Genomic DNA, 43,166 nt, shown 5'->3' on the forward strand with positions numbered 1-43,166 from the left:
CGCTCCTGAGGCAAGCAGCTCTGCAAGAACGTCGTCGGTCAACTGACCTAGCTCGACATCGCCAAAGAATCGCAAGCGGATTCTCTCCAGATAGGGGGTGTCTCGCAGCCACGCAGCCCAATCTTCGTGAGTAATGGAGTGCACCTCCAACAGCTTGAACTTCACCAGCACCTTGAAAGCGTGACGAGCATGCTTCACAGGATCACGCTGTAACCCATCGAGACGTCGTCGAGCAACGGCCAAGGCTTTTCCGACATCATCAAAAACAGCGCCGTGCCCCGGGATCACTCGCAAAGGATCCAGCATTTCGATCAGATCGAGAGTTGCCGCTACTTCCCCGAACGATGGCTCGCCAGCTAGCTCAGGAAATGCGATACCAAAGCCGTTCTCCCACAGCGCATCCGCAGAAATCAGCGTGCGCGATGCCGCATCAAACAGAATGACCGAGTGAGGGTCGTGACCAGGCGCTGCATGCACTTCCCACGGCTGACCGCCAAGCAAGCATTCCGTCCCAGGCTGCAGCAATCCGGTCAACCGAAACCGCGGGCAGCTCTGACCCGTCGCGAGAAAACTCAGTCCCTGCTCATCCCAACGCTCCACCAGTGCAGCTTCGCCAGGCGGAACGTCCGTTCGAACAGCTAAGTACCGCTGCTGCAGAGCCGCATTTCCCCCGCAGTGGTCGCTGTGAAGATGCGTATTCAGGATGCGATCAAGCGGTCGCGTGCCCAGCACGGACTCGACCAGCGCGACGGTCTGCTCGGCATGCGTGACATACCCGGTGTCGACCACGGCCGTCTCATCGCCACCAACGAAAAGAACGTTGTTCGAAGACAGCCACCCGCGCTCGAACACAACGACATTCGCCGGCAGCCCGGCGCTCGCCGAGGCGTGGCTCATTCAGGCGCCGCTCGCGCTGGAGCGAAGCTCGCGTCGAAGGATCTTCCCGACGTTGGTCTTCGGCAGCGAATCCCGAAACTCGATGTGCTTCGGCCGCTTGTAGCCGGTCAGCTGGGCGTTGCAGTACTGGAGCACGGCCTCTTCGGTCAGCGCCGGGTCTTTGCGAACGACGAACACCTTGATGGCTTCACCCTGCTTCTCATCCGCCACACCGATGGCCGCGCATTCGACGACACCCGGGCACAGCGAAATCACGTTCTCCAGCTCGTTCGGAAACACGTTGAAGCCGCTCACCAGAATCATGTCCTTCTTGCGATCGACGATGCGGCTGTAGCCGTCTTCCTGCATCACGGCGATGTCGCCGGTGCGCATGAAGCCATCGGGAGTGAACGCAGCAGCGGTCTCGGCTGGCTGGTTGTAGTAGCCCGTCATCACGTTCGGGCCCTTGATGCAGAGCTCGCCGCGTTCACCGACAGGCATCGAGTTTCCGTCGTCGTCCTTGATCGCGATCTCGATGCTCGGCAGCGGCAATCCGATGGTGCCGGTGAACTCGGTATTCGACACAGGATTGTTGGTTCCGATGGCGCAGGTTTCGCTCATGCCCCAGCCTTCGATCATCGGGCAGCCGGTGGCCTCGAACCATCGGCGCGCCGTGCCTTCCGACGCGGCCATGCCGCCGGCCTGCGAAACGAAAAGCGTCGAGAAATCGATCGACTTGAAATCAGGGTGCATCAGCAGCGCGTTGAACAAGGTGTTCACTGCCGGCAGCATGTGGAAGGGCCGCTTCTTCAGCACTGCGATGAACTTGTTGAAGTCCCGCGGGTTCGGAATCAGCGTCATGTGCGAGCCCTGGCGGATCACCAACAGGCACAGCGTGAGCGCGAAGATGTGATACAGCGGCAAGGCCGCGATGCTGTTGACTTTCGCCAGATCCCCGGCACGCGCCAGTGCTGGTGTGAACCAGGCCTCGGCCTGCAGGGTCGCCGCCACGATGTTGCGATGGGTCAGCACGGCGCCTTTCGACAGCCCGGTCGTGCCGCCGGTGTACTGCAGGAACGCGACCGAATCGAGCGTGCTCTGGTCTGGCCTCAGCGTGCGCCCGCGTCCTTCGGCAATGGCTTCGGTGAACGGCGTCACCGTGCGGCCATCGGTCAGCGGCAGCTTGTACGGGGGCACGATCTTCGCCAGGTGACGCACGGCCAGCGTGATCCACGCGCCATACAGCCCACCCAGCAGATCGCCCATCGAGGTCATGACCACGTGCTTCACCGGCGTGCGTTCGATGACCTTCTCTAGCGTTGCCGCGAAGTTTTCAAGAATGACGATGGCCGTTGCGCCCGAGTCCTTCAGCTGATGCTCCAGCTCGCGCGCCGTGTACAGCGGATTGACGTTGACGCAGGTGTAGCCCGCGCGAAGCACGCCGCACATGGTGACCGCGAACTGCGGAATGTTCGGCAGCATGATCGCCACGCGCGCGCCCGGCTCGAGTCCGCGCGACTGCAGCCAGGCACCCATGGCCTTCGACAGCTCGTCGAGCTCGCCGTAAGACATCCAGCGCTCCATGCATACAGAGAAGGGCCGGTCCTTGTAGCGACCGAAGGCCTCCTCGAACATATGGGGCAAAGACCGGTACTGCTCGGGATGAATCTCGTGCGGTACGCCAGCCGGGTAGTTTTGTCGCGCGGATGTTGGCATGCAAGCTCCTTTGGCGCGGATTGTGGGAGGCAGAGTGCCTCCGCCGCCAGCGGGCTTGTCCTAGGGGGCGGTCGTGCGCTGTCGCACGCGCGATAGCCGCGCGGCCATCGGCGGGGCGGGCAAAAGGCTCAGGCCTTGCCGGTCTCGCCCGCGAGCAGCACCCCGGCCTCGATGTCGTTCGCCACTTTCAGCGACTCGTACAGCGGGGTGAAGTCGGGCGCGGTGAGTTCGAAGAGCTGCGCAAAGCTCTCGATCACGAAGTAGTTGCTCTGGTAGGTGTCGATCTTGTAGCGCGTGCGCATGGCGCGCAGCAGGTCAAGCGGCAGCCGGCGCGGCTCGTCGCTGAGCACCGCGTGCTTGAGCTCGCCCACCGAGCTGAGAATGCCGGCGCCATAGGCGCGCAGGCCATCCGGCTGGCGAATCAACCCGAATTCCACCGTGTACCAATACAGGCGCGACAGTTTTTCGCCGGCGCCCAGCTCATGCGCCTTGATGCCGCCCGCGCCATAGCGCTGCACATAGTCGGCGAAGGTCGGGTCGAACAGCATCGGCACGTGGCCGAACAGGTCGTGGAACACGTCCGGCTCGACGATGTAGTCGAACTCTTCCGGCTTGCGGATCCAGTCCGTCACCGGAAACTTGCGGTTGGCCAGCAGCGTAAAAAAGGGCAGTTCAGGAATGAGCCCCGGCACCGCCACGATCTCCCAGCCCGTCGCACGATGCAGCCGGTCATTGATCTCGTCGAAGCGCGGAATGCGGTCTTTCACCCCCAGCGACGGCAGCGCCTTGATGAAGGCGTCGCAGGCCAGCCCCGGCAACTGCGCGGCCTGGCGTTCATAGAGGCGCTTGTAGGTGTCGTGGTCGGCCGCCGTGTAGCTGGCCCAGTCCTGCGGGCAGGTGTAGTCGCCCAGCACCGTGCCGCCGCGCGAGTAGTCGCCGCGGGGCGGGCGGTCCGAGGCGCCGTACACGGCGGGGGTGACGGCAGGAGCGGCAACAGCGGGGGTGTCCATGGGGTATCTCTCGGGTTATTTGAGCCAGCGGTCCATCACGCGCTGGAAGTCGCCGCCGGCCTGCTGCAGGTGCAGCCATTGGTCGACATACGACTTGAAGGCCACGTCGTCGCGCGGCAGCATCCAGGCCATTTCGCCGTACTGCAACGGCTTGTCGGGGTTGACGGCGCACAGGCCCGGCTTGAGCTTCTGCTGCGTGATGGCCTCGGCCGCTTCGGTCACGAACACGTCGGCGCGATTGGCAAGGATCTCATCGAAGATCGTCACGTTCTCGCCGTGCAGCGTGAGCTTGGCCTGTTTGAAATTGGTGCGCGCAAAGCGCTCGTTGCTGCCGCCCGGATTGAAGATCACGCGGGTCGACGGCTTGTCGATGGCTGCAACGCTCTGGTACTTGGCCACGTCGGCGCAGCGCGCAATAGGCGTCTTGCCGTTGACCATGTAGGGCGCGCTGAAGAAGGCGCGCTTTTGCCGGTCGGTGGTGACCGACACGCCGCCCACGGCAATGTCGCATTTGCGGGCGGCCAGGTCGGGCAGCAGGTTGGCCCAGGTGGTCTTGACCCATTCAGGCTTCGCGCCAAGGCTGGCGCTGAAGCTCGTCATGAGGTCGACATCGATGCCTTCGAAGGAGGCGTCGGTTTTCTGGAAGCTGAAGGGCTTGTAGTCGCCCGGGGTGCAGATGCGCAGCACCGCGGCCTTCTGCACCGAATCCAGGTGCGAGCCACCCACCGCCGCCGCTGCCGGCGTCGATGGTGGCATGGCGCAACCCGCAAGAACGGCGGCAGCCGCCGCGATGAAGGTCAGTCCGATCGAAGACGTGCTGCGCATGCCGGGCTCCTGGAGCAGTGAAGAGGCCCTTATTTTGCGGCGCTCAGCACGCCACGGCGCATCTGGTCGAGCTCGATGCTCTCGAACAGCGCCTTGAAGTTGCCGTTGCCGAAGCCGTCGTCGCCCTTGCGCTGGATGAACTCGAAGAAGATCGGGCCGAGCTGGTTCTCGCTGAAGATCTGCAGCAGAAGGGCGTCCTTCTTGCCGTCGATCAGGATCTTGCGCTTCTGCAATTCGGCAACGCTCTCGCCGTGCTCCGGAATGCGCTTGTCCACCAGTTCGTAGTACGTGTCGATGGTGTCGAGCAGCGTCACGCCCTTGGCGCGCAGCGCGTCGACGGTCGCGTACAGGTCGTCCGAACCCATGGCGATGTGCTGGATGCCTTCGCCCTTGTACATGTCCAGGTACTCCTGGATCTGGCCGGCTTGTTCCTTGCCCTCTTCGTTGATCGGGATGCGGATCTTGCCGCACGGGCTCGTCATGGCCTTGCTCTTCACGCCCGTCACCTGGCCTTCGATGTCGAAGTACTTGATCTCGCGGAAGTTGAAGAGCTTTTCGTAGAAGCCGGCCCAGACGTTCATGCGGCCGCGGTACACGTTGTGCGTCAGGTGGTCGATGTAGGTCAGGCCGTTGCCGAACGGCGAAAGCGCCTGCTCCGGTGCAATGCCGGGCAAGGCCTCGAAGTCGACGTCGTAGAAACCGATGTTGCCGATGTCGCCGGGCTTCGCACCGTTCTTGCCGGGCCAGCGGTCCACCAGGTAGATCAGGCTGTCGCCGATGCCCTTGATGGCGGGAATGTTCAGCTCGCCGGGGCCGGCCTTGTCGGCAAAACCCCAGGCGCCGAGCGACGTGGCGCGCTCGTAGGCCTGCTTGGCGTCTTGCACGCGGAAGGCGATGGCGCACACGCTCGGGCCGTGCTCGCGCGCGAACTTCTGCGCGAAGGAGTCGGGCTCCGCATTCAGGATGAAGTTGATCGTGCCCTGGCGGTACAGCAGCACGTTCTTGTGGCGGTGCTTGGCCACGGCCGTGAAGCCCATGCGCTCGAACACCTTGCCCATGGCGACCGGATCGGGTGCCGCGTATTCGATGAATTCGAAGCCATCGGTGCCCATGGGGTTGTCCCAGGGCGTGAAGGCGGGTGCGTCGGCGTGGCTCATGTGCGGTCTCCGAAAGGGTGGGGAATATCGATGAATAGGGCGCGAAATCGGCCGGTGCTGAACTGTAGGGTGAACGCTTCTCAAGTTTTCAGCGTTCCCGGGCGCTGAAGGTGGCCTTCACGCAGTAAAACTGCAAAAATAGAGAAATGGAAGCACTGGACAAGATTGATAGACTCATTCTGCGCACGCTGCAAGCAGATGGGCGCGCCACTTACGATCAGTTGGCGGAGCAGGTCAGCCTGTCGCCCAGTGCCGTGCTGCGGCGGGTCAAGCGGCTAGAAGAAAGCCGCGTCATCGACCGCTACGTCGCCCTTGTCCAGCCGGAAGCCATCGGCCTGGGACTGACCGCGTACCTCAACGTGCGGCTCGAAAAGCACACCGAGAGCCACAAGCGCAACCCCATGGACCTGTTCCGCGCCAGCGTGCAGACATGGCCCGAGGTGGTCGAATGCGCCGCGCTCACCGGCGACATGGACTACCTGCTGCGCGTCGTGGTGGCCGACATGGCGCACTACAGCCGCTTCATCATGGACACCCTGCTCAAGCACCCCAGCGTGGAAGACTGCAAGACCAGCTTCGTGCTGGACCGTGTCAAGGCCACAACAGCTGTGCCTGTTTAGCCACAAACTGGTTGCGCGGGCGCCACGGGCTCTGGTATTGGGTCACGAATGTGTCTTGGAAGTACCCCTGCAGGCTTGTTGATTAAGGGAAAACCCTTACATTTGAGCCATGCTTACCGCCAAGACCCTTCTCAAAGCGTCTCTCGGCCTTGGCTCTTTCCTGAAAGCGCCGATGGTTGAGACCCAGCCACGCGCCACACCCGCGCCCCAGCCCGTCATGGTGCCGATCCGCTCGATCGGTCCCCGTGAACGCGAGCGCATTGCGCGCCACCTGCTCGAACTCTCCCCGCACGACCGCTATCTGCGTTTCGGCTATGCGGCGGCCGACGAGCAGGTCCAGCGCTACGTCGATGGCCTCGACTTCGACCGCGATGAACTGTTCGGCATCTACAACCGCCGCCTCGACCTGATCGCGATGGCCCACCTGGCCTTCGCGCCCGGCGACCAGCACAGCGACTGCGCCGAATTCGGCGTTTCGGTCTCCGCGCACGCCCGTGGCCGCGGCTACGGCGCCCGCCTGTTCGAGCGCGCCGTGGTCGTCGCCCGCAACGAAGGCGTGGGCATGCTCTTCATCCATGCGCTGAGCGAAAACGCCGCCATGCTCAAGATCGCCCGCAACGCCGGCGCCACCGTGGTGCGCAGCGGCTCGGAAGCCGAAGCCCATCTGCAACTGCCCAGCGCCACCTTCGACAGCCGCATGAGCGAGATCGCCCTGGAGCACTACGCCGCGGTCGACTTCCACCTGAAGAGCCGCGCCAAGCAGTTCTGGGCCTTCCTGGCCAGCGTGCAGGAAGTGCGCAGCGGCATGCGGGAAGCCCGCAACAAATCAGCTCCTTGAGAGGCCGGATGGCCTATGCCGGCCGCGTGGTGGAGCCTGTCACACGCAATCCGTTATCCTTGTCTCTCTTCAACTACGCCCTCCCGCAGTGGCCGACCCTCACCCTGAACGCGCACCCGTAGAACGGGAAGACAAGCGCGGCTTTCTCCAGAAGCTAGCCGAATTCATCCACCCCGGTCCCGACTCGCGCGACGAGCTGATCGAAACCCTGGCGGACGCCGAGGACAACGAGGTGATCGGCGCCGAGTCGCGCGTGATGCTCGAAGGCGTGCTGCGCATGGCCGACATGACCGCCGGCGACGTCATGGTCGCGGCGCCGCGCATGGACGTCATCAACATCGACGCCCCCTTCGATGCGCTGCTTCACCTCATCATCGACACGGCGCACTCGCGCTTTCCGGTGTACGAGGGCGAAAAAGAAAACATCATCGGCATCCTGCTCGCGAAGGACCTGCTCAAGCTGCAGCGCGCGCCGGGCCTGAATATCCGTGCACTGTTGCGGCCCGCCACCTTCGTGCCGGAGAGCAAGGGCCTGAATGACCTGCTGCGCGAATTCCGCGGCAACCGCAACCACCTGGCCATCGTCATCGACGAGTTCGGCCGCGTGGCCGGCCTCATCACCATCGAGGACGTGCTCGAGCAGATCGTCGGCGAGATCGAAGACGAATTCGACATTGCCGAAGACGAGGGCGACATCTTCGGCCTGGCCGACCATACCTACCGCGTCTCGGGCGACACCCCCATCGAGCGCGTGGCCGAGGCCTTCGGCATCACCTTCGACGAAGAGCAGCTCAGCGAAGACTTCGACACCATCGGTGGCCTGATCGCCCACGAAATGGGCCACGTGCCCAAGCGCGGCGAGCACCATGCCATGGGTGGCTTCGACTTTGTGGTGCTGCACACCAAGGGCGGCGCGGTGCGCTGGTTCAAGGTGTCGCCGGCCCGCGGCGGCGACGCGGCCGATTGATGCCGCTGCCCGCAGCGGCGAAGGCGCGCGTTTCGCCTTTCTCTTCCGCCAACCTGTTCCGCCTGCTGGGCTTCGGCATCGCCGGCCTGGCGCAGGCAGTCTCCATGGCTTCGCCCGCAAGCGGCAAGCCCCTGTGGTGGCTGCAGTTGCTGTCGCTGGGCGCGTTCGTCTGGCTGCTCGACAGCCTGCGCGGCCAGGGTGCGGGCTGGCGTCGCGCCGGGCTGCATGGCTGGCTCTTCTCGACCGCCTGGCTCACCGGCAGCTTCTGGTGGCTCTTCATCTCGATGCACACCTACGGCGGGTTGCCTGCGCCACTGGCGGCCATCGCCGTGCTGGCGCTGGCCGCAGCGCTGGGGCTCTACTACGCCGTTGCGGCTGCGTGGTTCGTCGTGCGCGGCCCGCAAGGGCGGGTGACGGGCGCGCTCGTCTTCACGGCGCTCTGGACCCTGGCCGAACTCGTGCGGGGCAGCTGGTTCACGGGCTTCCCATGGGGCGCCGGCGGCTACGCGCATGTCGAGGGGCCACTGGCCGCGCTGGCCCCGTGGGTCGGTGTCTACGGCATCGGCGCCGCGGCCGCGCTGGTCGTGGCGCTGGTTGCGCTGCACCGGCCGGTCCGTCGCATCGAGATCGCACCGGCACTGGTATTGATCGCGCTGGTGCTCGGCGTACCGCACCTGGTCGCGCCGCTCGGCGCCGACGTGCAGGGGGCCAAGGGTTCGAGCGGCAACCTGCAGGTCGCGCTCCTGCAGGGCAACATCCCGCAAGACGAAAAGTTCATTCCCGGCGGCGGCATCGAGACCGCGCTGCGCTGGTACGGCGAACAACTGCGCGATGCCAGGGCATCGCTCGTGGTGACGCCTGAAACGGCCTTGCCGCTGCTGCCGATCCAGCTGCCGGCCGGTTACCTCGAAGCCATCCAGGCGCGCTACAGCCAGGGCACGCAGGCCGCCATCGTCGGCTTGCCCATGACCGGATCCGGCGGGCGGGGCACGTACAGCAACTCAGTACTCGGCTTCCAGCCTGGCGCCGCGCAGGCCTACCAGTACAGCAAGCACCATCTGGTGCCTTTCGGCGAATTCATTCCCACCGGCTTTCGCTGGTTCATCCAGATGATGAACATCCCGCTCGGCGATTTCGAGCGTGGTGGGCTCGCCCAGGCTCCCTTCATCTGGCAAGGCCAGCGCATCGCGCCGAACATCTGCTACGAAGACTTGTTCGGCGACGAGATCGGCGCGAACTTCCGTGACGAAGCCACCGCGCCGACCATCCTGCTGAACGTGAGCAACATCGCGTGGTTCGGCGATTCGGTGGCCATCGACGAGCACCTGTCGATCTCGCGCATGCGCGCACTCGAATTCGCGCGGCCGATGGTGCGCTCCACCAACACCGGCGCCACGGTCGTCATCGACGCCGAAGGTCGCGTGACGCACGAGTTGCCACGGCTCACGCGCGGCGTGCTCGAAGCATCGGTCGAAGGCCGGCGCGGGCTCACGCCCTATGCGCGCTGGGTGGCACCGTTCGGCCTGTGGCCACTGTGGATACTGGCGCTGGCCATCGTGGCCGCCGCATTCCTGCTGCGCCGCCGCCAGCGCTGACGCCAGCGGGCCCCAGAGGCCCGTCCTTCACTTTTCCCCGCCTCCGCCGATATCTGGAGATCGGGCGCCGGTGTGCGCTCGCTCCTCATGTTCTGACGGATCGGGTTTCATGGCGCAAGGTCGGCCTCTCTCGGATCGCGGCGCGCGCCGTCGTTGTTGCAAAGGCAGTGCCTTGCGAGTAGCCGTGGCGGCCGCATGCTTTCTCGCGCCGATGCTGTGCACGGCCGAGTCCACCTACGGCGCCCGCACCGCGACCAGCCAGCTCCGGCTCTCGGTGGTCGTGCCGCCCGTGTTCCGCGTGCTGCAGGTCACCCCGACCCGCGATGGCTACGACTACCGCATCTGGACCAACATGCGCACCGTCGTCATCGACGGGCACGAGCACCGGTTCGACCAGGTCGGTGAAACAACGCTGAGCCTGCGCTCCCCGCCTGACAGTCTCTGGGTGGTCCACGGGCTGTAGCCACGGGCAGGCCCAGGCCGCGAGTTGGTGCGCTACCGAACAGACGTTGCATACCTTGCTCGATAGAGTGATCCACGCGGTTTCCGCATCCCATCACTTCAAAGGCTCCGATGTCCGACGCTCCCTTCTTTCATGACGCTTCGGGCACGGTCCGCTTCTCGGTAACGGTGGAGGGCAGCCCGGTCAACGCCAGCATCGGCAGGGAAGCCTTGCGCTATCACTATCGAACCGGAGAAAGTGCCGACCCCATGGCAACCTATGCGCAGCATGCCGACGAGCTCGAAGCGGCAGTCCGCCGGCGGCTCGCCCAGGGTTCGATGGAGCCCGTGATGCTGCGCGAGAACGACCTGCAACCCGCGATCTGACGACCTTCCGGCCCGTAATGGCGGCTAGGCGATCAGGTCCGCATAGCTCCTGCGATTCGCCCGGTAGCAATCGCAGGCGGCGTTCTCCAGCCCCGGACGGTCCGTGATGGTGATGACGCCGCGGCGGTAGTCGATCAACCCGCGCGTGTGCAGCGCCGTCGCCGCATGGGTGATGCCGACCCGGCGCACCCCCAGCATGCGGCCCAGCACTTCGTGGGTCAGCGCAAGGTGCGGTGAATGCGCGCAGTCTTGCGTGGTCAGCAGCCAGCGTGCCAGGCGCTCTTCGATCTGGTGGAACTGGTTGCACAGCCCCGAGCGGCCGAACTCCATCAGCAGCACGCAGACGTAGCGATTGAGCACACGCTTCAGCGTCGAACTCTGCAGCAGCTCCAGCTCGAAAGACTCCGCCGTCAGGCGCCAGGCCAGGCCCGTGCCTTGCACCAGGGTTCGCAGCGGCGCGTTCCGCACGTCCAGCGAGAGCTCGTAGCCCAGCGCCCCTTCGTTGCCCACCATGCCTGTCTGCAGGCCGTCGTGGCCGTCCGCCGTGGACACCAGCGACACGAAGGCGGTGGTGGGAAAGTGGATGTGCCGGATCGCGTCGCCCGGCTCGTACAGAACCTGCCCCGCCACCAGCGACACGCTCTCGCAGCGCTCGAGCAGGCGAGCCCTGTCGTCGGGCGGCAGCGCTTCCAGCAGGCGATTGAGAACGGGGGCGGTCGGGTCGGGTGTCACGTCTCCGCCCGTGGGAATGCGAGCACCAGCGTCAGGCGACCACCGGCGAGGCCGCCACCAGGTGCTCGGTCAGGAACCACACCTGCAGTTCGTTGGTGCGCAGCACGTTGCTCACGAACACGTCGTTGCTGCCGGGGTCTCCGGCCTTGTCGACCTGTTCGGCAGCTTCGCGCGCCGCGATGATGATCTGCTCGTGCGCCTCGGCAAGGCGCCGCAGCTGCACCGCCGCCGGCTCGCGTCCGCGCGGAGGCCTCGCGATCTTCGTGGTCTCGGCAATGTCGGCCGCCATGGCCAGCGCGATGCCGCCCAGCAGCTGGATGCGCTCGGCCACGATGTCGACCAGCAGCACCTGTCCTTCGTAGTGCTGGTCGTACATCAGGTGCAATTGGTTGAAGGTCGGTCCCACCACTTGCCAGTGGTGCTTCTTGTACATGTCGCGCAAGGTGATCGTGTCGGCCAGGCACTGGTTCAGCAGCGCCACGCTCTGCTTGCAGGTCTTTTCCGAAAGGCCGTTCGGCAGCTTCACGATTTCGCCGTAGCGCTGGGTCTCGTGGCTTTGCTGGTGCAGGTCGGGCTGGACGTCGCGCTTCGACGCAACCGGTGCGGCGGGTACCTTGGATTTGGTGGCCATGTGGGTGCTCCTGAGTAAGTGGAAGAGGGAAAGGGAATGAAAGAGAAGAAGAGAGCTTCAATTTCTAGCACCCGTGAATCGCGCCGCGCGTAGGCGAGACGGCCCTGTTGTCATGGGGCCGAACGCTTGTCCTACCCCGGGACGCGTCCGTTGATCGCAGCGCCCGTGGCGCCCGGGTGTTGGTGTCAACAGAAGCAGCAACCGGGAGCGCCGCCATGACCACACTTATCACCTACCTTGCCGAAGACAACGAGACGATCCGCGACAACCTCATCGAGACGCTGCGCGAAATTGCCGACGTGCGCGTGGTCGCGCACTCCGCCAGCCAGGCCGAGGCGAGCCGGTGGCTGTCGATGCACGACGGTACCTGGCACCTGGCCATCGTCGACCTCTTCCTCAAGAGCGGCAGCGGCCTGGGCGTGCTGGCGGGGTGCCGCCGCCGGGAACCGCACCAGAAGGTCGTGGTACTGACCAACTACGCCACCCGCGAAATCCGCCAGCGTGCCGCCGAACTCGGTGCCGATGCGGTGTTCGACAAGTCCACCGAGCTCGACGACCTGTTCGCCTACTGCGTCGACCAGACGGGCCGCCTTGCGCAGGCAGAGGGCTCGGCACCTTGATGCAACACCGGTAGAAACGGGCCACGCGCCCACCAGAAAACCGTGCTGAAATACCTGAGCGCACCCCAAGGACCACAGGCCTCATCCATGCGCAGATTGCGCTTTCTTACCAACCGGCATCGCGCGCCCTCCACCAACAGGGCGCTCGGCCTGCTGCTGGCCTTCAATGCCGGCGCGGTCAACGCGGGCGGGTTCCTGGTGCTCCACATGTACACCTCGCACATGACCGGTTTCGCGTCCCAGCTGGCCGACGGGCTGGTGCTGGGCAACACGAAGCTGCTGCTCAATGCGCTCGGTGCCGTGCTGGCGTTCCTGTCGGGCGCCGCCGTCTGCGCGGTGCTGGTGAACTGGGGCCGCCAGCACCATCTGCACAGCGTCTATGCACTGCCGCTGCTGCTCGAGGCCGCGCTGATGTTTCCCTTCGGCCTGATGGGCGCCGTGACGCTGACATGGGGCACGCCGTTCGCGGTGCCGCTCACCGTGTTGTTGCTCTCGTTCATCATGGGCCTGCAGAACGCGGTCGCCTCCAAGACCTCCGGCGGCAGCATCCGCACCACCCACATGACCGGCAACATCACCGACCTCGGCATCGAGCTGGGCAAGTTGTTCTACTGGAACGGGCGGGCCGCGCCCGCGGCCTCCGCGGTGCGCCACGACCACGGCCGCATGCGAAGGGCCGCCGGGCTGATCGGCATGTTCGTGCTCGGCGGCGCCCTCGGTGCACTGGGCTTCAAGTACGTCGGCTTCGTCTGCGTGATCCCGCTCGCCGCATTGCTGTTGGCACTGTCGATTCCGCCGTTCATGCGCGACATGCCGCGCTCCGGGCTGCTGCCCAGGCGACAGCAGCACCCGAAGGCCTAGTTCCGCGGTGCGTCAGAGCTCCTCGGTCCGCTCGGCCTTGGTGGGCGACACGCACAGCACGCCCGTGCAGTTGAGCGACCGGAAGAAGACCGGTGCGTCCGGCTCGCCGAAGTAGCGCAGCCCGTTGGCGGTCTGTGCATTGGCTTGCGTCGCGTTGGCTTCCTGCAGGCCGAACAGCGCATCGGGGTTGTCGAGAAACTCGAACTCGTAGGTGCTCGCCTGCGTGGTGTCCTTCACGTACAGGAAGAAGTCCTTGCCGTCGCCGTTGGCGTCGTTCATGAAGCGGTTCTTCAGCAGCCGATAGCCCAGCGCGCCCTGGTCCTGGATCTGCTTCTTGACGTCGGGGAAGTCGCCACCGACGACGCTCAGCGGGCTGATCACCGCCTTCACCTCGTAGCGTGCCGCACTGTTGTTGTCCTTGATGAAGAACTGCTTGCGCTCCCGTGTCGAGGGGCCTCCCGTCGTCTGCACGCTCCAGGGCCTGAAGCCATTGGCACCCAGCGCGTTCGCCGTGGCAACGACGTCGGCCGCGGCCGCTTGATAGTCCGCGGCCTCGACGTCGTAGGTGGTCGACGCGCCTTCGTCCTTGCGGTAGAGCACGGCAAAGACCGGGTTGATGTCCGGCGGAGGCGTGATGGTGAGGTGGCCCAGGAACTGGATGAAGACCTTGCCTTGCGCGCCCTGGTCCTTCATCTGTTGCAGCAGGCGAGGCATCACATCGGCATGCAGGACATTGATCTCGATGGTCTTGTATTCGTAGCTGTAGGTGGTCTCGGTGTCCTTCACCATCAGGAACTTGTCTTGCAGCGTCACGATGTTGCCGCCCGCGGAACCTTCGATGTACCGGTAGCCGGCGGCGCCTTCGCGGTTCAGCAGCGCGATGTAGTCGTCGAAGCGCTTCTCGGGCGTGTCGTGGTCCGGATCGCGGTCCTGCTGGAAGGTCAGGTACTTGTAGCTGGCAGTGATAGCGGCCGGCGGTTGCTTGGGCGGCTCCGCGGGTGGCTCGGTGATGCCGGCGCCCGGTCCTGGCGACGGCACCCAGCCGAGCGGTGGGCCGCTGAAGCCGCCGCCTCCACCTCCGCCGCCGCAAGCGGTCAGCACGGCCGCGACCATCGCGGCAAAAAGCAATCTTGTTTTCTTCATGATCCTCAACTCCTTGTTTGCTTTCGCCGCAAAAGAACAGCCCCGCGGCGAAGCGTGCGAAGGTAGGGCGCGGGCGCTCTTGCAACCAGTGCCGAAAGTCATGCGATCGGGAGAGATCGGCGGCGTCGTGGCGCCGGTTAAGAAGAAAGGTTTTGCAGAAGGTCTTGCAGCGCGTGCGGCGGAAAATTCTGGCGGTGCATGACCGCATGCCTTGCCGGCATGGCGGGGCAGTGCATGCGGGCACGGTTCATGTATCTTCCTCGCCGCCCCGAAAAATTGTCCTCAAACCAAGGAGCCTTCCATGTACCTCTCTCCCCGTTTCCGCGCCTTTGCGGCCGGTGCCGCGCTGCTCGCGGCCAGTGCCTTCGCGCAGGCCCAGCAGGCCCCACAAGGGCTCCCCAATGTGGTGATCCTTGCCACCGGCGGCACCATCGCCGGCGCAGGCGCGTCGGCCGTCAACAGCGCCACCTACGCGGCCGCCAAGGTCGGTGTCGAGAAGCTGATCGCCGGCCTGCCCGAGCTGTCGAAGGTTGCCAACGTGCGCGGCGAGCAGGTGTTTCAGGTGGCATCGGAAAGCCTCACCAACGACAACCTGCTGACGCTGGCCAAGCGCGTCTCGGCGCTGTCCAAGCAGGCCGACGTGGACGGCATCGTCATCACCCACGGCACCGACACGCTGGAAGAAACCGCCTACTTCCTCACGCTCACCGTGCACACCAGCAAGCCGATCGTCGTGGTCGGCTCGATGCGTCCGGGCACCGCGCTGTCGGCAGACGGCGCGCTCAACCTGTACGACGCCGTGAACGTGGCGGGCAGCAAGGACGCGGCGGGCAAGGGCGTGCTGGTAACGATGAACGACAACATCGACAGCGGCCGCGACGTCAGCAAGAACGTCAACATCAAGACCAGCGCGTTCTCCAGCCAGTGGGGCCCGCTGGGCATGGTGGTCGAGGGCAAGAACTACTGGTTCCGCGCGCCGGTCAAGCGCCACACCATGAACTCCGAATTCGACATCGACAGCATCAACGCGCTGCCGCCGGTCGAGATCGCCATGGGCTACGAAGGCGTGTCGTCGATTGCCATCGACGCCATCGCAAAGAGCGGTGCCAAGGCATTGATCCACGGCGGCACCGGCAATGGCTCGGTGGCCGACCGCATCGTGCCGAACCTGCAGAAGGCACGCGCCGACGGCGTGATCGTCATTCGCAGCTCGCGCGTGCCCGACGGCTTCGTGATCCGCAACGCCGAGCAGCCCGACGACAAGTACGACTGGGTGGTGGCGCACGACCTGCGCCCGCAGAAGGCGCGCATCCTGGCGATGGTGGCTCTCACGAAGACCAACAACACGAAGGAACTGCAGCGCATCTTCTGGGAATATTGATCCCAGGTCAGCGCGCGGTGCGGCGCTTGCGGTGCCGCGCGTATTCCAGGCTGCCCACGCACACGAGCAGCCAGGCCAGGCCGGTCAGCAGGCCGGCCGCCACATCGCTTGCAAAGTGCACCTGCAAAAAGATGCGGCTGCAGGCAATGGTCAGTATGGCGGCCACGGCCGCCATGGCCGCCGGCACATGCCAGCGCGCCGGCAGCGTGCGAAGCGCCAGGTACAGCAGCATTCCGTAGCTCACGATCGCTCCCGCGCTGTGCCCGCTCGGGAAACTGAAGCTCGTCTCGAAAGCCAGCCCGTGGTTGTGCAGCGGACGGGCCCGCGCAAAGATGTGCTTGAGCGCGGGGTTCAGCACCACGATGCCTCCGAGTGCCAGCACCCAGCCGAATGCCAGCCCATGGTGCGCATGGCGCCACAGCACCAGCGCGACGACAAGGCATACCGGCGCAAGAAAAGCAAAGTCGCCCAGGTGGGTGAGCCAGCTGAACGCGACCAGCGCGGCCCACGGCACGTGCGTGCCGATGGCATCGGCCAGCGCCTGGTCGGCCAGGCCCATCGCGCTGGCGTGCCCGTCCGGCAGGTTCGAGGCGATCCAGGCGAACAGGCTCGCCGCAGCCAGGATCAACAGGAAACCCGCGGCCAGCCCGACGGCGATGCGCGGCTCGCTGGGCTCTTCGGCATCCAGCGCCTTGAAGTGGCGGCGCTGCAGCGTCCAGCAGATGGCGCCGGCGCCGAGCACCGACACGGTCCAGACCGAGAGAAACCAACCGAGCGCATGCGCGCCGAGTTGTTGGGCAAGAAGTACGAGGGGGACGAGAGGGGGAGCTTCCAAAGGCATGCGGCGCACCCTAAGGGGGCGACGCACCGCTGGCAAGCGAAAGCGGGAATACTTTGACGCACTCGAAGGACTTGCTTGCCGCCGCGTAGTCCCAGCGTTCGACCCGGCAGGCGCGCGCGTCGCCGGCCATGTCGCGCCGCACCACGTTCACCGAATTGGGAAAGCCCGCGCGCACCCGGGACGACACCGCCGTGCCCGCCTGCACGGCGAATGCGGTGCGCTTGCAACCCGAGAAGGCGTCGTGCAGCGCGCGCACATAGGGCAGGTGGATGTGGCCACCCAGCACCAGGTCGACGCCCGCCTCGGACCATCGCGCCACCGCCCGCTCGCGTCCGTGCAGGCGGTTCGACATGTCTTCCTGCCGCGTGACCATCACCGGCTGGTGCGTCACCACCACGCGCAGCTGCGAGGGCAGGGCTGTCGCCAGCCGCGCCGCCACGCGTTCGACCTGCGCGGGCGACACCACGCCGTCTTCGTGCCGGTACCAGCGCGTCGTGTTGACGGTAACGACCAGCCATTCGGCGGACTCGGAGACCGGCTCCAGGTCGTCGCCGAAAGCCTCCGCGTACCGGCCATAGGGCGAGAAGCAGCGCGCCCCGAGCTGGAACAGCGGAATGTCGTGGTTACCCGGAATGGCCAGCACCGTTGGCGGTACCGCGGATGCTGCCGATGCCGCGGATGCCGCCAACCGGCCGACAAAAGCGCGCGCCGCCGCGAACTGCACGCGCGTGGCCCGCTGCGTGATGTCGCCCGACAGCACCACCACCCGCGGCGACAGCGCGTGCGCAAAACGTTCGAGCGCCTGCAACACCTCGGGCCGTTCGGTGCCGAAGTGCGGGTCGGAAATCTGCAGCAGGCACGAAGCGCTCATTCCTTCGCCGCCTCCAGCTCCGGCGCCACGTCGGGCCGCACCAGCCACAGCGGCTCGGGCGACACGCGAAACAGCAGCGGCATGTCGGTCCACGCGATCTCGCCGTCGGTCGCCACCTTCACGCGACGTGGCGCGTGCAGGCGGCCGGCCTTCACCGTCATCGATTCGAAGGGAAAGCTCAGCACGCGGTCGGCACCGCCGAGCCGGCCGAGGGCGCCGCGCACCAGCAACTCGGGCATGGCGAGCAGCCCGACCGGCTTCAGCGCAATGGCGGCCAGCTGCCCCTGTTCAGGCGCATCGGCATGGTCGATGCCGACCTGCAGCAGTTGCAACGGGTTGTTGCCGACGAACAGCGTCGGCGTGCGGATGTCTTTCTCCTGGCCGCGCCAGGCCATGCGCAGGTTCCAGTGCCGGTGGCGGCCACGCATCACCGTCAGCAGGCCGGCGAAGAACGCGATCCAGCGGCTGCGGCCATAGCGCGCCTTGTAGCTTTCGCGCTCTTCCAGCAGCTCGGCGTACAGGCCCATGCTGGCGTTCACCAGGAACACCCGGTCGTTGACCAGCCCGACCTGCGCGGCCCGTGGCTGCTCATTCAGCAAAACCTGCAGCGCCTGCGCCGTGTCGCGCGGAATGCCGTGGGTGCGGCTGAAATAGTTGAAGGTGCCCTGCGGCAACACGCCGAAGGCACAGCCGCTGCCCAGCGTGGCCTGCGCCACCGCGTTGATGGTGCCGTCGCCGCCGGCGGCCACCACCACCCCGCCCACGGCGCGGGCGCGCTCTACCGCCTCGCGTGCCAGGGCCTGCACCCGGCCGGGGCCGTCGACCATGAAGATGCGGTGCTGGCGGCCCGCGGCCGTGCAGCCTTCCTCGATGACCCGGCGGGCCTCGGCGGCGCTCTCGCTGCCGGAGCCGGCGTTGAGCACGATGAAAAGCGGGGAGTTCGGACCGATGTGGGGCGGTGACATGTCTGTGGGCGCTGGGGAAATCGCAGAAAAATGCGGACTCGGCGAGCTTGGAAAGGGGCGGTGGACCCTCGGTGCAAAGGGGCGGAAGATGGACCGCATGCGGCCGGTCGGTGGTTGTCGCACGGCCTTGCGGGCCGCGCGAGAGGCCAACATCCCGGCCGGCTGTGGGAGAGTTGCCCTCCGACCGTAAAATCGTCCGCTTTCGCGGCGCATCGCCGCGCTACTGTCCAATGTCCGGCCACGCCGGCGAGCCAGCTTCATGTTGACCTTCCAGCAAATCATTCTCAAACTGCAGTCGTACTGGGCCGACAAGGGCTGCGCGCTGCTGCAACCGTACGACATGGAAGTGGGCGCGGGCACCTCGCACACCGCCACCTTCCTGCGGGCGCTCGGCCCGGAACCCTGGAAAGCCGCCTACGTGCAGCCCAGCCGCCGCCCCAAGGACGGCCGCTACGGCGAGAACCCCAACCGCCTGCAGCACTACTACCAGTACCAGGTGGTGCTGAAGCCGGCGCCCAGCAACATCCTGGAGCTGTACCTCGGCAGCCTCGAAGCCCTGGGCTTCGACCTGAAGAAGAACGACATCCGCTTCGTCGAAGACGATTGGGAAAACCCCACGCTCGGCGCCTGGGGCCTGGGCTGGGAGGTTTGGCTCAACGGCATGGAAGTGACCCAGTTCACCTACTTCCAGCAGGTCGGCGGCATCGACTGCAAGCCCATCACCGGCGAAATCACCTACGGCCTGGAGCGCCTGGCCATGTACCTGCAGGGCGTGGACAACGTCTACAACCTGACCTGGACCGATGGCCTGAGCTACGGCGACGTCTACAAGCAGAACGAGGTCGAGCAGTCGACCTACAACTTCGAGCACAGCGACGCCGAGTTCCTGTTCACCGCCTTCAACGCGCACGAAAAGCAGGCCAAGCACCTCATGACCGAGCAGCTCGCGCTGCCGGCCTACGAGCAGGTGCTCAAGGCCGCGCACAGCTTCAACCTGCTGGACGCGCGCGGCGCGATCAGCGTGACCGAGCGCGCCGCCTACATCGGCCGCATCCGCAACCTCGCGCGCAGCGTGGCGCAAAGCTACTACGAGAGCCGAGAGCGCCTGGGCTTTCCGATGGCGCCGCGCGAATGGGTTGCGCAGATGCCGCCGAAGAAGGCCGCCGCCTGACCTGCGCCATGCCGCACGCCTGCCATGCCGACCATCTTCACCCACGTCGCCGTTCCCGTCTGCGCAGCCATTGCGCTGGGCACGCGGCGCGTGCCGGTGTCGGCGTTGCTGGCAGGCATGCTCGCGTCCATCGTGCCGGACTTCGACGGGCTGGCCTTCAAGCTCGGCATTGCCTACGGCGGCATGGGCGGCCACCGCGGTTTCACGCACACCTTGCTGTTCGCGCTGGTGCTCGGCCTTTCCGGCTGGTGGCTCGCGCCGCGATGGGGCATGCGCCGTGCGGTCGGCTGGGCCTGGATTTCTCTGTGCACCGTGTCGCATCCGCTGCTGGACATGCTGACCAACGGCGGCATCGGCATCGCCTTTTTCTGGCCGTTCAGCGACGTGCGCCATTTCAGCCCGTGGCGGCCCATCGAGGTGTCGCCCATCGCGCTCAAGCGCTTCTTCTCGCCACGCGGCGCGGCGGTGCTGCTCAACGAGATGCTCACCGTCTGGGCGCCGCTGATGGTGGTCGCGGTGCTCGCGCTCGTGGCGCGCCGTGCCGCCGACCGGCGCAACAGCAACAACAACGGGGCCGTCGCCGCATGAGCCCCTTTCAATTCTTCCCTTCCACGGTGCCGCATTGCTGCGTGCCCGTGACCGGCGCCGCCCGCGGCGCAGTTTTCGTCCTATCCCTCTGAGCCATGTCGTCTGCCAGCCTTCTTGTCGAACTGTTTGTCGAGGAATTGCCGCCCAAGGCTTTGAAGAAGCTCGGTGACGCCTTTGCCGGCGTGCTGCGCGACCAGCTGGTGGCGCAGGGGCTCGCCGAGGCGGGTGCCGTGCTCACCGCCTATGCGTCGCCGCGCCGCCTGGCCGCGCACCTCACGCACGTGGCCGAGCGCGCCGCCGACAAGGCCGTGTCGCAAAAGCTCATGCCCGTCGCCGTGGGGCTCGATGCCTCGGGCCAGCCCACGCCCGCGCTGCTCAAGCGCCTGGGCGCGCTCGGTGCCGACGCCTCGGCCGTGCCCGGCCTCAAGCGCGCCATGGATGGCAAGGCCGAAGCCCTGTTCTACGAAAGCACCGCCAAGGGCGCCACGCTGGCCGAAGGCCTGCAGAAGGCGCTGGCCGAAGCCATTGCCAAGCTGCCGATTCCCAAGGTCATGAGCTACCAGCTCGAAGAAGGCAGCGAGCTGCCCGGCTGGAGCAGCGTGAGCTTCGTGCGCCCCGCGCACGGCCTCGTCGCGCTGCATGGCGACGCCGTGGTGGCCATCGAGGCGCTGGGCCTGAAGGCCGGCCGCGAGACGCACGGCCACCGCTTCGAGGCGGCCGTCGATCCCGTCGTGCTGCGCGATGCCAACAGCTACGCGCTGCAACTGCAGGAAGACGGCGCCGTCATCGCGAGCTTCGAGGCCCGCCGCGCCGAAATCGCCCGCCAGCTGGCGGCCGCGGCCATCAAGGTCGGCGGCGGTGCCGTGCCCATCCACGACGACGCGCTGCTCGACGAAGTGACCGCGCTGGTCGAACGCCCCAACGTGCTGATCTGCAGCTTCGAGCGCGAGTTTCTCGAAGTGCCGCAGGAGTGCCTCATCCTCACGATGAAGGCCAACCAGAAATACTTTCCGCTGCTCGACGCGTCGAACAAGCTCACCCACAACTTCCTCGTCGTCAGCAACATCAGCCCCGACGATGCCAGCGCGGTGATCGAAGGCAACGAGCGCGTCGTGCGCCCGCGCCTGGCCGACGCCAAGTTCTTCTTCGACCAGGACCGCAAGAAATCGCTGGCCTCGCGCGTCGAATCGCTTGGCAAGGTGGTCTATCACAACAAGCTCGGCACGCAGGGCGAGCGCGTCCAGCGCGTGATGCACATTGCGCGCGGCATTGCGGAAAAGCTCGACAACTCGACCGGCGCGACGCTCGCCGCACAGGCAACGCAAGCTGCCCAGCTGGCCAAGGCCGACCTCGTGACCGACATGGTCGGCGAGTTCCCCGAGCTGCAGGGCACCATGGGCCGCTACTACGCGCTGCACGACGGCCTCGACGCTGCAGTGGCCGACGCCATCGAAGACCACTACAAGCCGCGCTTTGCCGGCGACGAACTGCCGCGCAACACCGTCGGCCTCGTGGTCGCGCTGGCCGACAAGCTCGAAACGCTGGTCGGCATGTTCGGCATCGGCAACCTGCCCACCGGCGACCGCGACCCGTTCGCGCTGCGCCGCCATGCGCTGGGCGTGATCCGCATGCTCACCGAAAAAGACCTGCCGCTGGGGCTCGATGCGCTGCTGCAGGACGCCGCCGCGCAGTTCAAGGACATCGCCGGCTTCGAGAGCAGCAAGGCCACCGTCGAGCTGCAGGACTTCATTCTCGACCGCCTCGCCGGCAGCCTGCGCGAGCAGGGCGCCAGCGCCCAGGAAGTCGATGCCGTGCTGGCCCCGCGCCCGCAGCGCCTGGGCGAAGTGCCCAAGTTGCTGGCCGCCGTGCGCGCCTTTGCCGCGTTGCCCGCCGCCGCCGCGCTGGCCGCCGCCAACAAGCGCATCGGCAACATCCTCAAGAAGGCGCCCGAGGCCGACGCGCACGTGAGCGCGCTGCTGCTGCAGGAGCCCGCCGAAAAGGCGTTGCACGCGGCCATGGCGCAGGTCGTGCCCGCAGCCAACGCGCAGTTCGAAGCCGGCGACTACACCGCCTCGCTGCAGACGCTGGCCGTGCTGCGCGAACCAGTCGATGCCTTCTTCACCGACGTGATGGTCAATGCCGAGCAAGCCGACCTGCGGCTCAACCGCCTGGGACTGCTGATGTCGCTGCACGCCGCGATGAACCGCGTGGCGCAGCTCGAGCGGCTGGCCGTCTGATCTTCCAGGCAACCTCACCATGGGTGGCACCGCCATGAAACTCGTCATCCTCGACCGCAACGGCACGATCAACGTGCACCGCGAAGACTTCGTCAAGAGCGACATCGAGTGGACGCCGCTGCCCGGTGCGCTCGAAGCGGTGGCGCGGCTCAACCATGCGGGCTGGCACGTGGTGATCGCGTCCAACCAGTCGGGCCTGGGCCGCGGCCTGTTCGACATGGCGTCGCTCAATGCCATGCACGCCAAGATGCACAAGATGCTCGCGGCGGTGGGCGGCAAGATCGATGCGGTGTTCTATTGCCCGCACAGCCCCGACGAAGACTGCGACTGCCGCAAGCCGAAGTCGGGCCTGTTCCTGCAGATCGGCGACCGCTACGGCATCGATCTGAAGGGCGTTCCCACGGCCGGCGACAGCCTGCGCGACCTGCAGGCCGGCGCGGCCGCCGGCTGCGAGCCGCACCTGCTGCTCACGGGCATGGGCGCGGCCTGCCGCGGCGTCGATCCGCTGCCACCCGAATATCCGGCGAACACGATGGTTCACGAGAGCCTCGCCGCCTTTGTCGACTTCTTGCTTGTGCGCGAAGCACAGGCTGCACTGCAGGTAGCTGTCTGATGGCGTTTTTCCGTTCCGTTCTCCATGCCCTGTGGATGCTCGTCACCGTCGTGCCCTGGGGCATCATCATGTGCGTCAGCTCGCTCTGGAAGCGCGGCATTCCGCTCTACTGGATGGCCGAGCGGTGGCTCAGCTGGGCCATCGGCGGCGCGCGCGTGCTGCTGGGCATCAAGACCCGCGTGACGGGCATGGAAAACCTGCCGACCGACACGCTGGCCGGCGCGGTGCTGCTGGTGAAGCACCAGTCCACGCTCGAGACTTTCCTGATGCCCACGCTGATGCCGCACCCGCTGGCCTACGTGTTCAAGAAGGAACTGATCTACGTGCCGTTCTTCGGCTGGGCAATGGCACGGCTGGACATGATCCACATCGACCGCAGCCAGCGCGCGCAGGCCTTCAACAAGGTGGTCAACCAGGGCCGCAAGCTGCTCGCGCAGGGCATCTGGATCATCATGTTCCCCGAGGGCACGCGCATTCCGCGCGGACAGAAGGGCACTTACAAGAGCGGCGGCACGCGGCTCGCCTGCGAGACGGGTGTGCCGGTGATCCCGATTGCCGTCACCTCGGCCAAGGTGTGGCCGCGCAAGGCTTTCATCAAGCGTCCGGGCGTGGTCGATGTGTCCATCGGCCCGGCAATTCCCAGCGTGGGCCGCAAGCCCGACGAGCTGATGCGCGAGGTCGAGGCGTGGATCGAAGCCGAGATGCGCCGCCTCGACCCCGAGGCCTACACCGACAGCCCGCCGCAGCAGCAACAGCCTCAGGTTCTGCCGGCGTCGTCATCGCCATCGTCGGACGCGCACTGAAAAAAGAAGAATCCGTCATGCGGGGGCTGCTGCAGTTCACCATGGACCTGTTCGAGGGGCTGGGGAGCGAGCTCGCCCAGCAGCCGCCCGCGCCGCCGCGGCGGGTGAAGAAACCCAAGCTGGTTGCGCCACCCGCTGCGCCGGGCTTGTTGCCGCCAGCGCCCGTGCCCGTGGTGGCAGAAGACGACAAGGACGCGGTGGCCGCGCCGCCGGCCGTCCCGCTGTCCGACACCCTGACGCTGGCGAACTTCGTGCACCCCCAGGCCTCGCGCGAAGTGGTGCTGGGCTCTGCGCGCGTGGCCTACGAATTCAAGCGCGGCAAGCGCAAGACCATCGGCTTCCTGGTCGGTGCCGAAGGCCTGTCGGTGCGTGCGCCGCGCTGGGTGGCGCTGCGCGACGTCGATGCCGCGATCCGCGAGAAGGCCGACTGGATCCTGCGCAAGCTCACCGAAACACAGCAGCGCCATGCGCGCGTCGAGGCCACGCGCATCGAATGGAAAGACGGCGCGGAGTTTCCCTTCATGGGCGAGCCGGTCGTGATCCAGCTCGACCCCAAGCACGGCTTTGCCAGCGTCGGCGGCACGCTCGATGCGGCCGTGGACGGCAACGGTCCGCGCACCTTGAGGCTGGCGGTGGCGCAGAACGCCGAGCCCTCGCAGATCCGCGATGCCGCGCAGGCCTGGCTCATGCGGCAGGCGCGGCGCCTGTTCATCGAGCGGCTCGATCACTTCGCGCCGCGGCTCGGCGTGCGCTGGCAGAAGCTGTCGCTGTCGAATGCGGCCACCCGCTGGGGCAGCGCCAGCGCGGACGGGTCGATCCGCCTCAACTGGCGCCTGATCCATTTCGGGCTGCCGGTCATCGACTATGTGGTCGCCCACGAACTGGCCCACCTGCGCGTGATGGACCACTCGCACCGCTTCTGGGAAACCGTCGAGAGCGTGGTGCCCGACTACGACCTGCTCCGGCAGAAGCTGAAGGACGAAGCCGTCCCCCGCTGGTCGTAGTCAGCGCGCGTGCGTGACGCCGCCGTCGACCACCAGCGTCGAGCCCATCACGTAGTCGCCGGCGCGCGACGCCAGGTAGATGGCTGCGCCGGCCATGTCTTCCGGCACGCCGATGCGCCCGGCCGGAATGCGGCCCTTGACCTCGTCGCCGTGGTCGCGCGCGTCCTTGTTCATGTCCGAGGCAAACGCGCCGGGCGCGATCGCGCTCACCACGATGCGGTCTTGCGCCAGGCGCAGCGCCATGCGCCGGGTCAGCTGGATCAGCCCGGCCTTGCTGGCCGCATACGAATACGTTTCCTGCGGGTTCACCGAGATGCCGTCGATCGACGCGATGTTGATGACCTTCGCCAGGTGGTCGGTCGCGGCCTTCTTGAGCATCGGCGTGAGGGCCTTCGTCAGGAAGAAGGGCGTCTTCAGGTTCAGGTCGACCACCTTGTCCCAGCCGCTTTCCGGAAACTCCTCGTAGGGCGCACCCCAGGCCGCGCCAGCGTTGTTGACGAGGATGTCGAGCGCGCCTTCGTGCTTGGCGTAGGCATCGACCAGCGCCTGCGCGCCCTCTACCGTGGACACATCGGCCGGCAGCGACACGCAGTGGCCGAAGGCCGACAGCTCCTTTGCGGTCTGGTCGCAGGCCGCGGCCTTGCGTGCCGAGATGTACACGCGCGCGCCCTGCGCCAGGAAGCCTTCGGCGATCATGCGGCCGATGCCGCGCGAGCCGCCGGTGATCAAGGCGCTGCGGCCCTTCAGCGAGAAGAGTTGGGTGGTGTCCATGGTGCGGGTGTCTCCTGAATCAGAAAAAATTCCAGGAAACGAGCTTAGTGCGCGGCGCGTCCGCGCTGCGTCACCTTGGCGCCAGCGACAGGCTGCGGGGGCTCGTGAAATTGCGCAGGTCGCCGGTCACGGGGTCGAGAAAAGCCACCGACTTGGCCAGCAGTTGCAGCGGCTTGTCGAAGTCGTCGGTGTTCTCGGGCATCAGCACCGGGTAGATCGGGTCGTTCACGATCGGCATGCCCAGCGCCATGCAGTGCACGCGCAGCTGGTGCTTGCGGCCCGTGACCGGCGAGAGCTGCAGCAGCGCCTGGCCGCCACGTGCCTCCCGCACCACGATGCGGGTCTCCGAATTGGGCTCGCCCGGCTCTTCCTTCACGCGCATGAAATGTTCGTCGTCGACCAGCCGGCTGCGGTAGACCTCGGGCACCGACGACACGCCGTCTTGCCACGGCACCACGGCTTCGTAGTGCTTGGCGATGCGCCGCTGGGGAAACATCGCCTGGTAGGCGCCGCGCGTTTCGGGCCGCACCGAAAACAGCACCAGCCCCGACGTGCTGCGGTCGATGCGGTGCAGCGGCACCAGGTCGTCGAGCTTCAGCTTGCGCTTGAGCCGCACCAGCAGGCTTTGCTGCAGGTACTTGCCGGTGGGCGTGACGGGCAGAAAAGGGGGCTTGTCGACGACCACCAACTGGTCGTCCTGGAACAGCACCTGCTCTTCGAAGGGGATGGTCACCTCGGCATCGAGCGTGCGGTAGTAGTAGACGCGCAGCGGCGATTCATAGCGGCGCTGCACGGTCACGGGCACGTGGTGCTCGTCGATCACGTCGCCGGCCGCAATGCGTTCGAGCCAGGCCTCGCGCGTGATGGCCGGAAAGCGTTCGACCAGGAACTCGGCGATGGTGGGCCAGGGGCCGTGCGCAAGCCCCACGCAACTCGGACCGACGCCGTCGCGCGTGGGCAGCGGCAGCCGGGGAGGCTTCATTGCGTGCTTTCGCGCTGCAGCAGTGACAGTGCTTCGCCGGACGAGGGGCGTGCAGACACGTCGGGTTGCATGCAGCTGTCTTTCAGTGCCACCACGGTGGGTGGTGGCGCATCGCTGCAGCGCTCGAGCAGTTCTTCGAGCAGGCAGCCGAAGGCGCGCATCTCAAGGCGCTGCAACGCCAGAGCCTGCGCTGCATCGAGCGAGCGGGTCATCCAGGCGGCGCCGAAATCGCCGAGCCGGCCGCCGCCTTGCGCATTCCACAGGATGTTGTGCGCGTACAGGTCGCCATGAACAATGCCTTGCGCGTGCAGGTGCTGCACGGCCGAGGCGATGTCGCGTGCAATGCGCAATGCCACGCCGGAAGACCAACGCGCGTCGCCCGCGTACACGTCGCGCGTGCACGACGCCAGGCTCGGCGGCCCCGCGAGGGTGATGAAAGAAGGATCGACCAGCGCCATCACCAGGCCTTCGGTGCCCTCGGGGTGGCCGTCGATGCGGCTCTGCGCGGCAATCAGCGTGGGGTGTTCGCCGGCCGCGATGCAGGCGGCCATTTCGCTGTGCGGCCAGCCGTCGCTGGTGACCGCGCCCTTGAACAGCTTCACCGCAACCTGCTGCTGTTGCGCCGCACCCAGCGCCGCCTGGTAAATCACGCCCGAGGCGCCTTCGCCCAGCTTCTTGCCGAGCGTCAGTTCACGCCAGTCGATGTGCGGCACCGACTGCGCGGTGATCGCCGCATCTTCGGCCTGCGTGTCGAAGGGGTTGCCCGCGGCCGCGAGCCACGACAGCCGCGGCAACGAAAGCAGCCATTCGGGCAGGGCGTCGAAGCGGTTGGCGGAAATGCGCAGCAGCTCCAGCTGCCGGCAGGCGGCCACCGTGCGCGGCAGCGTGCGCAGGCGGTTGCCCGCCAGCATCAGCTTCTGCATTCGCGTGCACCGGCCCAGCGTGTCGGGCAGTTGCTCGATCTGGTTGTCCGTAAGGATCAGCCAGCGCAGCGAGGGCGGCAGCGCCTCGGCCGGCACGCTGCGAATCTGGTTGGCCTTGAAGCCGACGATGTCGAGCCCGTGGCACTGGCCGATGGATGCGGGCAACTCGGTGAAGCGGTTGTCCGAGCAGAACAGCACGCGCAGCTTGTGCAGCCGGTGCAGGTCGTCGGGCAAGGTGCTCAGCGCATTGCCCGAGAGGTTCAGTGTTTCGAGTGAATCGGAAAGCGCGAACACCTCGGGCGGAAACTCGGTGAGTCCGCACGAGAGATCGATTCGTTTTGCGCCTGCCAGCCGGCCCGCGCGCAGCTCAGCCAGCGTGTCCATCCGGCGAGTCTAAATGGCCGGCGGCAGGTTTTTCAGGCCGTGCCCGACTTGGCGCCGAAGCGGTAGATGCCGTCCTTGCCCAGTTCGCGCTTCACCTGGCCCGAGAACCACAGCAGGTGCAGGTGGGCCACGGTCTCGCCCATCGCGAAGGTGATCTGGTGCAGGTCGAGTTCGCGCTTGAACAGGATCGGCAGGCCCTCGGCCGCGCTCAGCGGGCGCGCCGTGCAGGCTTCGAGCAACTCGGCCAGCCGGTCGCGGTGGTGCTCCTGCAACTGGTCGACGCGGCGGTGGATGCCGGTGAACGGCTTGCCATGCGAGGGCAGGCCCAGCGTGTCGGCCGGCAGCGCCTTGAACTTGTCGATGCTGTCCAGGAACAGCCGCAGCGAATTGGCCTCGGGCTCGCCCGCGTGCACGCTCACGTTGGTCGAGATGCGCGGCAGCATCATGTCGCCGCCCAGCAGCAGCTTCGACTCGTCGCAGTACAGCGAGATGTGTTCCGGCGCATGGCCGTAGCCGCTGATGCATCGCCAGGCGCGGCCGCCGATCATCACCGTGTCGCCGTCGAGCATGCGCACGTAGCTGTCGGGCACCGAGGGCACCATGTTGGCGTAGTAGTTGGTGCGCGCGCGGATCTTGCCCACGGCCTCGGGGTCGGTCATGCCGTGCGAGGCAAAGAACTTCGCCGCCTGCTCGCCGCCCGCCAGCGTGTCGCCGGCGGTGCTCAGCACGCGCGCCACGTGGTAGTCGGTCGAGCTGATCCACAGCGGCGCGTTCCAGCGCTTGCAAAGCCAGTCGGCCAGGCCGATGTGGTCGGGGTGCATGTGGGTGACGATCACGCGCAGGATGGGCAGGCCCTGCAGCTGCGTCTCGAACACCTGCTCCCATTGCGCGCGCGCTTCGTCGCGGGCAATGCAGCAGTCGACCACTGTCCAGCCGTCGACACCGCCCAGGGTGTCGCGCAGCAGCCAGAGGTTGATGTGGTCCAGCGCAAAGGGCAGCCGCATGCGTATCCAGCGGACGCCGGGTGCCACCTCCAGTGCGGTGCTGGGCTCGGGCAGGGTGTCGCCCAGGGGGTAGTGGAGTTCGCGTTCGAGGAGGTTCATGTAAGATTGACGTTTACGTAAACGTCATGTGTGGATGGCATCATTGTAGGGAGCGCGGCAAGAACCTGCTGTCGCCCCCGTAACGCCCCCTCCTGACCGCTTCCGAACCGAACCGGCCCCGCCGCCCCATGTCCACGCAGACCTTCACCATCAGCCAGCTCGCGAAGGAGTTCGACCTCACGACGCGGGCCATCCGCTTCTACGAGGACATGGGCCTGCTCGCGCCCGAGCGGGCCGGCCTGCAGCGCATCTACAGCGCGCGCGACCGGGCGCGCCTGACGCTCACGCTGCGCGCCAAGCGCCTCGGCCTGAGCCTGACCGAGGCGAAAGACATCCTCGACATGTACGACAGCCCTCAGGACACGGTGCCGCAGTTGCAGAAGTTCCTGGGCGTGCTGGGCGCGCACCGGGCGCAGCTGGAGGCGCAACTGGCCGAATTGCAGGCCAATATCGCGGAAGTGCGCGCTCACGAAAAAAAGGGCCGCGCCACGCTGGCACGTGCCCAGAAGGCTGCCAAGGCGGCCTGAAACCCGTTTCAACCTGCTTCACCGCGCTTCAACCCGTTCTAGACCGCTCCCGGAACACGACTCACCGACAATAGGTTCCTATGTCCGACAACCTCGATGACCTCTTTGCCCACAACCGTGCCTGGTCAGCACAGATGGAGCGCGACCGGCCTGGTTTCTTTACCGGCCTCGTCAAGCAGCAGACGCCGCGTTACATGTGGATCGGCTGTTCCGACAGCCGCGTGCCCGCCAACCAGATCACCGGCCTGGAGCCTGGTGAAGTGTTCGTGCACCGCAACGTTGCCAACATCGTGGTGCATTCCGACCTCAATGCGCTCTCCGCCATCCAGTTCGCGGTGGAGCACCTGAAGGTCGAGCACATCATGGTGGTCGGCCACTACGGCTGCGCCGGCGTCAAGGCCGCGCTCAGCGGCAAGCGCATCGGCCTGGCCGACAACTGGATCCGCCACATCCAGGACGTGCGCGACCGCCACAGCGTGATGCTCGACAGCCTGCCCGAAGACGTGCGTGTCGATGCCCTGTGCGAGCTCAACGTGGCCGAGCAGGTGGTCAACGTGGCCGTCAGCACCGTCATGGTCGATGCCTGGGGCCGCGGCCAGAAGGTCCGCATCCACGGCTGGACTTTCGGCGTGCACGACGGCCTGCTGCAAGACCTTGGCCTGAACGTCGATGGCGACAAGCCGCTCGACGCCATCTACAAGGCCGCGGTGCAGCGCATCCGCTACAAATGGAGCAAGCCGCTGGGCCTGTCTCCCTCCGCGCAGGCAGGCGCGGACGGCACCGAACGTTCCGAAGACGCGGCGAAGTAACCCGGCCGGGCCCATGTTCCCGCAGCGCCTCGATTCGCCGCTGGCCTACGACATCGCCAAGGCGATGATCGATGGATTCAACCGGCACTACCGGTTGTTCCGCGCCGAATCGGCCCGCGCCAAGCATCGTTTCGAAACCGCCGACTGGCACGGCCAGCAGCGGGCGCAGCGCGAGCGCATCGAGTTCTACGACCTGCGCGTGAACGAGGCCGTGGCCCGGCTCGAAAAAGAGTTCAGGGCCGGCGACCAGCCGATGGACGTGTGGCACCAGGTCAAGCTGCACTTCATCGGCCTCCTGGTGGACCACCACCAGCCCGAGCTGGCCGAGAGCTTCTTCAACTCGGTCACCACCAAGATACTGCACCGGGCCTACTTCCAGAACGACTTCATCTTCGTTCGCCCGGCCATCAGCACCGAGTACATCGAGCCGCGCGGCGCGCCCACCTATCGCCCGTACTACCCGGCGCCCGATACGCTGGCCGACACGCTCGAGCAGATGCTCGACGACTTCGCGTTGCAGGGCAGCTATGCCAACAAGCGGCGCGATGCCGAGCGCGTGGCGAACGTCATCCTGAGCCGCTTCCACCAGGTCAAGCTGCGCGCCAACTTCCAGCTGCAGGTGCTGTCGGGGCTGTTCTTTCGCAACAAGGGCGCCTATGTGGTGGGCCGCATCCTGAACGGCTTCACCGAGATTCCGTTCTCGCTGCCCATCCTGCACGACAGCCACGGCAAGTTCTACATCGATGCCGCGTTGTTCGGCGAAGACGACCTGCAGATGCTGTTCAGCTTTGCGCGCGCCTACTTCATGGTCGACATGGAAGTGCCCTCGGCCTGCGTGCAGTTCTTGCGCTCGCTCATGCCGCGCAAGCCGCGCGCCGAGATCTACAACGCGCTGGGCCTGGCCAAGCAGGGCAAGACGCTGTTCTACCGCGACTTTCTCTCGCACCTGAACTACTCGAGCGACCGCTTCCGCATTGCGCCCGGCATCAAGGGCATGGTCATGCTGGTGTTCGACCTGCCGTCGTTTCCGTTCGTGTTCAAGGTCATCAAGGACTTCTATCCGCCGCAGAAAGACACCACGCGCGAGCAGATCAAGGGCAAGTACATGCTCGTGAAGCAGCACGACCGCGTGGGCCGCATGGCCGACACGCTGGAGTACAGCGACGTGGGTTTTCCGCTCGACCGCTTCGAGCCCGAACTCATCGAGGAAATCAAGAAGTTCGCGCCCAGCCAGCTGGAGATCGGCGACCGCGACGGCAACGGGGAAATGGAAGTCGTGGTCAAGCACGTCTACATCGAGCGCCGCATGATCCCGCTCAACATCTACCTGCAGGAAGCCTTCGACACGTTGGCGCACCCCGAGAGCCCGGCCCATGCCAGGCGCGCGAAAGACCAGCTCGAACACGCGGTGGTCGAGTACGGCAACGCCATCAAGGACATGGTCGCCGCCAACATCTTTCCCGGCGACATGCTGTGGAAGAACTTCGGCGTCACGCGCGGCGGCAAGGTGGTGTTCTACGACTACGACGAGATCGAATACATCACCGACTGCAAGTTTCGCAAGGTGCCCACGCCGCGCAACGAAGAAGATGAAATGAGCGGCGAGGTCTGGTATTCGGTCGGCCCGAAGGACGTGTTTCCCGAAACCTTCGAGCCCTTCCTGCTCGGCAACAAGGACGTGCGCGAAGCCTTCATGGCGCACCACGCCGACCTGCTCGACGCTGCCTTCTGGCAGCACCACAAGGAACGCATCCAGGCAGGGCAGATGCTCGATGTGTTCCCGTACGAAGAGTCGCAGCGCTTCCAGCACGAGGGGCACGCGACGCATTTCTGACACTGGCCGCGGCACGCGCCGCGGTCGACTGCTTCAACGTCAACGCTTTTTGCTTTCACATTCCAGAAGGAGACCACCATGTCCGAATCCATCGTCATCGTCGGCGCCGCCCGCACCCCCATGGGTGGCTTTCAAGGCGACTTTTCTTCCCTCTCCGCGCACGACCTGGGCGGTGCCGCCATCAAGGCCGCCGTCGAGCGCGCCGGCATTGCGCCGGACAGCGTGGGCGAAGTGCTGTTCGGCAACTGCCTGATGGCTGGCCAGGGCCAGGCGCCGGCGCGCCAGGCGGCCTACAAGGGTGGCCTGCCCGACAGCGCGGGCGCCGTCACGCTCAGCAAGATGTGCGGCTCGGCCATGAAGGCCGCGATGCTCGCGCACGACCTGCTGCTGGCCGGCACGCACGACGTGATCGTGGCGGGCGGCATGGAAAGCATGACCAACGCGCCCTACTTGATGCTCAAGGGCCGCGGCGGCTACCGCATGGGCCACGACCGCATCTTCGACCACATGATGCTCGACGGCCTCGAAGACGCCTACCAGCCGGGCCGCTCCATGGGCACCTTCGGTGAAGACTGCGCGGCCAAGTACAAGTTCACCCGCGAGCAGCAGGACGCCTTTGCCATTGCCAGCGTGCAGCGTGCCAAGGCCGCCACCGAATCGGGTGCGTTCAAGGAAGAGATCGTGCCCGTCACCGTGAAGGGCCGCAATGGCGACACCGTGGTCTCCATCGACGAAGGCCCGGGCAAGGTCAAGCTCGACAAGATCCCGACGCTCAAGCCCGCGTTCAAGAAGGAAAACGGCACCATCACCGCCGCATCGAGCTCGTCGATCAACGACGGCGCGGCCGCGCTGGTCATGATGACCGAGTCGCACGCCAAGAAGATCGGCGCCAAGCCCATCGCCCGCATCGTCGGCCATGCCACGCACGCGCAGCAGCCCGAGTGGTTCTCCACCGCGCCGGTTGGCGCCGTCGCCAAGCTGTTCAAGAAGACCGGCTGGACCGTCAAGGACGTCGACCTCTGGGAAGTGAACGAAGCCTTTGCCGTGGTGCCGATGGCGCTGATGCACGAGCTCGACGTGTCGCATGACATCGTCAACGTGAATGGCGGCGCCTGCGCGCTGGGCCACCCCATCGGCGCGAGCGGCGCGCGCATCATGGTCACGCTCATTCATGCGCTGAAGGCGCGCGGCAAGAAGCGCGGCGTGGCCACGCTGTGCATCGGCGGCGGCGAAGGCACCGCCGTGGCACTCGAATTGTTATAAGAGCAACCGCTGGGAGCGCCCGAAGAAAGGGCGCTCACCGGCTTTTTCATTCCGACAGACACTCAAAACAATGCGTAGAGCAGGAGATTTCATGCGCCCATCCATCCACCGTACCGCCGTTACCGCAATCAGCGCCTTGCTGGCCACCGCCTTCCTGGCACCCGCCGCCAGCTGGGCGCAGAAGCGCGACAACGTGCTGTTCCAGGCTGCCACCGACGAGCAGCCCGCGGTGATTAAGACGCTCGAAAAGCTCGTCAACATCGAAACCGGCACCGGTGACGCCGAAGGCATTGCCGCCGCGGGCGCGTACCTCGAAGGCGAACTCAAGAGCCTGGGCTTCACCGTCACGCGCAGCAAGTCGGCCGGCATCGTGGTGGGCGACAACATCGTGGGCAAGATCAAGGGCCGCGGCGGCAAGAACCTGCTGCTGATGGCGCACATGGACACCGTGTACCTGAAGGGCACGCTGGCCAAGGCGCCGTTCAAGATCGAAGGCGACAAGGCCTACGGCCCCGGCATTGCCGACGACAAGGGTGGCAACGCCGTCATCCTGCACACGCTCAAGCTGCTGAAAGACTACGGCGTTCGCGACTACGGCACCATCACCGTGCTGTTCAATACCGACGAAGAAAAAGGCTCCTTCGGATCGCGCGACCTGATCCAGGAAGAAGCCAAGCTGGCCGACTACGTTCTCTCGTTCGAGCCCACCAGCGCCGGCGACGAAAAGCTCTCGCTCGGCACTTCGGGCATTGCCTACGTGCAGGTCAACATCACCGGCAAGGCATCGCATGCGGGCGCCGCGCCCGAGTTGGGCGTGAACGCGCTGGTCGAAGCGTCCGACCTGGTGTTGCGCACCATGAGCATCGACGACAAGGCAAAGAACCTGCGCTTCAACTGGACCATTGCCAAGGCCGGCAACGTGTCGAACATCATTCCCGCCAGCGCCACGCTGAACGCCGACGTGCGCTATGCGCGCAACGAAGACTTCGACGCCGCCATGAAGACGCTGGAGGAACGCGCGCAGCAAAAGAAGCTGCCCGATGCCGACGTCAAGGTGCTCGTCACGCGCGGCCGCCCGGCCTTCAATGCCGGCGAAGGCGGCAAGAAGCTGGTCGACAAGGCCGTGGCTTTCTACAAGGAAGCCGGCGGCACGCTGGGCGTGGAAGAGCGCACCGGCGGCGGCACCGACGCGGCCTATGCCGCACTGTCGGGCAAGCCCGTGATCGAAAGCCTGGGCCTGCCGGGCTTCGGCTACCACAGCGACAAGGCCGAGTACGTGGACATCAGTGCCATTCCGCGCCGCCTGTACATGGCCGCGCGCCTGATCATGGACCTCGGCGCAGGCAAGTAAACACAAAGAAAAGAGACAGGAGACACGCCATGCTGCTCACAGCCGACCAGGAAGCCATCCGCGACGCGGTGCGCGATTTTTCGCAAGCCGAGTTGTGGCCCAACGCCCCCAAGTGGGACCGCGAGCACAGCTTTCCGAAGGAGGCGCATCAGGGCCTCGCGGCGCTGGGTGCCTATGGCATCTGCGTGCCCGAGGAGCATGGCGGCGCGGGCCTGGACTACCTCACGCTCGCGCTGGTGCTGGAAGAAATCGCGGCCGGCGACGGCGGCACCAGCACCGCGATCAGCGTGACCAACTGCCCGGTCAACGCGATCCTCATGCGCTACGGCAACGCGCAGCAGAAAAAGAAATGGCTCGAGCCGCTGGCGCAGGGCCATATGCTCGGCGCCTTCTGCCTCACCGAGCCGCAGGCCGGCAGCGATGCATCGAGCCTGCGCACCACCGCGCGCAAGGACGGCGACGGCTACGTGATCGATGGCGTGAAGCAGTTCATCACCAGCGGCAAGAACGGACAGGTGGCCATCGTCATCGCGGTCACCGACAAGGGCGCGGGCAAGCGCGGCATGAGCGCTTTCATCGTGCCGACCGACGCGCCCGGCTATGCAGCCACGCGGCTGGAAGACAAGCTGGGCCAGCACAGCAGCGACACCGCGCAGATCAACTTCGACAACTGCCGCATCCCGGCCGAAAACCTGATCGGTGCCGAAGGCGAGGGCTACAAGATCGCGCTCGGCGCGCTCGAGGGCGGCCGCATCGGCATTGCCGCACAGAGCGTGGGCATGGCGCGCAGCGCCTTCGACGTGGCACTGGCCTATGCCAAGGAACGCCAGGCTTTCGGCGGCGCCATCTTCGACCAGCAGGCCGTGGGCTTTCGGCTGGCCGAATGCGCGACGCAACTCGAAGCCGCGCGCCAGTTGATCTGGCACGCAGCGAGCCTGCGCGATGCCGGCCGGCCCTGCCTGAAGGAAGCGGCCATGGCCAAGCTGTTCGCCAGCGAAATGGCCGAGCGCGTGTGCAGCGCCGCCATCCAGACGCTGGGCGGCTACGGCTACGTGAACGACTTTCCGCTGGAGCGCATCTACCGCGACGTGCGCGTGTGCCAGATCTACGAAGGCACGTCGGACATCCAGAAGCTCCTGATCCAGCGCGCGCTGGCGTGAGCGGCACGCACCGCCGGTTCCCGCGGGTGCGGACCGTCGCGGCGGTCCTGTTGCTCGCCTTGGCGGCCTGGGCGGTCGTCATCGAGCCGCGCTGGGTGGCGGCACGCGCCGAGCCGTTGGGCTCGGCCACGTGGACCGCGCCCGCGGGCCTGAAGGTCGCCGTCGCGGGCGACTGGCACCTCACCACGCGGTCGGCATGGCGCATCACCAGCGTCGACCGGGCCGCGGGCATTGTCGACCAGATCAACGCGGCGCAGCCCGATGTGATCCTGCTGCCGGGTGACTTCCTCGCAGGCTCGGGCGACGACGAAGCCTTGAGCATCGAGGAAATGGCCGCCGTGCTCGGCCGCCTCAAGGCACCGCAGGGCGTGTACGCCGTGCTGGGCAACCACGACTGGTGGCACGACGGCGAGCGCACGGCCAAGGCCCTGTCTGCGCAGGGCATCCATGTGCTGGAAAACGCCTCGGTGCGCCTGCCCGGCCATGACCTCTGGGTGGTCGGCATCGGCGACCATTCGACGGGCCATTCGCAGCCCGACAAGGCCCTGGCCGGCGTGCCGAAGGGCGCCGCCACGCTGGTGATGATGCACGACCCCTTCAGCTTCGCGACCATGCCGCGCACAGAGGGGCTGGTGGTGGCCTCGCACACGCACGGCGGGCAGGTCAGCGTGCCGGGCTATGGCGCGCTGCTGGTGCCCGGCGCCGCGCCGCGTGAATGGGCCTACGGCTGGATTGCCCACAAGGGCAAGCGCATGTACGTGACCAGCGGCCTGGGCGTGAGCATTCTCCCGGTGCGCTTCAACATGCGGCCCGAGTGGGTGATGTTCCAGTAGGGGCGTCGTTCTTCTTCTGCTTCTTCTTTCGTGTCATCGGTTTCGATGACAGACAGGACACGGCCGGCGGCGCAGCATGGCGATCTCTTCGTCGGAGGTCCTTGCCATGTCCTTTTTTTCCAGACCCGTTCCCCTCGCCGTGGCCCTGTTGTGCCTAGGTGCCATCGGCGCATCCGCACAAGCGCAAACGCAGCCCGCCGCACCCGACATCGCCAAGCTGACCGCCAGTGAGGCCGTGCAGCAGCTCTGCGCCGGCACGCTGACCAGCGAGCAGCTGGTGACGGCCTACATCGCGCAAGCCAAGGCCAGGGCGAACCTCAACGCGCTCATCGTGCTCGATGAAGCGGGCGCGCTGAAGGCGGCGCGCGCGGCCGATGCATCGCGCAAGCGCGGCGGTGCCTGCAAGCCGCTCGCGGGCCTGCCGGTGCTCATCAAGGACAACATCCAGGTCAAGGGCCTGCCCGCGACGGCCGGCACGCCCGCGCTCAAGGGCTTCGTGCCCGCCGCCGACGCACCGGTGGTCGCCAGATTGCGCGCGGCCGGTGCCGTCGTGCTCGGCAAGTCGAACATGCACGAGCTGGCCTTCGGCGTGACGGGCTGGAACCCCGCGTTCAAGACCGGCCCCGACGTCGGCGTGCGCAATGCCTACGACGCGAGCCGCATCGCAGGCGGCTCGTCGTCAGGCAACGGCGCCGCGCTCGGTGCGCGCATGGCGCCGGCCGCGCTGGGCACCGACACCGGCGGCTCGGTGCGCATCCCCTGCGCCTTCAATGGCTGCGCGTCGTTGCGGCCCACCATGGGGCGCTATTCGCAGCAGGGCATTGCGCCGATCTCTCACACGCGCGACACCGCCGGGCCGATGGCACAGTCGATGGCCGACGTGGCGCTGCTCGACCGCGTGATCGCCGGTGGCGCGGCCCTGAAGCCCGCCGACCTGAAGCGCGTGCGGCTCGGCGTGGTGCCGGCCTTCTACGAGAACCTCGATGCGGACACGCGCGCCGCCACCGATGCCGCGCTGGCCAGGCTGCGCGCCGCAGGCGTCACGCTGGTGGACGTGGACATGCCGAAGCTGATGGAACTGAACGGCGCCATCGGCTTTCCCCTGGCGCTCTACGAAGCGCACGACGACATGGTGGCGTACCTTGCGAAGTACCGCACCGGCGTCGGCATCGCGCAGCTGGCGGCCGGCATCGCCAGCCCCGACGTGAAGGGCACTTTCGATGCCTTCGTGATCCCGCGCAAGCTGCCCGCGCCGAATGGCGTGGTCGATGCCAAGCCGGTCTACGACAACGCCATGCGCGTGGCGCGGCCCGCGTTGCAGAAGCTCTACCGCGACACCTTCGCCGGCAACAAGCTCGACGCGCTGGTGTTCCCCACGGTGCCGCGCGTGGCGCTGGTGGCGGCGCCTGAAGCCAGCAGCCCGGAGAACTTCGGTGCGCTGATCCAGAACACCGACCCGGGCAGCAACGCAGGCATTCCGGGCGTGCAGTTGCCTTCGGGCCTGGGCGCGACCAGCGGCTTGCCCGTGGGGCTGGAGCTGGACGGCCCCGCGGGCAGCGACCGCCGGTTGCTGGCCGTGGGCCTGGCGATCGAAGGCGTGCTCGGCCGTTTGCCGGCGCCGAAGTGAAAGTGATCGATCAGCGGGCCGGCGTGCCCCAGCCCGCCAGCGCCGAGCGGCGCTCGATGCCCAGCTTGTCGAAGATGCGCCGCAGGTAGGTGCGCACCGTGGGCACGCCCACCGCCATGCGCCGCGCGATCTCCTTGTCGGTCAGCCCTTCGCGCACGCAGCGGGCCACCTCCTGCTCGCGTGCGCTCAGCAAGGCCCAGGCGGCTTCCTGTCCGCCGCGAGGGGCGGGCAGCGCCGGCGCCGTCGCCGCGCGCTGTGCCCGCTGGAGCGCTCCCGCGAAGGCCGGCTCGATCAGGTCGAGCAGCGCCTTCTCGTGGTCGCCGAAATCGCCGCGCCCCTTGCGGCGCCAGATGCGCAGGTCGCCCAGCGCGCGCTCGCCTTCGAAGGCATGCAGGTTCATGCCCCAGTGCAGGCCGTCGCGCGAGAGAAAGTCGGTAAAGAACGGGGTGCGCATCAGCGCGCGCTGCGGCATCACGTCGGTCACGCGCGTGGCGCGGCGGTGCGACTGCAACACGAAGGTGATGGGGTCGTGGTGCTGGTGCCACTGCGCATAGCGGTCGAGGTTGGCCGGGTCCATGTTCAGCGCCACGCGCGCGCCGAAACTGCGGCTTTCGGTGTTCCACACGAAAGAGGCGAACTGGTCCGCATGCAGCAGGTCGAGCAGCGCCCAGCCCAGGCGTTCGCGAATCTCGCGTTCGTTGCGCTCGTCTTGCGCCAGCAGCGTGAAAACGCCGCGCAGCGCGTGCTGTTCGGAGCCTGTCAGGTACATCGCCGCCTCGCTTGTTTTCGCATCCCGGAGTAAGGCTAAGGTTTAGCAAGCGCCGCGCCAAGGGTGAATGTCCGGGGGCTCCGGGCTTGTCCCATCGGCGCCTTGCCCGCGAGGTGTTCCAATAGCGGTCTTCATGAGCGCCATCGATCCCACCACCGGACCTTGCCCCTGCGGCCGCACCGACCGCCGCGACAAGCCCATCGGCTACGCCCTTTGCTGTGGCCGCTACCTCGACGATTTCGAGAACACGCCGGCGCCCGACGCCGAATCGCTGATGCGCTCGCGCTATTCGGCCTTCGTGCTGGAGCGGGGCGAATACCTGCTCGCCAGCTGGCACGCATCGAGACGGCCGGCCTCCATCGAGTTCGAGCCGGGCGTCAAATGGCTGGGGCTCGACATCCGCTCGCGCTCCGTGCTCGATGCCGACCACGCCGAGGTCGAGTTCGTCGCCCGCCAGCGCAGCAGCACCGGCACGGCCACCCGCCTGCACGAGCGCAGCCGTTTCGTGCGCGAAGGCGAGCGCTGGTACTACCTCGAAGGCGACTTGCAACAACCCGCGGGTTGACGCGCCGGGCCGGGGCTCGCACAATCGGCCCCGCTCCGGGGTGCACACATGTGGTGTGCTGAGATGGCAAAGCAGCCGACCCGCGAACTTGATCCGGGTCATACCGGCGTAAGAAGAGCTGCACTCCCTGGCTTCGGTCCGTTCGTCACCCATCTTCCGTGACGGCCCGAAGGCCCACCGAGCGATTGCGGAGCACCCTTTCCCTCAACAAGGAGTGCCCCGCATGAATGCCCCCGATAAATTCACCGCCTTGCTTTCGCTCACGCGAGAGCCCTTTCCCGCGTCCCACAAGTGCCTGATTCCAGGCAGCCGGCCCGACCTGAACGTGCCGGTGCGCGACGTGCTGCTGACCAACGGCGAAACCGTGTCGCTCTACGACACCTCGGGCCCGTACACCGACGCCAAGGTCGACATCGACGTGCGCCGCGGCCTGCCCGGCGTGCGCGACGCCTGGATCGCCGAGCGCAATGACACGGAAAGTTACGAAGGTCGCTCGCACCAGGCGCTGGACGAAGGCCTGAAGCATGCCCACGACCATGATGCCCAGCGCCTTGCCGAGCTGCGCGCTGGCGCCTCGGCCCTGCAGCGCACGCCGCGCCGCGCCAAGTCGGGCGGCAACGTCACGCAGATGCACTACGCACGCCGCGGCATCGTCACGCCCGAGATGGAATACGTGGCCCTGCGCGAGAACGGCAAGCGCGAGTGGATGGCCGAATACCTGGCCAACGAGGAGCGCGCCAAGCGCGTGGCCGGCAACCCCATGGGTGCCAGCATTCCGCGCATCATCACGCCGGAGTTCGTGCGCGACGAGGTGGCACGCGGCCGCGCGATCATCCCGGCCAACATCAACCATCCTGAAGTGGAGCCGATGGCCATCGGCCGCAACTTCAAGGTGAAGATCAACGCCAACATCGGCAACTCGGCCGTCACCTCGAGCATCGAGGAAGAAGTCGAAAAGCTGGTGTGGGCCATTCGCTGGGGCGCCGACAACGTGATGGACTTGTCGACCGGCAAGAACATCCACACCACGCGCGACTGGATCGTGCGCAACAGCCCCGTGCCCATCGGCACCGTGCCCATCTACCAGGCGCTGGAAAAGGTGGGCGGCGTGGCCGAAGACCTGACCTGGGAGATCTTCCGCGACACGCTGATCGAGCAGGCCGAGCAGGGCATCGACTACTTCACCATCCACGCCGGCGTGCGCCTGCCGTTCATTCACCTCACGGCCGACCGCATGACGGGCATCGTCTCGCGCGGCGGATCGATCATGGCCAAGTGGTGCATCGCGCACCACAAGGAGAGCTTTCTCTACGAGCGCTTCGAGGACATCTGCGACATCATGAAGGCCTACGACGTGAGCTTCTCGCTCGGCGACGGCCTGCGCCCCGGATCGGGCGCCGATGCCAACGACGAGGCGCAGTTTGCCGAGCTGCGTACGCTGGGCGAGCTCACGCAAGTGGCGTGGAAGCACGACGTGCAGACCATGATCGAAGGCCCCGGCCACGTGCCGATGCACATGATCCAGGCCAACATGGACGAGCAGCTCAAGCATTGCCACGAGGCGCCGTTCTACACACTGGGCCCGCTGACCATCGACATCGCGCCGGGCTACGACCACATCTCCAGCGCCATCGGCGCCGCGATGATCGGCTGGGCCGGCACCGCGATGCTCTGCTACGTCACGCCCAAGGAACACCTGGGCCTGCCCGACCGCGACGACGTGAAGCAGGGGATCATTGCCTACAAGATCGCCGCGCACGCGGCCGACGTGGCCAAGGGCCACCCGGGCGCGCGTTCGCGCGACGATGCATTGAGCAAGGCACGCTTCGAGTTCCGCTGGCAAGACCAGTTCAACCTGGGCCTGGACCCCGACACGGCGCGTGAATTCCACGACGAGACGCTGCCCAAGGATTCGAGCAAGGTGGCGCATTTCTGTTCGATGTGCGGCCCCAAGTTCTGCTCGATGAAGATCACGCAGGAAGTGCGCGAGTACGCCGCAAAGAAGGGCGTGGCCGAGGCCGCGGCCGTGACGGTGGGCATGGAGGAAAAGTCGAAGGAGTTCATGGCCGGCGGCGGCGAGATGTACATCCCGATCCGCTCGGTTTCCTGAGCGGGCGCCCCTGCGCCCCTGCGGCGCCGGGGTCATTGCTACCATGGGGGACTTCGCTCGAACCTCCCCCCATCTTTCCAGTGCAATGACCCCATTTCCTTTCGCCGCGGTCCTGTTCGACTGCGACGGCGTTCTCGTCGATTCAGAGCCCATCACCAACCGCGTGCTTGCCGAGATGCTCGGCGAACTCGGCTGGCACCTGACCACCGAAGAATCGATGAACACCTTCACCGGCAAGGCCGTGAAGGACGAGAGCGCGCTCATCGAATCCAAGACGGGCGTGGCCATCACCGACGAATGGCTCAAGGCCTTTCGCGCGCGCCGCAACGAGGCGCTGGAGCGCGACCTGGTCGCGATTCCCAACGCACCCGCCGCCATCCGCGAGATCTATGCCAGGCTGAAGGGCCGCATCGCTTGCGCCTCGGGCGCCGACCGCCACAAGGTCGAGCTGCAACTGGCCAAGGTCGGCCTGCTCGAGTGCTTCCAGGGCCGCATCTTCAGCGGCCACGAAATGCCCCGCTCCAAGCCGCACCCCGATGTGTACCTGGCCGCCGCCGAAGCGCTGGGCGTCGATCCGCGCCGTTGCGCCATCGTCGAAGACACGGTCACCGGCGCAATGGCCGGCGTGGCCGCGGGTGCCACGGTGTTCGGCTACAGCACCGGCGAATCGGGCCACAGCGGCCCCGGACCGCTGCGGGCCGCGGGCGCGGTGCAGGTGTTCAGCGACATGGCCGAATTGCCCGCGCTGCTATCGGGCTACCGCCTGCAGGCGGCCTGAGTTTCTGGTGCAATGACGCGAGGCGGTCGGTGACCGCATCGCAACACAAGCAACCAGGAGCCAGCCTCATGACGTCCGAGTACAAGACCGAGCAACCCGACCGCACCGAGATCGATGCCCTGAAGGGCCCGGCGGTGGTGGAGTTCGGCACCAACTGGTGCGGAATCTGCAAGGCGGCGCAGCCGAACATTGCGGAGGCGTTTGCGAAGTACCCGGACATTCCGCGCATCAAGGTGGAAGACGGAAGCGGACGTCCGCTGGGGCGATCGTTCAACGTGCGGCTGTGGCCCACGCTGGTGTTCATGCGCGATGGGCAACAGGTCGCGAAGCTGGTGCGTCCGGAAGACAGCCAGTCGATTGCCGATGCGCTTGCGTTGATTGCGTCGCCGGGCTGAGGCCTCGCTCTTTCGATTCCTTGCGCTGCGTCTTGCTTTAGGGGCGTCGTTCAGGGCGGCGCTCACGCCGACGGTGTGCTCTGCTCCGC

44 protein-coding genes and 1 riboswitch are annotated in these 43,166 nt (G+C 66.5%); of the genes, 28 read left to right on the forward strand and 16 right to left on the reverse strand.

The window, feature by feature from the left end; genetic code table 11:
* The 5 genes from DBV14_RS31405 to hppD all read right to left on the reverse strand — a co-directional run.
* Positions 1-897 (reverse strand): MBL fold metallo-hydrolase (locus DBV14_RS31405; protein ID WP_148092461.1); only part of this gene is annotated, 897 nt, incomplete at its 3' end.
* Positions 898-2,592 carry an AMP-binding protein gene (locus DBV14_RS31410; protein ID WP_124465594.1) on the reverse strand — a complete coding sequence of 565 codons (1,695 nt, stop codon included), beginning with the start codon at positions 2,590-2,592 and terminating at the stop codon, positions 898-900.
* Positions 2,593-2,720: 128 nt separating this feature from the next.
* Positions 2,721-3,602 carry a phenylalanine 4-monooxygenase gene (gene phhA, locus DBV14_RS31415; protein WP_124465597.1) on the reverse strand — a complete coding sequence of 294 codons (882 nt, stop codon included), beginning with the start codon at positions 3,600-3,602 and terminating at the stop codon, positions 2,721-2,723.
* Between the two features lie 15 nt (positions 3,603-3,617).
* Complete coding sequence (locus DBV14_RS31420; protein WP_124465600.1) at positions 3,618-4,427, reverse strand: transporter substrate-binding domain-containing protein; 810 nt, start codon at positions 4,425-4,427, stop codon at positions 3,618-3,620.
* A 29-nt stretch (positions 4,428-4,456) separates the two neighbouring features.
* Positions 4,457-5,584, reverse strand: a complete 1,128-nt coding sequence (gene hppD / locus DBV14_RS31425; protein ID WP_124465603.1) for a 4-hydroxyphenylpyruvate dioxygenase — start codon at positions 5,582-5,584, stop codon at positions 4,457-4,459.
* Positions 5,585-5,730: 146 nt separating this feature from the next.
* Between hppD and DBV14_RS31430 the strand changes: the two genes are divergently transcribed.
* The 6 genes from DBV14_RS31430 (at position 5,731) to DBV14_RS31455 (ending at position 10,432) form a co-directional block, all read left to right on the forward strand.
* Positions 5,731-6,204 (forward strand): Lrp/AsnC family transcriptional regulator, encoded by a 474-nt coding sequence (locus DBV14_RS31430; protein ID WP_093246515.1) that lies wholly within the window; start codon positions 5,731-5,733, stop codon positions 6,202-6,204.
* A 109-nt stretch (positions 6,205-6,313) separates the two neighbouring features.
* On the forward strand, positions 6,314-7,042 hold the full coding sequence (locus DBV14_RS31435; protein WP_124465605.1) for a GNAT family N-acetyltransferase: 729 nt from the start codon (positions 6,314-6,316) through the stop codon (positions 7,040-7,042).
* Between the two features lie 88 nt (positions 7,043-7,130).
* Positions 7,131-8,009: an HlyC/CorC family transporter gene (locus tag DBV14_RS31440; RefSeq protein ID WP_124465608.1), complete on the forward strand. Its 879-nt coding sequence runs from the start codon at positions 7,131-7,133 to the stop codon at positions 8,007-8,009.
* Entirely contained in the window at positions 8,009-9,604 is a 1,596-nt protein-coding gene (gene lnt, locus DBV14_RS31445; protein WP_124465611.1) for an apolipoprotein N-acyltransferase, read from the forward strand. Before DBV14_RS31440 ends, lnt begins: the two co-directional genes overlap by 1 nt.
* A 184-nt stretch (positions 9,605-9,788) precedes the next feature.
* On the forward strand, positions 9,789-10,067 hold the full coding sequence (locus DBV14_RS31450) for a hypothetical protein (protein WP_148092462.1): 279 nt from the start codon (positions 9,789-9,791) through the stop codon (positions 10,065-10,067).
* A 110-nt stretch (positions 10,068-10,177) separates the two neighbouring features.
* On the forward strand, positions 10,178-10,432 hold the full coding sequence (locus DBV14_RS31455) for a DUF1488 family protein (protein WP_124465617.1): 255 nt from the start codon (positions 10,178-10,180) through the stop codon (positions 10,430-10,432).
* Between the two features lie 24 nt (positions 10,433-10,456).
* Here DBV14_RS31455 and DBV14_RS31460 read toward each other — a convergent pair whose 3' ends face one another.
* The gene (locus DBV14_RS31460; protein ID WP_124465620.1) at positions 10,457-11,164 is read right to left on the reverse strand and encodes a Crp/Fnr family transcriptional regulator; all 708 of its coding nucleotides are present in this window, start codon (positions 11,162-11,164) and stop codon (positions 10,457-10,459) included.
* A gap of 31 nt (positions 11,165-11,195) precedes the next feature.
* The gene (locus DBV14_RS31465; protein ID WP_124465623.1) at positions 11,196-11,795 is read right to left on the reverse strand and encodes a Dps family protein; all 600 of its coding nucleotides are present in this window, start codon (positions 11,793-11,795) and stop codon (positions 11,196-11,198) included.
* Between the two features lie 215 nt (positions 11,796-12,010).
* On the opposite strand from DBV14_RS31465, the gene DBV14_RS31470 reads away from it, so the two are divergent.
* Positions 12,011-12,415, forward strand: coding sequence for a response regulator (locus DBV14_RS31470; RefSeq protein ID WP_124465626.1), 405 nt, complete (start codon positions 12,011-12,013; stop codon positions 12,413-12,415).
* An 87-nt stretch (positions 12,416-12,502) separates the two neighbouring features.
* Positions 12,503-13,276 (forward strand): YoaK family protein, encoded by a 774-nt coding sequence (locus DBV14_RS31475; RefSeq protein WP_124465629.1) that lies wholly within the window; start codon positions 12,503-12,505, stop codon positions 13,274-13,276.
* A 12-nt stretch (positions 13,277-13,288) separates the two neighbouring features.
* Here the strand turns inward: DBV14_RS31475 and DBV14_RS31480 are convergent, their stop codons facing one another.
* A complete protein-coding gene (locus DBV14_RS31480) occupies positions 13,289-14,419 on the reverse strand; it encodes a hypothetical protein (protein WP_124465633.1) in 1,131 nt (376 codons plus the stop codon).
* On the opposite strand from DBV14_RS31480, the gene DBV14_RS31485 reads away from it, so the two are divergent.
* The gene (locus tag DBV14_RS31485) at positions 14,418-14,621 is read left to right on the forward strand and encodes a hypothetical protein (RefSeq protein ID WP_124465636.1); all 204 of its coding nucleotides are present in this window, start codon (positions 14,418-14,420) and stop codon (positions 14,619-14,621) included. The two genes, DBV14_RS31480 and DBV14_RS31485, sit on opposite strands and share 2 nt — an antisense overlap.
* A 99-nt stretch (positions 14,622-14,720) precedes the next feature.
* Positions 14,721-15,800: an asparaginase gene (locus DBV14_RS31490; RefSeq protein WP_124465639.1), complete on the forward strand. Its 1,080-nt coding sequence runs from the start codon at positions 14,721-14,723 to the stop codon at positions 15,798-15,800.
* Positions 15,801-15,807: 7 nt separating this feature from the next.
* On the opposite strand, the gene DBV14_RS31495 is transcribed toward DBV14_RS31490, so the two are convergent.
* The 3 genes from DBV14_RS31495 to DBV14_RS31505 are packed head-to-tail and all read right to left on the reverse strand — an operon-like array spanning position 15,808 to position 18,477.
* Entirely contained in the window at positions 15,808-16,641 is an 834-nt protein-coding gene (locus DBV14_RS31495; protein WP_124465643.1) for a phosphatase PAP2 family protein, read from the reverse strand.
* 10 nt (positions 16,642-16,651) lie between these two features.
* A complete protein-coding gene (locus tag DBV14_RS31500; RefSeq protein WP_124465646.1) occupies positions 16,652-17,512 on the reverse strand; it encodes a metallophosphoesterase in 861 nt (286 codons plus the stop codon).
* The gene (locus DBV14_RS31505; protein ID WP_124465649.1) at positions 17,509-18,477 is read right to left on the reverse strand and encodes a diacylglycerol kinase family protein; all 969 of its coding nucleotides are present in this window, start codon (positions 18,475-18,477) and stop codon (positions 17,509-17,511) included. Before DBV14_RS31505 ends, DBV14_RS31500 begins: the two co-directional genes overlap by 4 nt.
* Positions 18,478-18,736: 259 nt before the next feature.
* On the opposite strand from DBV14_RS31505, the gene glyQ reads away from it, so the two are divergent.
* The 6 genes from glyQ to DBV14_RS31535 all read left to right on the forward strand — a co-directional run bounded on the left by glyQ (position 18,737) and on the right by DBV14_RS31535 (position 24,893).
* Positions 18,737-19,648, forward strand: coding sequence for a glycine--tRNA ligase subunit alpha (gene glyQ, locus DBV14_RS31510; protein WP_124465652.1), 912 nt, complete (start codon positions 18,737-18,739; stop codon positions 19,646-19,648).
* Positions 19,649-19,672: 24 nt separating this feature from the next.
* Positions 19,673-20,236, forward strand: a complete 564-nt coding sequence (locus DBV14_RS31515) for a metal-dependent hydrolase (RefSeq protein WP_124465655.1) — start codon at positions 19,673-19,675, stop codon at positions 20,234-20,236.
* A 95-nt stretch (positions 20,237-20,331) separates the two neighbouring features.
* Positions 20,332-22,473 carry a glycine--tRNA ligase subunit beta gene (gene glyS / locus DBV14_RS31520; protein WP_124465658.1) on the forward strand — a complete coding sequence of 714 codons (2,142 nt, stop codon included), beginning with the start codon at positions 20,332-20,334 and terminating at the stop codon, positions 22,471-22,473.
* 19 nt (positions 22,474-22,492) lie between these two features.
* A complete protein-coding gene (gene gmhB / locus DBV14_RS31525; protein ID WP_124465661.1) occupies positions 22,493-23,086 on the forward strand; it encodes a D-glycero-beta-D-manno-heptose 1,7-bisphosphate 7-phosphatase in 594 nt (197 codons plus the stop codon).
* A complete protein-coding gene (locus DBV14_RS31530) occupies positions 23,086-23,889 on the forward strand; it encodes a 1-acyl-sn-glycerol-3-phosphate acyltransferase (RefSeq protein ID WP_124465663.1) in 804 nt (267 codons plus the stop codon). Before gmhB ends, DBV14_RS31530 begins: the two co-directional genes overlap by 1 nt.
* A gap of 41 nt (positions 23,890-23,930) precedes the next feature.
* Entirely contained in the window at positions 23,931-24,893 is a 963-nt protein-coding gene (locus DBV14_RS31535; RefSeq protein WP_124465712.1) for a M48 family metallopeptidase, read from the forward strand.
* On the opposite strand, the gene DBV14_RS31540 is transcribed toward DBV14_RS31535, so the two are convergent.
* The 4 genes from DBV14_RS31540 to DBV14_RS31555 all read right to left on the reverse strand — a co-directional run bounded on the left by DBV14_RS31540 (position 24,894) and on the right by DBV14_RS31555 (position 29,056).
* Positions 24,894-25,664: an SDR family oxidoreductase gene (locus DBV14_RS31540; protein WP_124465666.1), complete on the reverse strand. Its 771-nt coding sequence runs from the start codon at positions 25,662-25,664 to the stop codon at positions 24,894-24,896.
* Between the two features lie 70 nt (positions 25,665-25,734).
* Positions 25,735-26,646, reverse strand: coding sequence for a pseudouridine synthase (locus tag DBV14_RS31545; protein WP_124465669.1), 912 nt, complete (start codon positions 26,644-26,646; stop codon positions 25,735-25,737).
* On the reverse strand, positions 26,643-27,953 hold the full coding sequence (locus DBV14_RS31550) for a leucine-rich repeat-containing protein kinase family protein (RefSeq protein WP_124465672.1): 1,311 nt from the start codon (positions 27,951-27,953) through the stop codon (positions 26,643-26,645). Before DBV14_RS31550 ends, DBV14_RS31545 begins: the two co-directional genes overlap by 4 nt.
* Before the next feature lie 32 nt (positions 27,954-27,985).
* Positions 27,986-29,056: an MBL fold metallo-hydrolase gene (locus DBV14_RS31555; RefSeq protein WP_124465675.1), complete on the reverse strand. Its 1,071-nt coding sequence runs from the start codon at positions 29,054-29,056 to the stop codon at positions 27,986-27,988.
* Positions 29,057-29,184: 128 nt separating this feature from the next.
* Between DBV14_RS31555 and DBV14_RS31560 the strand changes: the two genes are divergently transcribed.
* The 8 genes from DBV14_RS31560 (at position 29,185) to iaaH (ending at position 38,460) form a co-directional block, all read left to right on the forward strand.
* Complete coding sequence (locus DBV14_RS31560) at positions 29,185-29,583, forward strand: MerR family DNA-binding transcriptional regulator (RefSeq protein ID WP_124465678.1); 399 nt, start codon at positions 29,185-29,187, stop codon at positions 29,581-29,583.
* A gap of 80 nt (positions 29,584-29,663) precedes the next feature.
* Positions 29,664-30,392, forward strand: a complete 729-nt coding sequence (can, locus tag DBV14_RS31565; RefSeq protein ID WP_124465681.1) for a carbonate dehydratase — start codon at positions 29,664-29,666, stop codon at positions 30,390-30,392.
* Between the two features lie 13 nt (positions 30,393-30,405).
* A complete protein-coding gene (aceK, locus tag DBV14_RS31570) occupies positions 30,406-32,226 on the forward strand; it encodes a bifunctional isocitrate dehydrogenase kinase/phosphatase (protein ID WP_124465683.1) in 1,821 nt (606 codons plus the stop codon).
* A gap of 78 nt (positions 32,227-32,304) precedes the next feature.
* Positions 32,305-33,489, forward strand: a complete 1,185-nt coding sequence (locus tag DBV14_RS31575; RefSeq protein WP_124465686.1) for an acetyl-CoA C-acyltransferase — start codon at positions 32,305-32,307, stop codon at positions 33,487-33,489.
* Between the two features lie 91 nt (positions 33,490-33,580).
* A complete protein-coding gene (locus tag DBV14_RS31580; protein WP_124465689.1) occupies positions 33,581-34,840 on the forward strand; it encodes a glutamate carboxypeptidase in 1,260 nt (419 codons plus the stop codon).
* Between the two features lie 29 nt (positions 34,841-34,869).
* Positions 34,870-36,000, forward strand: a complete 1,131-nt coding sequence (locus tag DBV14_RS31585; RefSeq protein ID WP_124465691.1) for an acyl-CoA dehydrogenase family protein — start codon at positions 34,870-34,872, stop codon at positions 35,998-36,000.
* On the forward strand, positions 35,997-36,833 hold the full coding sequence (locus DBV14_RS31590) for a metallophosphoesterase (protein ID WP_124465694.1): 837 nt from the start codon (positions 35,997-35,999) through the stop codon (positions 36,831-36,833). The genes DBV14_RS31585 and DBV14_RS31590 overlap by 4 nt, the downstream gene beginning before the upstream one ends.
* A 106-nt stretch (positions 36,834-36,939) precedes the next feature.
* Entirely contained in the window at positions 36,940-38,460 is a 1,521-nt protein-coding gene (gene iaaH / locus DBV14_RS31595; RefSeq protein WP_260397299.1) for an indoleacetamide hydrolase, read from the forward strand.
* Between the two features lie 10 nt (positions 38,461-38,470).
* Here the strand turns inward: iaaH and DBV14_RS31600 are convergent, their stop codons facing one another.
* The gene (locus DBV14_RS31600; RefSeq protein WP_124465697.1) at positions 38,471-39,229 is read right to left on the reverse strand and encodes a helix-turn-helix transcriptional regulator; all 759 of its coding nucleotides are present in this window, start codon (positions 39,227-39,229) and stop codon (positions 38,471-38,473) included.
* A 133-nt stretch (positions 39,230-39,362) separates the two neighbouring features.
* On the opposite strand from DBV14_RS31600, the gene DBV14_RS31605 reads away from it, so the two are divergent.
* The 4 genes from DBV14_RS31605 (at position 39,363) to DBV14_RS31620 (ending at position 43,077) form a co-directional block, all read left to right on the forward strand.
* Positions 39,363-39,794 carry a YchJ family protein gene (locus tag DBV14_RS31605; RefSeq protein ID WP_124465700.1) on the forward strand — a complete coding sequence of 144 codons (432 nt, stop codon included), beginning with the start codon at positions 39,363-39,365 and terminating at the stop codon, positions 39,792-39,794.
* A 26-nt stretch (positions 39,795-39,820) separates the two neighbouring features.
* A riboswitch (TPP riboswitch) is annotated at positions 39,821-39,926 on the forward strand.
* Positions 39,927-40,017: 91 nt separating this feature from the next.
* Positions 40,018-41,904, forward strand: coding sequence for a phosphomethylpyrimidine synthase ThiC (thiC, locus tag DBV14_RS31610; RefSeq protein WP_124465703.1), 1,887 nt, complete (start codon positions 40,018-40,020; stop codon positions 41,902-41,904).
* Positions 41,905-41,989: 85 nt separating this feature from the next.
* Complete coding sequence (locus DBV14_RS31615; protein WP_124465706.1) at positions 41,990-42,682, forward strand: HAD family phosphatase; 693 nt, start codon at positions 41,990-41,992, stop codon at positions 42,680-42,682.
* A gap of 68 nt (positions 42,683-42,750) precedes the next feature.
* Positions 42,751-43,077, forward strand: coding sequence for a thioredoxin family protein (locus tag DBV14_RS31620; RefSeq protein ID WP_124465709.1), 327 nt, complete (start codon positions 42,751-42,753; stop codon positions 43,075-43,077).
* Positions 43,078-43,166: the final 89 nt, after the last annotated feature.

It is taken from the genome of Variovorax sp. KBW07 (assembly GCF_003852515.1).
GTDB lineage: Bacteria > Pseudomonadota > Gammaproteobacteria > Burkholderiales > Burkholderiaceae_C > Variovorax.

Excerpts from the sequence above, each read along its gene's own strand:
- DBV14_RS31410 (WP_124465594.1), bottom strand. The coding sequence starts at position 2,592 with ATGCCAACATCCGCGCGACAAAACTACCCGGCTGGCGTACCGCACGAG.
- phhA (WP_124465597.1), bottom strand. The coding sequence starts at position 3,602 with ATGGACACCCCCGCTGTTGCCGCTCCTGCCGTCACCCCCGCCGTGTAC.
- DBV14_RS31420 (WP_124465600.1), bottom strand. The coding sequence starts at position 4,427 with ATGCGCAGCACGTCTTCGATCGGACTGACCTTCATCGCGGCGGCTGCC.
- hppD (WP_124465603.1), bottom strand. The coding sequence starts at position 5,584 with ATGAGCCACGCCGACGCACCCGCCTTCACGCCCTGGGACAACCCCATG.
- DBV14_RS31430 (WP_093246515.1), top strand. The coding sequence starts at position 5,731 with ATGGAAGCACTGGACAAGATTGATAGACTCATTCTGCGCACGCTGCAA.
- DBV14_RS31435 (WP_124465605.1), top strand. The coding sequence starts at position 6,314 with ATGCTTACCGCCAAGACCCTTCTCAAAGCGTCTCTCGGCCTTGGCTCT.
- lnt (WP_124465611.1), top strand. The coding sequence starts at position 8,009 with ATGCCGCTGCCCGCAGCGGCGAAGGCGCGCGTTTCGCCTTTCTCTTCC.
- DBV14_RS31455 (WP_124465617.1), top strand. The coding sequence starts at position 10,178 with ATGTCCGACGCTCCCTTCTTTCATGACGCTTCGGGCACGGTCCGCTTC.
- DBV14_RS31465 (WP_124465623.1), bottom strand. The coding sequence starts at position 11,795 with ATGGCCACCAAATCCAAGGTACCCGCCGCACCGGTTGCGTCGAAGCGC.
- DBV14_RS31470 (WP_124465626.1), top strand. The coding sequence starts at position 12,011 with ATGACCACACTTATCACCTACCTTGCCGAAGACAACGAGACGATCCGC.
- DBV14_RS31475 (WP_124465629.1), top strand. The coding sequence starts at position 12,503 with ATGCGCAGATTGCGCTTTCTTACCAACCGGCATCGCGCGCCCTCCACC.
- DBV14_RS31485 (WP_124465636.1), top strand. The coding sequence starts at position 14,418 with ATGATCCTCAACTCCTTGTTTGCTTTCGCCGCAAAAGAACAGCCCCGC.
- DBV14_RS31480 (WP_124465633.1), bottom strand. The coding sequence starts at position 14,419 with ATGAAGAAAACAAGATTGCTTTTTGCCGCGATGGTCGCGGCCGTGCTG.
- DBV14_RS31490 (WP_124465639.1), top strand. The coding sequence starts at position 14,721 with ATGTACCTCTCTCCCCGTTTCCGCGCCTTTGCGGCCGGTGCCGCGCTG.
- DBV14_RS31495 (WP_124465643.1), bottom strand. The coding sequence starts at position 16,641 with ATGCCTTTGGAAGCTCCCCCTCTCGTCCCCCTCGTACTTCTTGCCCAA.
- DBV14_RS31500 (WP_124465646.1), bottom strand. The coding sequence starts at position 17,512 with ATGAGCGCTTCGTGCCTGCTGCAGATTTCCGACCCGCACTTCGGCACC.
- DBV14_RS31505 (WP_124465649.1), bottom strand. The coding sequence starts at position 18,477 with ATGTCACCGCCCCACATCGGTCCGAACTCCCCGCTTTTCATCGTGCTC.
- glyQ (WP_124465652.1), top strand. The coding sequence starts at position 18,737 with ATGTTGACCTTCCAGCAAATCATTCTCAAACTGCAGTCGTACTGGGCC.
- DBV14_RS31515 (WP_124465655.1), top strand. The coding sequence starts at position 19,673 with ATGCCGACCATCTTCACCCACGTCGCCGTTCCCGTCTGCGCAGCCATT.
- glyS (WP_124465658.1), top strand. The coding sequence starts at position 20,332 with ATGTCGTCTGCCAGCCTTCTTGTCGAACTGTTTGTCGAGGAATTGCCG.
- gmhB (WP_124465661.1), top strand. The coding sequence starts at position 22,493 with ATGGGTGGCACCGCCATGAAACTCGTCATCCTCGACCGCAACGGCACG.
- DBV14_RS31530 (WP_124465663.1), top strand. The coding sequence starts at position 23,086 with ATGGCGTTTTTCCGTTCCGTTCTCCATGCCCTGTGGATGCTCGTCACC.
- DBV14_RS31535 (WP_124465712.1), top strand. The coding sequence starts at position 23,931 with ATGGACCTGTTCGAGGGGCTGGGGAGCGAGCTCGCCCAGCAGCCGCCC.
- DBV14_RS31540 (WP_124465666.1), bottom strand. The coding sequence starts at position 25,664 with ATGGACACCACCCAACTCTTCTCGCTGAAGGGCCGCAGCGCCTTGATC.
- DBV14_RS31545 (WP_124465669.1), bottom strand. The coding sequence starts at position 26,646 with ATGAAGCCTCCCCGGCTGCCGCTGCCCACGCGCGACGGCGTCGGTCCG.
- DBV14_RS31550 (WP_124465672.1), bottom strand. The coding sequence starts at position 27,953 with ATGGACACGCTGGCTGAGCTGCGCGCGGGCCGGCTGGCAGGCGCAAAA.
- DBV14_RS31555 (WP_124465675.1), bottom strand. The coding sequence starts at position 29,056 with ATGAACCTCCTCGAACGCGAACTCCACTACCCCCTGGGCGACACCCTG.
- DBV14_RS31560 (WP_124465678.1), top strand. The coding sequence starts at position 29,185 with ATGTCCACGCAGACCTTCACCATCAGCCAGCTCGCGAAGGAGTTCGAC.
- can (WP_124465681.1), top strand. The coding sequence starts at position 29,664 with ATGTCCGACAACCTCGATGACCTCTTTGCCCACAACCGTGCCTGGTCA.
- aceK (WP_124465683.1), top strand. The coding sequence starts at position 30,406 with ATGTTCCCGCAGCGCCTCGATTCGCCGCTGGCCTACGACATCGCCAAG.
- DBV14_RS31575 (WP_124465686.1), top strand. The coding sequence starts at position 32,305 with ATGTCCGAATCCATCGTCATCGTCGGCGCCGCCCGCACCCCCATGGGT.
- DBV14_RS31580 (WP_124465689.1), top strand. The coding sequence starts at position 33,581 with ATGCGCCCATCCATCCACCGTACCGCCGTTACCGCAATCAGCGCCTTG.
- DBV14_RS31585 (WP_124465691.1), top strand. The coding sequence starts at position 34,870 with ATGCTGCTCACAGCCGACCAGGAAGCCATCCGCGACGCGGTGCGCGAT.
- iaaH (WP_260397299.1), top strand. The coding sequence starts at position 36,940 with ATGTCCTTTTTTTCCAGACCCGTTCCCCTCGCCGTGGCCCTGTTGTGC.
- DBV14_RS31600 (WP_124465697.1), bottom strand. The coding sequence starts at position 39,229 with ATGTACCTGACAGGCTCCGAACAGCACGCGCTGCGCGGCGTTTTCACG.
- DBV14_RS31605 (WP_124465700.1), top strand. The coding sequence starts at position 39,363 with ATGAGCGCCATCGATCCCACCACCGGACCTTGCCCCTGCGGCCGCACC.
- thiC (WP_124465703.1), top strand. The coding sequence starts at position 40,018 with ATGAATGCCCCCGATAAATTCACCGCCTTGCTTTCGCTCACGCGAGAG.
- DBV14_RS31615 (WP_124465706.1), top strand. The coding sequence starts at position 41,990 with ATGACCCCATTTCCTTTCGCCGCGGTCCTGTTCGACTGCGACGGCGTT.
- DBV14_RS31620 (WP_124465709.1), top strand. The coding sequence starts at position 42,751 with ATGACGTCCGAGTACAAGACCGAGCAACCCGACCGCACCGAGATCGAT.